Genomic DNA, 57671 nt, shown 5'->3' with positions numbered 1-57671 from the left:
ATGCCTTCGCGCTGTAAGGAGCTGGCACCGTCGTCCTTACGCTGGCCTGACGTTGCTTACATTTCCATACATTTGAGCTAACACGTTTTACCCCCGTATCAACAGTGTGCGGGGGTAAACTTATGCGCATGTTATAACTTGCCCGGAAGGATTCATCATGCTCAGGATCGGTCTTCTTACCAGTGGCGGCGACTGCCAGGCGCTCAACGCCACCATGCGCGGCATCGTCAAAACGCTTATGACCAATAGCGAAGAGCCTATCGAGATTTATGGCTTTGAGGACGGCTATCAGGGCCTTATCTACAGCAGGTTCCGCGTCATGACGCCCGCCGATTTTAGCGGCATCCTCACCCGCGGCGGCACCATCCTGGGCACGAGCCGCACACCGTTCAAGCGTCTGGATACCCCCGAGGCCGATGGTGTCGAGAAGGTGCCGGCGATGGTCCACACCTATCATAAGCTGCAGCTCGACTGCCTGTTTATGCTGGGCGGTAACGGCTCCACCAAGACCGCCAACCGCCTGCGCGAAGAGGGCCTCAACGTTATCGCGCTGCCCAAGACCATCGATAACGACACCTGGGGCACCGAGCTGACGTTTGGCTTTACGAGCGCCATCGACGTCGCCACCAAGTGCATCGACGACATCCACACTACCGCCTCGAGTCACGGCCGCGTGTTTGTTATCGAGATCATGGGCCACAAGGTTGGCTGGATCCCGCTGTACGCCGGCGTCGCGGGCGGCGCGGATGTCATCTTGATTCCCGAGATTCCCTACGACATGGACCAGGTCATCAAGACCATTGAGCATCGCATGGAAACCGGCAGCCGCTTTACCATCGTGGCCGTCGCCGAGGGCGCTATCTCCAAGGAGGACGCGGCGCTGTCCAAGAAGGAGTACAAGAAGAAGCTCGCCGAGCGCACGAGCCCGTCGATTGTCTACGACATCGCCAAGGAGATTGAGGCCAAGACCGGTCGCGAGACCCGCGTCGCCATCCCCGGTCACACGCAGCGCGGCGGCCAGCCCGACGCCCAGGACCGCATCTTTGCGACCCAGTGCGGCGTCGAGGCCGCGCTTGGCTGCCTGCGCGGCGAGTTTGGCTACATGATTGCCCTGCGCGACGGCAAGATGTGCCACATGCCGCTCGAGGATGTCGCCGGCAAGCTCAAGTATGTCGACCCCCAGAGCGATCTGGTGCGTGAGGCCAAGGCGTTGGGCATCAGCTTCGGCGACGAATAGCCTCGGCTGGAACTGCTCTCATCGGAGGCCCCAGGGCTTACCTCCCAAATCGTCCTCGGACATGTCAGGATCCCGCCGTGCGCTTCGCGCGGCGGGATCCTTCCGTCCTGCGGAAAGATTTGGGAGGTAAGCCCTGGGGCCTCCTGCGGTAACTAAGGAGGCCATGGCTATTCGTCTTCTTGCTGCGGGTGCCTGGGGTAGGATGCGGCGTGCATTTTTGGGAGTATTCAGCAGCCGAGGGTGCCTGCATACTGGATTTTGGGCGAAAGGCAGGCACCATGAGCCGCATCCTGTAAAAAAACGAGCGGCTCTAGAGGCGTTGGGACTCAGAATCGGGGCTTTCAGCGCGGTTTTGTGCACCCGCCCCCGCGCCCGCGGACCCCGGGACGCTGAATACTCCGGAATTTGCACGGCGCCCCCTGGGGTACCTGTGGGCAAAAAGCAACCGCCCCGTCAAAGTATGCATTTGGCGGAGCGGTTTATGCAAAAATACTGCTGCGGGCGCGTCGGCAGCTCGCTAGAACTTGAATCCCAGGACAGGTTACTCGGCGCTCTTGAGGGCGCCGACCATGTCGATCTTGTTGAGGGTACGATTGGTGGCGAGGTTGACGATAAACGTAAAGCCAAAGGCCAGCAGCACGGCGAGCACGTAGCTCAGTGGCTCGACCTCGACGTCAAAGTACAGCGACGGCATCTGCAAAATGTAGGTAAAGCTCTCGGCCAGCAAGCCGCCCAGCGGCACGCCCAGCGCAGCGCCGATCGCCGTGAGGATCAACGTCTCCTTGTTGACGTAGTGGTGCACCTCGCCACGGCGGAAGCCCAGCACCTTGATGGTCGCCAGCTCGCGCTCGCGCTCGGAGATATTCGTGTTGGACAGCGTAAACACCACCACAAACGATAGGCACGCCGCCATAAAGGTCACGAGCACCACGACGGAATTGATGATAGTGAAGTTCGCCTCGAAGTTCTGCCAATGTTCAGCCGTGCTCGAGATGGTGAGCCAACCGTCGCTCTTAAGCTTCTTGCTAAACGCAATCTGATCGGCCGACGAGCCCTTAAGCAGCACAAAGACGCCGTTAAGGCGCGCGCTTCGACCGAACGCGCGCTCATAGGTGCCCTGCGTCATGTAAAGCGTGTTGCCCAGATAGTTGAGCGAAATGTCGCTGACTTTGACCTTGGCTACGTTGAGCGACGAATCCTGGACGTGTGCCGTATCGCCCGGTTGAATCCCCAGTACCAGCTGTGAACTCTTGCTCAGATACACATCTCCGTCGCGCAAAGATAGAGGCTCTTTGGACTCATCCTCGAGACGCACGTAGTCGTCCAGGTCGTTCGTGCGGTCATCGGGCACCACGATCAGCTGCACGGTCTCGCTCTTGCCGCCAAATGTAAAGGTGACGTTGTCGGTCATAATCGGCAGCGTCGAAGTCACGGTCACGTCGGAATCCTTGGCTGCGCTTCGCTCGTCGAGCGCCGCGCACGTCTGCGAAAAATCGTCGGGATTGGCAACCGCCAGCAGGTCATAGCGCGTGATATGCCCGTACTGCTTGGGCGAAAGCGCGACCGACGTATCACGAATGCCCATGCCGCAAATCACAAGCGCCGTACAGCCCGCGATGCCAAAGATGGTCATAAAGGCGCGCTTTTTGTAGCGGAACAGGTTACGTGCTGCCACCTTGTTCAAAAAGCCCATGCGGCGCCAGATAAAGCCGATGCGCTCGAGCAAGATACGCGAGCCGGCGCGCGGGGCCTTGGGGCGCATGAGCGAGGCTGGGGTCTCGGCCATCTCGTGGCGGCAGGCAATAATCGTGGCGCCCACCACGCCCACGGCAAACAGCGCCACCGACACGAGCGACGACACGATATCGTACGAAAGCAGCATCTGGGGCAGCGAGTACATGTCGTCGAACACCGTAAACAGGAACAGCGGCAGGCCCACAAATCCGATGATATTGCCGAGCACGCCGCCGATCAGGCACGCCCACAGCGCATAGTCCACGTATTTGGACAGGATGCGCTCGCGCGAGTAGCCGAGCGCCTTGTACAGGCCAATGAGCGTGCGCTCCTCCTCGACCATACGCGTGGCGGTAGTGAGGCTGATGAGCACGGCGACGATAAAGAAGATGAAAGGGAACACCGTGGCGATGGCTTCAATTGACGAGCTATCGCTCTCCACGCTCGAGTAACTTGCGATATTGCCGCGGTCCTGGATGTACCAGGTGCATTCGCCCAGGTCAGAGAGCTCGGCGCGGGCATCGGCAAACTGCTGGTCGGCGGCGGCGCGACGCTGGTCCAGGTCGGCCTGCGCTTGCACGCGCTCCTCACTGCCCTCTGCCATGCGGTTGATGTTGCCCTGTTCAATCCCAAAGAGCATATTCGCCTGGCGCTCAGCCGCATCTAAGCTTGCCGGCGTGTCGACTGTCAGCTCCTTAGCGCGCGCCTTCTCACGCTCCTCGCGGATCTTCTCGATATTGTCCTTGACCTTGTTGATCTTTGCCGCGTAGGCATCGGAATAGGAGTTGAGGCTCTTGGCTCCCTCGACGATCACGTGGACCGCGGAGTAGGAAGAAGATGTCGCGGCGTCCTCGCTCACATAGAACTTATAGTCCGCCGCCGAAGCAGCGCGAAAGGCGTTGACTGTCGAGTCGGAGCTCACATCAGTGGGATCGAGGACCTCGGCCGTAATGGTGTAATCGCCCGCGGCAAACTGATCCTTGGCGCTTTGGTTCGATGAACTTGCGTCATTGGCGGCAAAACTCACTGTATCGCCGAGCTTTTTGCCCGAAGCCTTCAGGAACTTCGAAGTCACCGCGACCTCATCGGCGCTCTCGGGCAAATCGCCGTTCACGAGCACCGGCTGATCGATGTTCTCCTTGGAGAGACTTTGCACGACCACTCGCTCGCGCGTTGTGCCCACGGCGGTGTAGGCGGTCTCGGTGTAGATACCCTCAGCCGTCTCGACGCCGTCGACCTCTTGGATAGCCGAAAGATCGTCGCGCGTAAAGCCATAGGTCGACTGCACGTTAATGTCATAGACACTCTGCTGGTCAAAGTAGGCGTCAACCGAATCGCGCAGATCCTCGCAGCCCGCCTTAAGGCCGCACATCACGCTCACGCCAAGCGCGGTGATGACCACGATTGACAAGAAGCGCTTAAGACTGCCTCGGATTGTGCGGTAAATGCCACGGCGAAAAATCGTCGGGACCATATCGTTTGAGCTTTGAGCAGTGCGGTAGGTCGCGAACTCCCAGTCGCGGTCTGCGTGCTCCGTATCGCGGTTTCGGCTGTTTTGGCGATCTTGGTCCATGGGCGCTACCACTCGATCGTCTCGATAGGCACGGGATTTTGCTGGACCGTCTCGCTCTCCACGCGGCCGCTCTTAAAGCGGATCAGGCGATCGGCCATGGGCGCCAGCGCGGAGTTATGGGTGATGATGATGACCGTGATGCCCTGCTTGCGACAGGTGTCCTGCAGCAGCTGCAAGATCTGCTTGCCGGTTTTGTAGTCGAGTGCGCCCGTGGGCTCGTCGCACAGGAGCAGCTTGGGGTTCTTGGCCAGCGCGCGGGCGATGGACACACGCTGCTGCTCGCCGCCCGAAAGCTGCGCCGGAAAGTTAGCAAGACGGTCGCCCAGGCCAACCTGACGAAGCGTTTGCTCGGCATCGTGCGAATCGGGGCAAATCTGCGCCGCAAGCTCGACATTTTCGAGCGCCGTCAGGTTGGGGACCAGATTGTAGAACTGGAAGACAAAACCGACGTCGGCACGGCGGTATTCCACGAGCTGCGCCTCGTTGGCGGAGCTCACGTCGCGCCCGTCCACCGTCACAGTGCCGGAGGTTACCGTATCCATGCCACCCAGGATGTTGAGCGCCGTAGTCTTGCCGGCACCCGAGGCGCCCAGGATAATGGCGAGCTCGCCGCGCTCAACGGTAAAGCTCGCGCCGTCGAGCGCGTGAATGCGGGCATCGCCCTCGCCGTACGCCTTGATGACGTCTTTGAATTCGATATAAGCCATCGATTAATTCCCATCTGGTCGGATAACTCCTTAGTATTACCCATTTCGCACCGACCAAAAAGGGACAGGTTTATTTTGGTAGGTTTTAGAGGCGGACGGTGAAGGTGATCTGGTTGCCGTGGCCGCAGACAGAAGCGCTCCCGCCATGGGCCTCGGCGATAGCTCGCACCACGGATAGGCCCACGCCCGAGCCACCTGTCTTGGAGCTGCGCGACACATCCGCACGATAAAAGCGGTCGAACAATCGGTCCAGGTCGCCTTCGGGCAGCTCGTCCACGGCGTTCGATACGACAAGTTCGACGGCGCCCTTACCCTGACCGCGCGAGGCTGCACACAGGCTTAGCTCGATCACGCTGCCCTCACTCGCGTAGCGCGTGGCGTTGTCCAGCAGCAACTCAACAACCTGCGCCACTGCCGCGGCATCGGCATGGGCTCGCACGCCGCTCGCGATCGACGTCGCCAGCCGCTTGCCGCGCGCAACCGCCACCGACTCAAACGGCGCCGCCGCCTTGTCCACCGCCTCCGAAAAATCGATCGATGTCATGGTAAAGCCCGCCGAGCCCTCGTCCATACGCGCCAGAAACACCAGACGCTCCGTCAGCGCCGTCAGCCGCGCGACCTGCTCGTGAATGCTCTGCGTCCACTCGCTCTCGCCGCTCTCGATCTCTTGTACCTCGTTGGCGGCGTCAATCACAGCCAGCGGCGTCTTGATCTCGTGGCTCGCGTCGGTAATAAAGCGCTTTTGCTTGCTGTAGCTCTCGACCATCGGTCGAATCACCGTGCCCGAGGCACCCGCCACAATTGCCAGCACCGCCAGCCAGCCAATGCAACTGATCGCCACACTCGCGCTCAAAAACGAATAAAAGCTTGCAAGCTCGCGCGAGCAGTCCACAAACACATAGGTGGTCTCATCGTCTTGAACGTCAGTCGTATAGCGATAATTGCCAGAAAAACCCGAGACCCAACCCTTGGAATACAACTTTGCGGCAATACTGGCGGCGCGCTTGGCACCCACCGCGGCAATGCGGGCCGTGTTGACATCAGCAACCTGTCCAGCGTCAATCGTCACCGTAAAGTAGCGCGTGTCGAAGGGAGACTCCGCCGTCATACCTTCGAAGTGTCTGGTGCGAACGCCCGCCTGGCTGTCGCCGGCATCCTTGCCATTGGCGGGATCGACTTTAGGCTCATCCGTCCAATCGATGCCGTCCTTGCCCGCCAAGATATAGTCCAGACGAGCGTCGGCCATCTTGCAGACATGCGAGTAGTTGACGATATTGATGCCGGCGATGATAAGCGTAAGCACGGCGGTCACGGCACCCATGGCAACCAGGATGAACTTACGACGCAGGCGACGTCCCATTGCACTGGCAGCATCGGCGCGCCCCGGATTACCCGAGTCCGCGCCCATGCCGAGTTTTGCCGTCGTGCGCTTCCACCACGCACTCGCGCTCACGCCTATTCGCCCTCCTCAACAGCCTCGAGCGAATAGCCCTGGTTGCGCGATGCACGAATCGCAACGTTGGCACCAAGCGCCGTCAGCTTTTTGCGCAGATACGAGATGTAGACCCACACCACGTTGGCGCCTTCGGGCGCATCCTCACCCCAAACTTCGAGCATCAGACGCTCGGTGGGCATGCGCGTGCCGGCGTTGCGCATAAAGAGCTCCATAAGCTGAAACTCACGATTGGCCAGGTGCTCCTCGCCCAAAGGGCCAACGAGCGTGCACGATGCCGTGTCGAGACGCACGTTGCCCACGCTGAGCGTCGTGGCGTCAATTGCCGTCGCGGCACGCGTCATGGCACGAATACGCGCAAGCAGCTCCTTGGCGGCAAACGGCTTGGTCAGATAATCGTTGGCACCGGCATCCAGGCCCTCGACCTTATCGGACACCTCGCTTTTTGCCGTGAGCATGATGATGGGCAGACGCTTACCGGCGGCGCGTGTGCGCCTGAGCACCTCAATGCCATCCATGCCGGGCATCATGATGTCCAGGATTGCGGCGTCATAGTCGTTGGCGAGCAGATATTCGAGCGCCGTCAGACCGTCGAGGGCGGTGTCGACCTCGTAGTCGCTATGTTGAAGAATCGCGGTAAGGGCACGGGAGAGGCCGGGTTCGTCCTCGGCAAGCATCAGCTTCATAGTTGTTCCTTTGGCGCGCGGCTATACAGATTTCGATATTGCCGATGATAGCGCACCGCCAGCCGCCTTAGCGCAGCCTTAGCTGCTCAACCTGCACGTTTCTAAAAACGCTGGATAGGGCTTAGCCAAACTTAAGGCGCACGTGTCGAGCGCTTTGACGCATGCCGAGCGCGAAGGGACAGTGACTCGTCCTTTCACGGCGTCCTAGTTATGCAAAGCGCTCGAGTGTTACTCCTCGTACGCGCCCTCAAGCCGCAGCAGCCGCTCCTTGCGGTCGAGGCCGCCGGCATATCCGTTGAGCGAACCATCGGCGGCAACCACGCGATGGCACGGCACAATAATCGAAATGGGATTACGCGCGACCGCGGCCCCCACGGCACGGGGAGACACAACGGGCGCCTCATTTCCCGGCACACGATGTCGAGCCGCAACACGCTGGGCAATCTCGCCATACGTGGCGACCTCGCCACGCGGAATAGAAAGCAGCTCGTACCAAACTTCACGCTGAAACGCCGTGCCAATCAAATGCAACGGCGGCGTAAACCGAGGCTCCTGCCCCGCAAAATAAGCATTCAGCCAAGCCCAAGAACGCTCGAGCACCGAGGAGGCCGCACCATTTGCGGGATTCACCGACGACATGCCATCGGTACCGGAAACCGCGTCGGCGCCTTCAACATGTTCGGAGTCTTCCCGGAGAAGCGTGGAGCCAAAATGCTCCTGCCCCTCAAACCAAAGTCCCGTCAGACCGCGGCCATCAGCGGCAAGCAAGATTTCGCCCAAAGGCGAAGCAAACGTCGTCGTGACCACCAGCGGCTCCTTTCAAAACTCCGCAACATAATACCGCGAATTGTGCAGACAACCCCAATCGACCCCAAAGTCACCCTAGGCAGCAGGCGCGAACGCGCCGCAGCTGCCGGCCGCGCTCCGCAGTCCCCCAAGGCGGCAGGCGCAAAGCGCCGAGGCCGCCGCCGGGATCAGGGCCCGCAACGGCCACGTGCCTCATCAGCCCAGCGGCCCCAACCAACAACGGCCCCATCGCAGGCCGCTCGCAGCAGCGTCATCGCAGGCGGGGGCCGGGCTTGGTTTTCAGAACACTCCGCAGACCAGTGCGGCGCCTTGTCCGCGGCTCCGAAGGAGCAGGACAAGGCGCCGCACATGGTCGAGGACGTTCTGAAAACTAAGCCCGGCCCCCGCCGGACAAGTCACACTACTCGCAGAGCAGCTTGGCGATCTGGACGGCGTTGGTTGCCGCGCCCTTACGGATTTGGTCGCCGCAGCACCAGAAAGTGATGCCGCGCGCAGCCTCGGGGTTCGAGATGTCGCGGCGCACGCGACCGACCCAAATCAGATCCTGGTCGGAGGTGTCCATCGGCATGGGGAAGCGGTCGTGTGCATCCTCGGCAGCCATATCGTCAACCAGCTTGACGCCGGGAGCGGCAGCCAGCGCAGCACGGGCCTCCTCGACCGTAATATCGCGCTCAAACTCGAGCGTAATGCTCTCGGAGTGCGAACGCAGCACGGGCACGCGCACGCAGGTGCAGTTCACGCGCAGCTCGGGCAGGTGCATAATCTTGCGGCCCTCGTTTTGCAGCTTCATCTCCTCGGAGGTAAAGCCCTCCTCCTTGACGCCGCCAATCTGCGGAATCAGGTTGCTCGCCAGCTGGGCGGCAAAAGCGCGCGGCTCGGGAATCTCCTCGCCACGGCCCAGGGCGGCAAGCTGCGCTTCGAGCTCGGCCATACCGGGAGCACCGGCACCAGAAGCCGCCTGATACGTCGAGACGATCATGCGCTTCACGCCGGCAAGCTGATGCAGCGGCCACGTGGGAACCAGGCCGATGATGGTCGCGCAGTTGGGATTGGCAATAAGGCCGTGATGCCATTTGATATCGTCGGCATTGATCTCGGGCACGACCAGCGGCACCTCGGGATCCATGCGGAAGGCGTGGCTGTTGTCGACCACGACGGCGCCGCGCTTGACGGCCTCGGGCAGCAGCTCCTTGGCGATATCGTCGCCGGCAGCGCCGAGCACGATGTCGCAGCCCTCAAAGGCCTCGGGGCAAGCCTCTTCAATCACAACCTGCTCGCCGCGGAACTCAACGGTCTTGCCCGCAGAGCGCGCGCTCGCCAGCAGCTTGAGCTTACCGACCGGAAACTCCTGCTCGTTGAGGCACTCGAGCATCTGGGTGCCCACGGCTCCCGTCGCGCCCAAAATAGCAACCGTGTACTGTTTCATGCTTCCCCCTTTAAAGGTTGTGGCTTTTGCCCGCACGCCGAGCAGGCCGATTATTGTTGCCAGTGTATACAAGAACGGGGCGGGCACGAAACCCGCCCCGTCGAAACGAAACCGAAACGAAACGCCCCGCCGTAGTTTTTTGAGACATGACCCAAAAATCTACCGAGCAGTCGCTACTTTTTGAGCGCGGCCAGAGCGGGATCGACCGGCGCGGGAGCCTCCAGGTCGGAGACCTTCACAATGCCGTTTTCGTCGGAGAAGGCACGGTAGATGGTCTGAATCGCCAGGTCAAAGTCCTTCTCCTCGACGCCGATGATGATGTTGATCTCGTCGCAGCTCTGCGAAATCATGCGCACGCTCACGCCAGCCTGGCCGAGCATGCCAAACAGGTGGCCCGAGATACCTGCGCGGCCGCGCAGGTTACGGCCGACGGTCGCGATGAGCGCCAGGCCCTCGACAACCTCGATCTCGAGCGGCTCGACCTCCTGCTGAATGTCGCCCACGAGCGAGTACAGCGAATCGTGCACATCCTGCTCCTGCACCACGGCGCCAAAGCGGTCGACGCCGGTGGGCATGTGCTCGACGGAAACGTCATAGCGCTCGAAGACCGAAAGCGCGCGGCGCATAAAGCCGACGCGCGGCTTGGTGCGGTCGCGGGCCACGTTAATGGCGACAAAACCGCGCTTGCCGGTCACGCCGGTAATGATGGGCTCTGCCTCGCCCTCATCAGCCGTCTCGCTAATGATGGTGCCGGGGTCCTGCGGCGCATTGGTGTTCTTGATGACCAGCGGAATACCCGCCTCGCGCACGGGGAACACGGCCTCCTCGTGCAGGACGCTTGCGCCCATGTACGAAAGCTCGCGCAGCTCCTCGTAGGTAACGCGCGCAATGGGCTGGGCCTCGGGAACAATACGCGGATCGGCAGAATAGAAACCCGAGACGTCGGTCCAGTTCTCGTACAGATCGGCGCCCAGGCACTTGGCCAGAATCGAGCCGGAAATATCGCCGCCGCCACGGTCGAGCAGCTTAATCTGGCCCTCACGCGTCGCGCCGTAGAAACCGGGCATAACAAAGCCGCCCTGCTGACCGTACTCCTGCACCAGCTCGGAGGTGCGATTCATGCTGAGCGTACCGTCGTGATGGAACGCCACAACCGTCGCGGCGTCCAGGAACGGCAGGTCCAGGTACTCGGCCATCAGGCGAGCGGTGAAGTACTCGCCGCGGCTCACGAGCTCCTCGGTAGAGTAGCCGCCCGAGCGGGCGCGCTCGGCAAAGGCCGCAAACTCCTCGCGGATGGGATAGGTGAGCTCCAACTCGTCAGCGATATCAAAATAGCGCTGGCCAATGTCCTCGAGCAGCTCCTCACACGACACGTGATACTTAACATGCGCGTTAACCAGGTAGAGCAGGTCGGTCACCTTGGTGTCGCCCTTAAAGCGGCGGCCGCAGGCGGAAACCACCACAAAACGGCGGGCAGGGTCGGCATCGACGATGGCCTTGATCTTCTTGAAGTGTTCGGCGTCGGCGACCGACGAGCCGCCAAACTTGGCAATCTTAATCATGGGCTTGAGGTTACCTTTCTAAAAGCCTCTGCAAACCTGTTTTGCGCGCTCTGATACCATGGTTTCACCGATTGGGACCAAGGCATCCGAGGAGCAGTGTTATATGGGAACTTATCATAGTACACGAGGACGCACTTTATCGTGCTCAAGTAAGGTGGCAATCCGTACCGGCATCGCTCCCGACGGGGGTTTGTTTGTCTCGGACGAGCTCGGCACCCAGCAGGTCGATATCAGCTCGCTTGCAGATAAATCGTACTTTGAAATCGCTCAAGATGTGTTGGGAATGTTACTGAATGATTACACGGCCGAAGAAATTTCGGCGTGTGTCGACGAGGCATACCGCGGCACGTTCGCGAGTGAAGAGGTTACGCCGCTCGTCAAACTCGACGCTGCGCCGGGCGCTGACGCCCCTCAGACCTATGTGATGGAGCTCTTTGGCGGCCCCACAAGCGCCTTCAAGGACGTCGCCCTGCAGATGCTCCCCCGCCTCATGGCCCGCACTTCCGCCAAGGACGGCGGTGCCGAGCGCATTATGATTGTCACCGCCACGTCGGGCGACACCGGCAAGGCCGCGCTCGCCGGTTTTGCCGACGCTCCGGGCACGGGCATCACCGTCTTTTATCCCGAGGGCAAGGTCAGCCGCGTCCAGAACCTGCAGATGTCCACGCAGGAGGGCGACAACGTCGCCGTCTGCGGCATCCGCGGCAACTTTGACGACGCTCAGAGCGCCGTCAAGCGCATCTTTGCCGATAAGGAGCTTGCCGAGCGTCTGGAGGCCGCCGGCACGGTGCTTTCGAGCGCCAACTCCATCAATGTCGGTCGCCTGGTACCGCAGGTCGTCTACTACTTTGCCGCCTATGCGCAGCTGCTGCGCGCCGGCGTCATCGAGGCCGGCGACGCCGTGGAGTTCTGCGTCCCGACCGGCAACTTTGGCGATATCCTGGCCGGCTACTATGCCAAGCGTATGGGTCTGCCCGTCGCCAAGCTCATCGTCGCGAGCGACAAGAACAACGTGCTTGCCGACTTCCTGACCACCGGCGTTTACGACCGTAACCGCCCGTTCTTCACGACCATCTCGCCGTCGATGGACATCCTTATTAGCTCCAACCTTGAGCGCATGCTGTACTTCCTGTCCGACGGCGACTGCGAGCTCGTTGCCGGCCTCATGGAGCAGCTGGCACAGACTGGTCGCTACGAGGTTCCCGCCGACCTGCTGGCAAAGATTCAGAGCGTCTTTGGCTGCGGTTGGGCCAGCGAGGACGAGGTCCGCGCTGCCATCAAGAGCTGCTGGGACGCAAATGGCTACGTGATCGATCCGCATACTGCTTGCGGCTATCACGTCTTTGAGCAGGTCGCTCCCGCCGAGGGCGCCAAGGCCCGCGTGCTGCTTTCGACCGCCAGCCCCTACAAGTTCCCGCGCGCCTGCTGCGACGCCCTGGGCCTCGACGTTCCCGAGGATGATTTTGAGGCCATGCGTGTACTCGAGCAGGCCACCAACACGGTCGCCCCGACCCAGCTCGCCGAACTCGAATCCAAACCCGTCCGCTTCGAAGACGTCTGCGACGTCGATGAGATGGCAAGCTACGTCGAGTCTGCAGCAAAACGAATGAGCACCAACTAGATCCCTTATTAAGCGCCGGCGAAAGCCGGCGCACCTTCTTTCATCAGATAACCCCCGGGATGGTGACGAACGCGCACAGCGTGCCTGGCTGTTTAGTTCGTCGCGAGTTCCGCACGCAAAGGAAAGCACTTAATGTGCTTTCCGTCTTGCGTAGGACTGCCCGAGCAGCGAACTAAACGGCCAGACCCGCTCAGGAGGACCCACATGATCAAAATCACCGTCCCAGCAACCAGCGCCAACCTAGGCATCGGCTACGACACCCTCGGCATGGCCGTCAGCCTCTACTCGCACTTCACCTTCGAGCGCGCCGACAAGCTCACCATCACGGGCTGCCCCGAGGAGTTCCAAAACGAGAATAACCTGGTCTATGTGAGCTTTGTCGATGCTCTGGCCGCGTGGGGCGAGCCGGCTTTCCCCGTTGCCATCGACATTCAAACCGACGTGCCCGTCGCTCGCGGCCTGGGTTCCAGCTCCACCTGCGTCGTCGCCGGCATTATGGCGGCCGCCGCGCTGACGGGCCACACCGTCGACCGCGCCGAGCTCGTCCGCATCGCCACCGAGGTCGAGGGCCATCCCGATAACGTCGCCCCCGCCATCCTGGGCGGCGCCGTCTGCTCCTTTACGCCGACTGATTCGCTCCCCCAGTGCCTGCGCTACGAGGTGAGCGATCGCCTGCGTTTTATTACCGTGATTCCGCCCTACGAGGTGCATACGAGCGAGGCCCGCAAGGTTGTGCCACAAGAGATTCCACTCTCCACCGCCGTATGGCAAATGGGCCGCATCGCCGGCATGACGCGCGGCCTGGAGACCGGCGACCTTGACCTGATTGCCGCCGCCAACGACGACCGCATCCAGGAGCCCTATCGCCGCCGCCTCATCCCCGACTACAACGCCGTGCGCGACACCTGCCTTAACGGAGGCGCCAAGACCATCTGGATCAGTGGCTCCGGCTCGACCCTTATGGCGGTGACCGACGACACCATCGTGGCAAAATTCCTGCAGGTCAAGCTGCGCGAACAGTTCCCCAAGTGCGACACGCATATCCTCACGTGCGACACGGAAGGCGCCCAGATCGAATACCTGTAGACATCCTCCTCATATACCTGTCCGGGACGGTCGGGATGTTCCCTCAAAATCGTCCTCGCGCATGAAGGCCCCTTGCCCTGCTCCTACGGAGCGACGGACAAGGGGCCTTCACGCTGCGGAATGATTTTGAGGGAACATCCCGACCGTCCCTGCGCCTACCTTGCTGAGGATGTCTACAGGGACCCACGCTTTGAAGGGGCGCCGGGCTGAAATATATGGCCCTTTATTGATAGGGGCTCTTGCTAGGCTGGAGCCCTTACTAGAGGCAGGCCTCGGCGATGCGGCGCTTGAGTTCGTCGATGCCCACGCCGGTCTGGGAGCTTGTGATGATTACGTTCTCGGCCGGGACGTTGAGCTGCTTTTTGATAGCGGCCGCCTGGCGGGCCTGTTGGGTACGGCTGAGTTTGTCGGCCTTGGTGAGGCAGACGATAAAGTTGAACTCGTTGCCCTGCAGGTAGTCGATCATGTCATGGTCGAGCTTACTGGGGTCGTGACGAATATCCACCAGCGATACGACCAGGTTAAAGCTGCGCTCGGAGTCAAAGAAGTCGCCGATAAGCTCAGCCCAGCGGTCGCGCTCGGCCTTGGAACGACGGGCGAAACCGTAGCCCGGCAGGTCCACAAAGTGCACGTCGTCGGCCTCGAAGAAATTGATGTTGCTCGTCTTGCCCGGCGTGCTTGAAACCTTGACCAGGTTCTTGCGGCCAAATAGCTTGTTCATGATGGAGGACTTGCCCACGTTGGAGCGGCCGACGAAGCTCACCTCAGGGCAGGTGGACTCGGGAATCTGCGAAACCTTGCCGTAGCTGGCGACGAACTTGGCAAGCTGGTAGTTAATTGAATCGGCCATGGACACTCCTTGGTCGTAGGTTTTTACAAAACGGGCGTGCTATTGCGCGGCGGCGATACTACGAACGATGTCAAGCGTGATGCCGCTCGCGGTGCGAGCGTACTCATCCAGATCGAACTCGCGCTCGCAAAACGCGTCATATGCCTCGTCACAATTATCGCTGATAGCGCGCAGCACTAGGCAATCGACACCATTCTTGGCCGCGATGTGCGCAATTGCCGCACCCTCCATCTCGACGCAATCGGCATGCGTGGCCTCAATCGCAGCGTTACGCATGGCGTCACCCGTAACAAAGCGGTCACCCGTGGCGATAGTGCCACACAGGAACTGCTTGGGGTCCTTCTCCGCAGAATTCTCATCCGCCGAGGTATCCACAAATCCATGCTCGGCAAGCACGGCGGCGGCAACATCAACCAACGCCGGCGTCGAGGCAAACTCCTCGAGCCCCGGCGCGGACTCGGCGATGAGTGCCGTATCGGTATCCAGATAGCGCAGGCACTTGCCTATAACCACGTCGTTAATATGGAGTTTAGGGTTTAGGCCGCCCGCAATACCCGAAAACACAACGGCCTGCGGGGCGTATTTGCTGATGAGATGCTGCGTTGCGGCAGCGGCGTTCACGGTCCCCATGCCTGCCGTCGTGGCGACTACCGTCAGACCCGAAAGCCCACCGTTCACAACGGTCAAGCCCGCCTCCTGCGACTCATGCGCGCCGCTCAGCTCTTCCTTAATCTGCGCAACCTCTTTTTCGAGTGCGCCTATGATCGCGATGGTTGCCATGCCATCCCCCAAATCCGTGCAAATTGCTTATCCACGGTATGGTACCAGCATTTTGGCTCAGCCGCGTCAGCACCAAGCCGTTAAGTCAGTACAGCTCGGGTATCATAAAGGGGCAAAAATAGCTTGTTAGCCGATGGCCGACCTGAGCTCCGCACGGCGCTTTTTCATGCCGGTCATAACGGCATTGCGCAGCTCGGGCATGCGCGCGGTATCCATCTGGGGCACGCCCTCGAGCTTATAGGGAATGCCCAGTTGCTCGTACTTGACGACACCCATCGTGTGATACGGCAGCATTTCCAGGCCCACCACGTTGTGCCATGGAGCGATGAGGCGACCGAGCTTCTCGCACTCCTCCACCGTGTCGGTAATGCCCGGCACAACCACGTGGCGGATAACGACCTTGATCTTGCGACGGGCAAGCTCATCGCCAAACGCCAGGATACGTGCAGGATCGCAGCCGGTCAGCTTTTTATGCTCAGCCGGATCGGCATGTTTGATGTCGAGCAGCACCATGTCGGTCTCGTTGAGCACGGCATCAAACTTCTCGGGATGGCCGGGATCAAACGCATACCCGCAGCTGTCAAGGCAGGTATGCACGCGGCCATCGGGGTTGTTGTGCATTGCACGGAACAGGTCGGCCAAAAACTCGGGCTGCAGGAGCGGCTCGCCGCCGGACACCGTAATTCCACCGCTGCGATAGAACTCGTGGTTACTCTGGAACTCATCCATCAGGTGTTCGACGGTCACCATGGTGCCGCCGTTGACCGACCAGGTATCGGGATTGTGGCAATACGCGCAGCGCATGGGACAGCCCTGAACAAACACCACAAAGCGGATGCCGGGTCCGTCGACCGTTCCCATCGTCTCGATCGAATGCACGCGGCCAAGGGCAAACGCAGAGTCCTCGGGACGAGCGTCCACACCCTCAAGCGTCATTTCTGCCATTCGCGCTACCTTGCCTCTCCTTGGATGCAACCAATTAAAATGCCAGAGCCATTCTAGCCCATGCGTTTGCGTTTAAACGTCTCAGACTAGAACGGCACGTTTTAATCTATCCCCCATCACCATGGCTGGGGTCTACGTCGAGATGTCAGGCTGAAGAACGCTCGCCTGCGGCCTTTACGCCTTAAGCGTGAGCACCGCACCGAAGGCGGTCGGGCCGCAATGGCTCGAGATGACGCCGCCGACTTGAGTCCAGGTAACGTCCTTAAAGCCCAGGTCATGCGCATAGACTTCCATGTCATCGCGCAGCTCCTGGGAAAGGCCCACCGAATACGCCAGGCCAATGTGCGAGTAGTCAATCTCGCCCTTCGCAACCATGTGGTCAATGAAGGCGCGGGCGCACTTGAGCATAGAACCGCGGAACTTCTTGGTCGCCACGAACTTACCGCCCGTCACCTCAATGCAGGGCTTAATCTTGAGCAGATGGGCGCCCAGGAACGCGACGTTGGACAAGCGACCGCCCGCCTTAAGGAAGGCAAGGTCCGTAGGAACAAAGCCCAGCAGCACGCGGTCCATGACGGAGTTCGCGAAGGCGAAGATCTCGTCGACGGTGGCATTGGGGTGAGTCTCGATGTATTTGGCGGTCTCGACGACAACGAGCGACTGCCCCACCGAGACAAAGCGCGTGTCCATGGAGTAGACGTAGTCGCGACCCTTGGCGGCGATCTTCGATGATTGATGCGAGCAGGTCGTGGCCTCGGAGTACGCAAGATGCAGAATGGTCGCATCGGGCTGCTCGGCATGGATACGGTCATATACGTGCGCAAAATCTGCCGGCGCACAGCCGCTGGTCTTGGGCATCACACCAAACTCGTTGCAGCGCGAGTAAATCTCAAGCGGATCGATCGAGCCGTCCTCGACGGTCTCGTCACCAATCGTGACATGCATGGGCACGCGCACGATGCCGTAGCGCTCGCAGAGCTCCGGCGTCACATCCGACCCAGACTCGACCACGATTACGTACTTGCCCATTAATATCACGACCCATCTCGACATTGGCTTTTCAATACATGGCACGCACCGCCGCACTGTTGCACAACGGCGTCCAAGCGCCAAAGAGACGCCGCCCCTTGCACACAACAAAGGACAGCGTCTCCCTGGAAAACTCCGTGCTTATCTGAGATTCTACACGGTTTATTAAGGAGTGTTACTTATTCCGCAAACGGTAGCTATACGCGATAAACGGTAGTTGGCCGCGGCAACTGCGACACATTCCGCCCAACAAGTCCAATCGTGCTCCATGCACGGTTAATGAGCGAGGCGGTAGAAATCCATCGACGCCGCACCCTCGGCGTGCAGCGCCATCGCCGGAACCGCCGACGAATAGGTACGGCTCGTAAGTGCCGCCTCACCGCCGTTGGCAAAAATCTCGACCATCGTAGTGTCCGAAAGCACGCGCAGGTCGCGAAGCTCGCCGAGCTCAATCGACCTCTGGTCGCGCCCATAGCCTTCGTCACCCATGTCGAGGGTAAGCATCCCGTCCGCATAGCGCACAAAGACACCCTTGCGAATCTCGAGCTCAACCATCTTGGCGCCCTCACAGGAAACCACGAGATCAAACAGGCGGCCCGGCTCCTCAACGGTTTCACCGCCTGTCGTGCGAACGCAGTCGCCGCGCATCCTCTCAATCTCGTGCGCCGGCTGCTGGCAGAGCTTACCATCGCGCATGCTCAGCTCTCGCGGCACCGTCAACGCGCACTGCCACCCGCGCGCCACCGTCGGGTTTTCCGCCGTCGCATCGGGGCAACCCGACCATCCGATCATCAATCGCCGGCCTGCAGCATCCTCAAAGGACTGCGGAGCATAGAAATCAAAACCGGCATCGACCATCGGGGGCATGCCCTTCCCGACGATTTTAAAGCTCGGCGCCTCCCAATCGGCCTCGATGGGGAACCACACGCACTGATGCGGATTGCGGTAACGCCAACCATCGGCAGGCACACCCTGCGGACAGCAAACGAGAATAAGCTCGCCATCGAGCTCAAACAGATCGGGGCACTCCCACATAAAGCCAAACTTCTCGCCCAACTCAATGCGCGTCGCATAGCTCCAGTCCTCAAGATTGCGCGAGGTATAGACAAGCACGCAGCCACGGTCGTCTTTCGTACGAGCGCCCAGAACCATGTGGTAGATACCGTCGTGTTCAAGGATCTTGGGATCGCGCACGTGCGTACCGATATCGTCGGGGTAATCGACCGGCCCAACAGCTATGCGCTTCTCGCCCAATTCGTCGGGATTCTCGGCAACCATATGAATCTGGTTTTGCTCACGGCCCGTCAACACGTAGTCGTAATCATCACGGTCAAAATGCTTAACGTTGCCGGTATAGAAGTAGTGAATCTTGCCATCACGTACAAAGGCAGAACCAGAATACGCTCCACTCGAATCCAAATCGGAATCGGGGAACAGCACGGGACCGTGATTCTCGTACGTCACAAAATCCTTTGTCGTCAGATGGTTCCAAAGCACTGGACCGCCATGCGCAGCATCGAACGGATCGTATTGATGATAGATGTGATACGTATCACCAATCTGAACCAAACCATTGGGGTCGTTGAGCCAGCCAAGCTCAGGCTCCACATGGAACAAAAGCCTATCGGGGTCGGACGCGATGCGAGCCGCCGTCTCATCCTGTCCGGCACGCCACTGCTCATAGTCCGCGCGTGTCACCTTATTTTTTTGATTAAACATCGCCGTTGACTTTCTCGTCTATGGGAAAGGACGCTCGACTCACACGAGCCGAACGCCCTTCCCCAAATGGACTTATCCGCACATTACGCTGAACGGCTCAACTAGAAGCTAACGTCGAAGCCCGCGCCAGTGCCCTCTTCATCGGTGGTCGGCACGCCCTTTGCCTTGTTGTAGGCAAAGATCAAGACGATCGGCACGATGAAGGCGATGAGATTGCCAGCCACATACCACACGAGCGTCTCGGGCGTGACGATGAGCAGGCCAAGCACGCCGGTCAGACCCTGACCGATGGCGCGCACCTCAAAGAGCTTCACGAAGGCACCACCGCAGCCTGCACCGATACAAGCGCAGATGAACGGGATAATCGAGTAGCGCATGTTTGCAGCAAAGATTGCGGGCTCGGAGATACCGACCAGCGTCGGGATAAAGGACGACATGCAGATGTTGCGCTCTTTGGAATGCTTCTTGTGAATGAGGTACATGCCGATGGCGCCGCCGCCCTGGGCGATGATGGAAACCGACCAGATGGCCTGGATGTAGTTGAAGCCAGTCGTGGCAACGAGGTTTGCCTCGATACCCTGGATGAACTGATGCGTACCGGTAACGACGAGCGGCTGCAGGAATGCGGCAAAGACAAAGGCACCGAAGACGCCCATCCTGTTGTACAGGATATCGATTACGCCGGCGAGGACGTCGCCGATCAGGTTGCCGAGCGGGCCGAACACGGTGAACAGAGCGACGTTAGCAAGAATCAGGGTAACGGTCGGGACAAAGACGAACGAAACGACCTCGGGGATGTACTTCTGGGCAATCTTTTCGACCTTGGCCATAAACCAGGCAGTCAGGATTGCAGGGAACACGCCGCCCTGGAAAGCAACCATGGGAATGGAGAGCGGACCGAAGTTCCAGTACTCAGCACCCGTCGGGTCCATAACGAACGTGTTGCGGTTCATAAGGCTCGGGTGAACCATGACGATACCGACGAGGATGCCCAGAATCGGGTTACCGCCAAAACGCTTCACCGCGCTGTACATAACCAGGACAGGCAGGTAGTCGAACGTGGTGGCGATAATGGCAAAGAAGCTTGCGAGGTTCTTGAGGAACTCGCTGTGATCGGCGAGGCTGCCCTCCATGCCAAAGAGGCCGTTGGCAACGATCAGCGACTTAAGGCCGATGATGATAGCAGCGCCGACGAAAGCGGGAATGATGGGGATAAAGATGTCCGAAAATACCTTGAGGACCGAGAAGAACTTGCCCTTCTTGTCCGCCTCGGCGCCCTTGACCTCGGAAGCGCTGATCTCCTTAACGCCCGTCAGAGCCATAAACTCATCGTAGACCTTGTTGACGGTACCGGTACCGAAGATGATCATGAGCTGGCCGCTGTTGTACAGCACGCCCTTGACGCCATCGATGTTCTCGAGCTCGGCCTTGTTGTACTTGCTCGTATCCTTGAGCACCAGACGCAGACGCGTAACGCAATGCGTGGCGCCCTCGATGTTCTCCAGACCGCCGACGTTATCGACGACTTGCTGAGACGCTACTTTGTAGTCCATGTTCCTCTCCATTCCTTTACGAAATCATAAGACGTTTTGATGCCATTACAGAGACGCGATCGTTGCATTTGCGCACTTGAGCGTACCGTCGGTGACCGTCAGCGCCACACCCTGGCCCTGCTTATTGCAGAAGCGCGCGTTAAGCGCAACATCATCGACAAAGATGGTCGCGATATCGTCGTCAACGACCAGGCGCACATGATGAGTGCCCTCGCCCTTAAAGAACAACGGACGCTCGAGGCCCATGTTGTTGACCTGGAACCACGGATACTGGGGGGCCGCCGTAAACTCGAGCTTGCCCTCACGCAGGTTGGCGCGGAACTCATAGGCAAGACCGGACTCGGCGTCCTCGGCAAGCTTCACCGAGAAGCCGGCAGCGTCACCGGCGAGCTCGATGTCGGCATCGAGCATATAGGTGGAACCGGCATCCGCGGCGAGCACCTGCTCGACCTTGCCCGACTCGCAGGAAAGCTCAAAGGCCTCGACTGCCTTAGCCTCGCCAAAGGCGCCAAGCATGCTGTCGGGGAGCTTGGTGCCGAGCGTTCCGTCAGCACGCTGAACGATCTCGAGAGGCATAAAGGTGCCACCCCACAGGTAAGAGCTGGGGTCACCGCCCTCGTCACGCGTAGGAACCCAACCAAAGAGAACGCGGCGCTCGCCATCAAATGCGGTACGCGCGGCATAGTACGCGCGGCCATCGAAGGAATCGTCCGCAGGAGTGATCCAAGGACCGTTGATAGAGCGAGACATGCGGTAACGGGTCTTGTTGCCATCACTGTACTCGGAGAACACCAGATACCACCAGTCGCCCATCTTAAAGAGATCAGGCATCTCGAACATGGTGTACAGGCCCGGATTCCACCAGTCGCCCTGGAACTCCCAGGTATCCAGGTCCTTGGAGGTGAACTTGACCAGACGACCGGTCATCAGACGCTTGTCCTCGCCCACACGCGTGCCGAGGATGAGCATGTACTCTTCGTTCTCCTCATCCCAAAGCACAAAGGGATCGCGCCAGTTGCGGTCATCGTAACCCTCCTGGGGCGGAAGCAGCGTCTCGGCGATGTTCTTCTCCCACTTGACGGCGTCGTCACTCGTTGCGTGAAGAAGAACCTGCTTCATCAAGCGTGCCTTGACCTTATCGCGATTGCAACCAGTGTAGAGCGCATGGTACTTGTCGCCCACCTTAAACACCGTGCCGGCATAAACATACTGGTCGACTTCCTCGTCGCCGCCACGCTCAAGGCTCTCGCCAAAGTCTTTGTAATTGACGAAGTCCTTGGTTGTCGCGAGTGCCCAGCCAAACGGCTCTCCGAAAGGTCCGGGGTTTCGCGTGTCACGCTGATGATAGAGATAGAACGTGCCGTCCTCGCCGTACGGCATGATGTCGCCTACCCAAATTCCCTCAGGCTGGTAATACACCTTGTGCATCCGAGACTTCCTTTCTCACGAGATACTAACTCGGTACAACTGCAAGATATGTCAATCGTTTTCATATGTCAAACGTTTTCACACCAATACGTCTTTTCGCAGTTCCAGTCGTCGGCAAACGGTTGACATATGCCGGCGAACGGTCATCAGAGGTGTTTGAGGAATTCTTTTGGCACGGGATGAACTACGCGGTTTTACCCTCAATGAGTTCAACGGGGAGCTTGATATTCGATTCGGGCTTTTCGCCGTTAATAAGAGCAATGATGGATTGCGCCGCGAGCTCTCCGATGCGATCGATATCTTGGCGTACGGTTGTTAAGTCAGGCATAAACGTCATAGTGCGGCGGGCACCATCCGCGCCCACGACCTTAATATCGCCCGGAGCGCTCAAGCCGCGCTGCTTCATCACGTTAAGACAGATAGCCGCCATCGTGTCGTCTCCCGCAAAGATGCCGTCAATATCGGGGTTCTCATCGAGGATCTTCGCAACGACCGCGCTCTTTTCGTCGTCGGGCTTAACGAACTCAACCTCACGGACAAGCGCGGGCAAACCGGCCTGCTCAACAACATCGAGGTAGGCATCGGTACGCTTATTGGCAGGCATGCGCATGCGGCTATTGCTGCGCAGGCACAGGATGCGTGAACATCCGTCATCGATCAGGCGACGCGTGGCAAGTTCGCCGATGCTATAGCTGTCGCTCGCAATCTGAACAGAGGCTTCGCCAAGGTCGCAGTCGATACCAACCAGACTCAAACCCATCTCGGCATACGCCTCGGCACCGATATTAAGCGAGTTGACGATGACGCCATCAACCATATTGCGTCGAAGCATGTCGATATAAGAGCGCTCAAGCTCGGGTCGATTGGCGCTATTGCACAGCAGCATCTTAAAACCGTTTTCGGCCAGGGTATGCTCAATGACTTGAACCACTTGGGCATGAAACGGACTGCTGACATAGGGGACGATCATACCGATAAGATTCAGGCGACCGTTGAGCATGGCACGGGCGATATCGTTGGGCGTATAGTTGATGCGCTTCATCGCGGCATGGACCTTATCGCGGGTCTCTTGGCTAATATAGCCGCGATTATTAAGCACGCGAGATACCGTAGTAGGCGAAACCCCCGCCACCGCTGCAACTTCCTTGATGCCAGGCTTAGCCGTATCCTTAGAACGAGCACTCTCGCGAGCCATAGCACCCTCCCCCATCAACATGTCATACGTTTACATACGAACAAAGCATACCCCAACAAGAGCGGGAAGACGGTAACAGTACAAGTAAGTAAACGACTCATCCAAATAATTAGGAGAGTTCCGCCTAAAGGGTGACTCCAAAGGACCCCACATGGCCGGTTTTGGGTTATTTCCCAAAACATCCCGCAGGACGCAAAGAGGCTCCGCCGCGCAACGCGCGCAGCGGAGCCTCTTTGCATGTCCGAGGACGTTTTGGGAAATAACCCAAAACCGGCCCCAGTAATCCTACAGGAGTTGAACCCTTTAGAACTTGTTGTGGAAGGTACGCGCAATGACCTCGTCCTGCTGCTCCTTGGTGAGCGTGTGGAAGTTCACGGCATAGCCGGAAACGCGGATGGTCAGCTGCGGGTACTTCTCGGGGTGAGCCTGAGCGTCGAGCAGCGTCTCACGGTTGAAGACGTTGATGTTCAGGTGGTGGCCACCCTTCTCGGCGTAAGCGTCGAGCATGTGGACCAGGTTATCGGCCTGGGTCTCGGAAACTTCAGAAACCTTCATAATGTGTCTCCTTCGATTAATAGGCGCCGGCCGAAACCGGCGCACTAATCAGTAATCGTTATTGTTAGTATAGCACTAACAATAGTTACTCGCCCAGCTGATCAAGGTCAATATCGCCAAAGAACACCTGGTCCTCCTTGCCGAGCGCACTCGGGATGATGGAGAAGGTGTTGGAGATGCCGTCCTGAGCATCGCGGAACGGGAGCTTGGAAACCGAAGACAGCGAAGCGATGGCGCCGTGGCTATCGCGCTTGTGCATGGGGTTTGCACCCGGGGCGAACGGCTGGCCAGCCTTGCGGCCGTCGGGCGTGGAGCCGGTCTTCTTACCGTAGACGACGTTGGAAGTAATGGTCAGAACCGAGGTCGTGGGCACGGAGTTGCGGTAGGTGTCGTTCATGCGGATGTACTCCATGAACTGGTGCACAACGTCGTGAGCGATCTGGTCGACGCGGTCGTCGTCGTTACCGTACTTGGGGAAATCGCCCTCGGTCTCGAAGTCGACGATGATGCCGTTCTCGTCACGGACGGGGTGGACCTTGGCGTACTTGATGGCGGACAGGGAGTCAGCCACGACGGAAAGGCCAGCGATGCCCGTAGCGAACCAGCGGTGCACGTGCTTGTCGTGCAGAGCCATCTGGATGCGCTCGTAGCAATACTTGTCGTGCATGTAGTGAATGATGTTCAGCGAGTTGACGTACACGCCAGCGAGCCACTTCATCATGTCGTTGTACTTGGCCACAACGTCGTCGTAATCGAGCGTATCGCCCTCGACGGCGCGGTACTTGGGGCCGACCTGCTTCTTGGAGACCTCGTCAACACCGCCGTTGAGTGCATACAGCAGGCACTTAGCCAGGTTGGCGCGAGCGCCGAAGAACTGCATCTCCTTGCCAATGCGCATGGAGGACACGCAGCAGGCGATACCGTAGTCGTCGCCGTGATAGACGCGCATGAGGTCGTCGTTCTCGTACTGGATCGAGGAGCTGGCGACAGAAGTCTTGGCGCAGAACTTCTTGAAGTTCTCGGGCAGACGGGTCGACCACAGAACGGTCATGTTGGGCTCGGGGCTGGTGCCCATGTTCTCGAGCGTGTGCAGGTAGCGGTAGCTCATCTTGGTAACGAGCGTACGGCCGTCAACACCCATGCCGCCGATGGACTCGGTGACCCACTGCGGATCGCCGGTAAACAGGGCCTGGTACTCGGGGGTACGGGCAAACTTGACCATGCGGAGCTTCATGATGAAGTGATCCACGAACTCCTGGATCTGCTCCTCGGTGAAGGTACCGTTGGCAAGGTCGCGCTCAGCGTAGATGTCGATGAACGTAGAGGTACGGCCGATGGACATAGCGGCGCCGTTCTGCTCCTTGACGGCAGCAAGGTAGGCGAAGTACATCCACTGGATGGCCTCCTGCGTGTTGGTGGCAGGGTTGGAAATATCGAAACCATAGGTCTCGGCCATCATCTTGAGCTCGCCGAGGGCGCGGATCTGCTCCTGCAGCTCCTCGCGGTCGCGGATGTTGTCGGCGGTCATGACCGTCGGGGTGGAAGCCTTCTGGGCCTCCTTGTCCTTGATCAGGTAGTCGACGCCGTACAGGGCAACACGACGGTAGTCGCCGATGATACGGCCGCGGCCATAGCCATCGGGCAGACCGGTGATGATGTGAGCCGAGCGGCAAGCACGCATCTCGGGGGTGTAGACATCGAAGACGCCAGCGTTGTGGGTCTTACGCTCGAAGGTATAGCGCTCGACAACGTTCTCGTCGACCTTATAGCCGTGCTGGCTGGCAGCCTGGCAAGCGATGCGGATACCGCCGTTGACGTGCAGCGCGCGCTTGAGCGGCTTGTCGGTCTGGAGGCCGACGATGGTCTCCTTCTCGCGGTGGGCGTTATCGATGTAGCCAGCGGGGTGGCTCACGATACCCGTAACGGTCTTGGTGTCCATATCGAGGACACCGCCCTGCTCGCGCTCCTTAAGCAGCAGGTCGAGAACCTCGCCCCACAGCTCCTTGGTACGCTCGGTCGGGCCGGCGAGGAACGACTCGTCGCCCTCGTAGGGGGTGTAGTTCTTCTGGATGAAGTCTCGGACGTCAACCTCTCCCGTCCAAATGCCTTCCTTGAAGCCTTCCCATGCCTCCTGCATTGTGTAACCACGCTCCTAGTTACGTGTAATGCGGCGCTCTCTCACACCGCTGCTTATTGAATTCTTGAATTTTCGGCTTGCACTACCGGCTTCTTCCGTTCTTCACCACACGTTGGTGCAGGGAAAACGTTTGTCCACCTTGGAACTACAACCCAAAACCCAAGATTTCACCCGTCTGAGAAGGATAACATAGCGACCCTCTCCATCTGGGCTGTTATATGTTTCTTTTTTTATATCATAAGGGCGTTTTTTACAAATCCGCAGGAAACGCGAGCGCGAACAACTACCGTTCACCGATTTGTATGTTATTTTTCCTTGCCTTTGTACGACGTTCGCTCTAGCTGTTATGCCAGCTTTAGCAGGGTAAAGTGTCCCAAAGACCCTACAGAAACTGCAGGGCGGCCACGGGATCCCCCGTGGCCGCCCTGTGGCGTAGCTAGTTTTTAGCTTTGATTACCGTTTGGCATTAGGCAGCTGCGGAGGCCTTGTCGGTCGTTGCCTTGCTATCGCCGTTGCCCTGGCCCTCAAAATGCTTGTAGCACCAGCTGGTGACCAGCGGGGTCAAAATAGCCGTCACGATTGCGCAGGCAGCAACCTGTGCCGTAGCCGTCGCGAGCACGGCGCCGCCGTACATGGCCCCGTTGACGCTTGCCATGGCAGCAGGCGTGGCCACATTGGCTCCGGCGCAGCTCGAAATGGCCGCACCTGCGACACCCGTACCGCCCGTGAGCTTATCGACCGCGATAACGGGAATTGCAAAGACTACCGAGCAAATCACGCCAAGCACGATGCCGGGAAGACCGCCATTGATAAGCTGGCCGAAGGTCATGGTCGAGCCCATGGCAAAGAAGACGAGCACGATGATGGCGGAAAGTGCCGGTGCCATCATCTTCTTAAAGCTCGGGAAGAGGTTGCCCAGAATAATGCCGACGACGATCGGCAGGATGGCGCCCACGAGCGACCAGCCGATCGGAGCCTGACCGGCAGCGCCGAGCACGATCATCGTGACCGGAGGGCCGACAACCAGCGTGGTGATGGCGACGGCGCCACGCTCGGCCTCATTGCCCATGGTGCCCATCAGACCGGCGTACATAGCGTTGTTGGCGCCGGTGCAAGCCGCCAGCATCACCATGGCAGAGATGCCAAACAGGTTGTCGTTGAACACATAAAGGATGAGCAGCGACACGGCAACGACCACGATTTGCTTGACGGCGATGATGATGGCACCGCGGGCAGCGGCGGCAGGAGCACTCTTAAACGAAATCGTCGTACCGACGATAAGCAAAAAAGCGCCCACGAGCGGGCCTGCACCCTGCTGGGTCATGCCAAGCGTAAAGCTGCCGAGCGTTTTGAACAGGTCAGGGAACAGCGTGTTGAGCAGGCAGCCCAACAAAAGCGGCACCAAAATATTGGCACCCGGGATGGAGGACATCTTAAAGAACGGCTCCTTTGCCGCCGGCGCCTCCACCGCAGTCGATTCACTCATATATATCTCCTTTGGATGCATGCGAATCGTAGCCGCACGCGCCTATGTCAGAAAGAAGGCGACGGTCCCGAGTCGCAGGAGCCGTCGCCGAATAATCATCGCGGGGTATTACCCGTCCAGGACGATGCCGCCGTCGCAGTCACCGATCTCGCCGTTCACGAAGCTGGCGAGGTCGGAAGCGAAGAACAGCACCATCTGCGCAGGCTCGCTGGCCTGGGCAGCGCGGCCCAGAGGAATACCGTTGATGATGCGCTGAGAGTTCTCGTCAGAGAGAATCGAGGTCATATCGGTCAACGTGAGCGACGGGCACACGGCGTTGCAGCGAACGCCAAACTTGCCGCCCTCCTTGGCGACCGCCTTGGTAAGGCCGTTGACACCGGCCTTGGAGCTCGCGTAGGCAGCGGTGCCAAGCAGGCCGCCGCCGATCTTGCCAGCAACGGAACTCACGTTGACGATAGTGCCGGCATGCGCCGCCTTAAAGTGCGGGTACACGGCGTTCATCATAGTGAAGGTACCGTTGAGGTTGATATCGATAGTGCGGCGCCACTCGGTGTCATCGATCTCGTCGAACTTCTTGGTGCTGATGACGCCAGCGCAGTTGATCAGGATGTTGGTTTGCGGCAGGTCCGTAAAAATCTGCTCGACGGTCTCGCGCGCCTTGAGCGCATCGGCAACATCGAGCTGATAGAACTTGTTGCCCTCGCCAAGCTCGGCCACAGCGGCCTCGCCCTTAGCAGCGTTCCTTGCGATGAGCGCGACGTGTCCGCCGCCCGCAACGATACCCTTGGCGATCTCGAGGCCAATGCCCTGAGTGCCACCGGTAACGATCGCGGTTTTACCCGTGAAGTCAAATGCCATGACTCCATCCCCCTTTATGTAAGGTGTCTCCTTGCGGGAAGTTGGAGCATCGCACGTGGCGATTATATGAGTCCCAGTCGTCATGGTGGTGACAACCCCTCGCCTAACCGCGGGCATAATAGTTCTTTGAAACGCTTTAGCAATTGAATGATTTTAAGTCTTAATGAGCTCTTAATATTGCCTACTGTATGAGTCCCGCGTATGGGGGTATCATCTTCCACCGAAAATAGTTTCTAGTGTTAGGGGTTTTCGGTGGAAGATACCGATTTCCATGAGCTTGGGCGTCAGCTCTTTACCGAGTTTGGCAGCATGCACCAGCGCGTTTCGCGCTTTGCCGACCAGGCTCTGGGTGGCGAGATGGCCGTCATGCGCGCCCTCATGCGCGCCGGCGGCTCGCTCACGCCGAGCGAACTCGCTGATCGCGCCTGGGTCTCGAGCGCCCGCATCGCCAATATCCTGCGCGCCCTCGAGGCCAAGGGCTGGGTCGAGCGCGAGCACTCAAAGACCGACCGTCGTCGCGTACACGTCACGGTGACCGACAAAGGATTCCAGGTTATCGAAATCAAACGTCGGGAATTCGAGGACCGCACCGCGGCCTTCCTCGAGCAGCTTGGCGAAACAGATACCCAAGAGATGGTGCGCCTTCTTAGACGTGCCAACGAAATTATCGACCGCAATCAAGAAAGGAGAGATGCCGAGTGAGGATTCTCAAGCTCTTTAAAAAACATATCCTGGCACTGTTCGCAGCTATCGTACTTATCGTAATCAGCTGCAACGCCGATCTGGCGCTGCCTACCTATATGAGCGACATCGTCGACGTGGGTGTGCAGCAAGGCGGCATCGCGTCGCCCGTACCCGACACCATCCGCGCCGAATCGCTCGACGACCTCGAACTCTTTATGAGCGCCAAGGACGCCAAGGCTGTGGAGGCCGTGTTTAGCAAGGCTGACAAAAACGACATTCGAACGTACGAGGGCACCGAGGAAGAGCGTGCCGATGGAGGCAAGATTGCCGACATTATGAGCCTGCCCGAGACTGTTGTCCTTTCGCTCAACCAGGGCATCGACGCCAACTCCATGGGCGACATGATGGGCTCGTCCAGCGAGAAAGACGACAACGCTGCCCAGGCCATGCCCACCCCCGAGCAAATGGCAGCGATGACGCCCGAGCAGCTCGCCGAGATGCAGCAGAAGGCCGCGGCGGCGCAGAACATGCAAAAGCAGATTGATGCCGACGGCGGTAAGATCACTATGAAGAGCCTGCGTCTGGGCGTTGAAGGCGGCCTAATCGACCAGGACAAGCTCGTCGAGGGCGCCAACCAAATGGCGGACAAAATGGGCTCCATGTCGGGCTCCATCGTCACCCAGCGCGCCGTGAGCTATGTACAGGACGAGTACAAGGCACAGGGCATCGACCCCGCCGACGTGCAGAACGCCTACCTGAGCCGCATGGCGACCACGATGTTCGGCCTGTGTCTGGTGTCGCTCGTCGCCACCATCCTGACCGGTGCCGTGGCTTCGCGCACCGCCTGCTCCATCGCCCGCGACCTGCGCCGCGAGACCTTCAACAAGGTTATGCACTTCTCGCCGGCCGAGGTGGGCAAGTTTAGCCAGGCCTCGCTCATCACCCGCTGCACCAACGACATTCAGCAGATCCAGATGGCCGCAACCCTGTTTATCCGCATGTGTCTGATGGCCCCCGTCATGGGCATCGTCGCCGTCATGCGCGTCCTGGCCAACCATACCGGCCTGGAGTGGACCATCGCCGTTGCCATCATCGCGGTCTCGGCCGTCGTCGGCGTGCTTATGGGCCTCACCATGCCCAAGTTCAAAAAGATGCAAAGCTTTGTTGACCGCGTGAACCTTACCGCCCGCGAGCTGCTCGACGGCCTTATGCCCATCCGCTCGTTCAACCGCGAGGAACATGAGCTCGAGCGCTTTGACAAGGCTTCGCTCGACCTAATGACCACGCAGCTCTACACCAACCGCGCCATGAGCTTTATGATGCCGCTCATGATGCTCGTCATGAACTGCATCACCGTGCTTATCGTCTGGTTTGGCGCGCAGGGCGTGTCCGACGGCGTGATGCAGGTCGGCAACATGATGGCGTTTATCTCCTACACCATGCAGATCGTCATGGCGTTTATGATCCTCACCATGGTTTCGGTCATCCTGCCCCGTGCCGAGGTCGCAGCCGAGCGCGTGGAAGAGGTCATCACTTGCCCCACGAGCATCAACGACCCCGTCTCGCCCAAACTGCCCGCGGCCAGCGCGCCGCGCGGCGAGCTCACCTTCCGCGACGTGAGCTTCCAGTATCCCGATGCCCGCGCCGACGTCATCAGCGGCGTGAACTTCACCACGCATGCCGGCCAGATGCTCGGCATCATTGGCTCCACGGGTTCGGGCAAGTCTACGCTCGTGCAGCTCATCCCACGCCTGTACGACGTCACGGGCGGCAGCATTTCACTCGACGGCATCGATGTGCGCGACATGACCCTTTCCGAGCTTCGCCGCCGCATTGGTTACATCCCGCAGCAGGGGCGTCTGTTCTCGGGCACCGTCGAGAGCAACCTCAAGTTTGCCGGCGACATGGTGAGCGATGATGACATGCGCCAGGCCGCGCGCATCGCACAGGCCGAGGACTTTATCGCCGAGCGTGAGGGCGGTTACGACTCCCCCATCAGCCAGGGCGGCTCCAATGTTTCGGGTGGTCAGCGCCAGCGTCTGGCCATCGCCCGTGCATTGGCCAAAAAGCCCGAGGTCGTGGTGTTCGATGACTCGTTTAGCGCCCTCGACTACAAGACCGACGCGCGCCTGCGCGAGGAGCTGGCCAAAAACGTTACCGACGCCGCACTCGTGGTCGTGGCCCAGCGCATCGCGACCATCATGCACGCCGACCAGATCATCGTGCTCGACGACGGCCACGTAGTGGGCGCCGGCACGCACGAGGAGCTGCTGCGCAGCTGCCCGGCGTACCTGGAGATCGCACAGTCGCAGCTTTCCGCCGAGGAGCTGGGGCTTACCCAAGAAGAAATTGCAGCCGTCATGGAAGAAGGCGAGCGCTAATGGCAGACGAGACCAAGACTCAGATTCCCAAGCCCACCCGCCAGCGTGGTCCCATGGGCCGCATGGGTGGCATGCGCCGTGGCGAAAAGGCCAAGGACTTTAAGGGCACCATGAGGCAGCTGCTCGGCTATATCGGCCAGCACAAGATTGCCGTGTTTGCCGCCGTCGCCTTTGCAGTGTGCTCGGTCATCTTTAACATTGTGGGGCCCAAGGTGCTCGGCCAGGTTACCACCAAACTGTTCGAGGGCCTGGTTGCCAAGGTCAACGGTACCGGCGATGTCGACTTTGCCTGGATCGCCAAGACGCTCGGCTTTTTGCTCTGTCTGTATCTGGCGAGCTCTGCCTGCAGCCTCATCCAGGGCTGGCTCATGACCGGCGTCACGCAAAAGATCTGCTACCGCATGCGCAAGGAGATCGCCGCCAAGATCGCCGTCGTACCGATGAGCTACTTCAACGGCCACAGCAAGGGCGACGTGCTCAGCCGCATCACCAACGACGTCGATACGCTCGGCCAGTCGCTCAACCAGAGCGTGACGCAGCTCATCACGTCGGTCACGCAGATTATCGGCGTGCTCATCATGATGCTCTCGATCAGCCTGCCGCTCACCGGCGTCACCGTGCTCACGCTGCCGGCAGCCGCGATTATCCTGACCGTGATGATTCACTTCTCGCAGCCGTACTTCCGAGAGCAGCAGCAAGTCCTGGGCGCCGTCAACGGCATTATCGAGGAGGACTTTGCCGGCCAGAATGTCATTCAGGTGTTCGACCGCGCCGAGGCCTCAATCGAGGAGTTCGACCGTCAAAACGACCGCCTGTTTATTAGTGGCTGGCGTTCGCAGTTCCTGTCGGGCCTGATGATGCCGCTTATGAGTCTGGTGGGCAACATGGGTTACGTGGGCGTTGTCGTAGTGGGCGCACAGCTCGCACTGACCGGCAATGCCACGCCCGGCGACATCCAGAGCTTTATCCAGTACGTGCGCAACTTTACGCAGCCGGTGCAGCAGCTGGGCAACGTGAGCAACACGATGCAGTCGATGGCAGCTGCCACCGAGCGTGTGTTTGAGTTCCTGGCCGCGCCCGAAGAGGAGCAGAAGGCCGACGCGCAGATTCCCGAGAAGCGCCCCGGCCACGTGGAGTTTGACCATGTCAAGTTTGGCTACACGCCCGACAAGACCATCATCCACGACTTTAGCTGCGAGGCGCAGCCCGGCCAGACCATCGCCATCGTCGGCCCCACCGGCGCCGGCAAGACCACGCTCATTAAGCTGCTGCAGCGCTTCTACGATGTGGACGGCGGTTCGCTGCGCGTCGAGGGCGTCGACGTGCGCGACTGGGACCGCGCGGCGCTGCGCGGCGAGTTTGCCATGGTGCTGCAGGACACCTGGCTGTTTAACGGTACCATCCGCGAGAACATCCGTTACGGACGCCCCGATGCGAGCGATGCCGAGGTCGAAGCCGCTGCACGTGCCGCACGCTGCGATCACTTTATCCATACGCTCGCCGGCGGCTACGACTTTATGATCAACGAGGAGGGCACCAACCTGTCGCAGGGTCAGCGCCAACTCGTGACCATTGCCCGCGCCATTTTGGCCGACCGCCCGGCGCTGATTTTGGACGAGGCGACCTCCAACGTCGACACTCGTACCGAGGAGCTTATTCAGCGTGCCATGGATGCACTGATGCAGGGCCGTACCAGCTTTGTCATCGCGCACCGCCTGTCCACGATCCGCAACGCCGACGTGATCCTAGTAATCCGCGACGGAGATATCGTCGAGAAGGGCACGCACGACGAGTTGCTCGCCCAGGGCGGCTTCTACGCCGATCTGTACAACTCGCAGTTCGACGAGGCGGCGTAAATTCTGCCGCAGTGAACGAATAACGCCCGAGAACGGGGGCGCAGGACAACCTGCGCCCCCGTTTTTGTTCCACGGCCCTCGAACCGCCTCCCCTGGGACCTGATTGACGGCGCTTTCCAGACCCCGTGGGCAAAAAAGGACAAATATGAGTACTGTCACCTTTTTAGTAACAGCCAAAACCGCCTCAAACGACCTCTTTGCGGCCTCTATACGCCTTCAAATTAATCAAAACGCCCGTTAGCAGGCTTCCGTCTGCCAACGTTAATGAACATATTTATCACTTTGTCTATTATCTCGCTAGACGGATATGTTACTAGGTGAGCAACAGTACTCATATTTGGCATTTTTTGCCCACAGGGTGTTTCCCGGGGAACCGACAACAGCCTTAGGGCCCCACGTGGCACCACTCCCTCCCGGCGAGCGCCAACGTTTACCCAGATAAAACCTGCCAAAATAAACCTGTCCCTTTTTGGCAGGTTTCGGGGTGACAAGGGCTTGCGCTTTAGCGTGCGACAGCGGATAATGCCGAACACTCAACAATACGCTTATTGCTCTTTCTATAGATTGAGGAGGCCCCTATGGCCATGGAATTCAAACGCAGGCTGCCGATCCCCATGGAGATCCGCGAGGAAATGCCGCTTTCTGCCGAGCTTACCGCCAAAAAGCAGGCATTTGACGCCGAGGTCGCCAAAGTCTTTACCGGCGAGGACGCACGCAAGGTGCTCATCATCGGCCCGTGCTCTGCCGACCGCGAGGATTCGGTGCTTGAGTACATGAACCGACTGGCCAAGACCGCCGAGGAGGTCAAGGACAAGCTCATCATCATTCCGCGCGTCTACACCAACAAGCCGCGCACCAAGGGCACCGGTTACAAGGGTCTTCTGCACAACCCCAACCCCGAGGCTCCCGACGACCTGCTCGAGGGCGTCAAGGCCATCCGCCATATGCACCTGCGCGTTATTGAAGAAACGGGCTTCTTTACCGCCGATGAGATGCTCTACCCGTCCAACTACCAGTACCTCGTTGACCTGCTGAGCTATGTTGCCGTGGGCGCACGCTCGGTCGAAAACCAGGAGCATCGCCTGGTGTCGAGCGGCATTTCGGTGCCCGTCGGCATGAAGAATCCCACTGCCGGCTCTACCACCGTTATGCTCAACTCCATTTACGCCGCGCAGGCGCACCAGAGCTTCATCTTCCGCAACTGGGAGGTCGAGTGCGACGGCAATCCGCTCGCGCACGCCGTTATGCGTGGCTACATCGGTCTCGACGGTCGCACCTACCCCAACTACCACTACGAGCACCTCGAGCGCCTGGCCGAGCGCTATACCGAACACGCCGGCTATGCCAATCCGGCGGCGGTCATCGACTGCAACCACGACAACTCGGGTAAGCGTCCGCTGGAGCAGTATCGCATTTGCAAGGAAGTGCTCGACAGCTGCCGCCGCAACGAGTCCATCTCCAAGCTGGTCAAGGGCTTTATGATCGAGTCTTACCTGGAGGACGGCAACCAGCCGGTCGACGGCGGCGTCTTTGGCAAGTCCATCACCGACCCGTGCCTGGGCTGGGAAAAGACCGACTACCTCATCCACGAGATCGCAGAGCGCATTTAGAGTTACGGCGTTTTACCAAACGCCGTAACGGCTCGACGCTGCAAGCCCGCCAGAGCGGCAATCTGCCTTTCAGCTTCGGCGGCATGACCAGAAGGTCAATGCCGCCTCGCTTCAAGGCACCTTGCTCGCTCTGGCGGGCTTTCGCTGACTTTTGCTCTACCTGCGGTGTTGGCGGGGTAGCTAATTTAGGATGGGGCTCTTTTAACTACCCGCAAAGTAGTCATTGGGGACGTTCTTAAATAACTAGTCGTTTAAGAACGTCCCCAGCGACTACAAGCTCTCCAACCGCGAGGCCGAGGTTTTGCGTCTGGTTGTACTGGGCAAATCGAACCAAGAGATCGCTGACGAGCTATTCCTTGCCGTGGGCACCGTCAAGACCCACATCCTCAACATCCTGGTCAAAACTGAGCAGCAAAACCGCACGACGCTCATCCTCCACTTCTGAAAGCGCTAACCTGCCAAAAAGAGACAGGTTTATTTTGGCAAGTTTTATCTGGGCAAACGCCAACCGCCGCGGGGAAGTTGTCTCCCTTCGCGGCGGTTTTTGGTTCATGATTTCATTCGCCTCAATCTGTAACGCGTAGAGGACAAATCGCCGTCTTACTGTTACAGATCGAGACGAGTTATAGAGTGCGCGTCGAATAGTCTCAATCTGTAACAGGTAGAGACGTTTTTGCCAGCCAGGTGTTACAGATTGAGATGAACGAAGGGGCAGCAGCGTTAAACAAGTCCGCCGCAAAGTAATTCGGAGAGATCCGATCCTAGAGTTATCTACCAGGTACGATATGTGCACTGATATTTTGTCTCAAACCCGGGCATCCCGTTGCCGCGCGGGCTTAACGCTGCACCCGTATAGAGAATCGTTTGCCCCGTACGAGAATACGAAGTTTTAAAAGACAGCCTCTTGTATGTCTGATCGAAGCAATCAATATTCTCGCTCGGGTGGTTTGCAGTGGAGAACGATTTGTAGGTGTCCAAGACATCCGCCGTCACAAGACGACAAGGTGCAACAGAACCTGCATCTGGTTGCGCCGACGCATAAGTGGGAATTACGGCCATCGACAGAGCGAACATAATACATGCGCACATTGCCTTCACATAGTTCTTCGCTACATTTCGCTTCATGGTCATCTTCCTTTCCTAGTTTTTGTTATCGTTCGTCTTGAAAAGTTGCGCGTACACATTACCGATCCATTTCGAATCACCTCCCATTTCTCGGGTAACGACACGAGAGCCATCTCGTGTGAACAATACGGAAGCATCGCAAAGCGATTCGAGATTTCCGATTAGATGAGAAGAGATAATGACATGCGCCCCCCTACCCGCATCGTCTCTAAGAGCATTCGAAACGATTGCGACGTGTCTCACATCAAGTGCATTCATGGGCTCATCCAAAAGGACGACTTCGCAATAGGACATATACGCCATCGCCACATTGAGTAATTGTCTATTTCCATCAGACAGCCTAGATACGGGCGTATTCTTCAACCCAGTCAAGTCAAAGCGATCAAGCACTTGGTCCAAAGTGCGAGGTGAATGCCAAATTCGCCTGCATCGGTCGAGATGGAAAGCGACTGTCATGTATGGAATCAATAGAGACGGCCCATTCGGAACCAAGAAGAATTCCTTTCTCATTTCCTCACAGTCGACACATGCTTTTGCATGAAAACAGAGAGAACCTGACACGCGCACTGATGGCCCAGCGTCTCCCCAAAGAGCATTAAGTAACGTAGTCTTGCCATATCCATTTGGCGCGACAAGACCCCATATCTGGCCAGCGGGCATATCAAACTGCAATCCCTTTGCCAGCTGGTTTTTTCCAACCGTCAACACATCCAACGACAGAGAGAGCAAGCTTTTCTCGCCCAAACTATCCGGACTAATATGGTTCCAGGCCCAGCGATTCTTGCTTTTTAGGCGCGAAAACGAGATGATTCCCAACGCACAGACAACAAGCGTGCCCATTACGGCAAAGAAACAGTGCAGCGCACTGGCTTCAGGAACGAGTGATACCTCAGCTCCATTGGCGTAAGAAGCGCCGCCGAGTGCAAGCGAAGAGACAGAATAGCTCGGCACCATATACGGCAGCAACGCATGCCATGGAGCATCTTTGCTCGCATAAAACGGAAGCTGGCTTATGCCCCCCACAAGAGCGACCACCATGGACGAAATGGCCCTGTTTCTGCTTCCTGCGTATACGCACACGCCCAAACAAGCAAACATCATAGACAACGCAACCTCAAAGACAGCAAATAGCCCAAGCTGAACTAACACAGTTCTTTCGACCACGTCACCATACTGAATGAATACGACTGGGTACTCCGTCTGACCGGCACCGTTAAGCACCGTTGCCAATACAAAACAGGGAGCCAACGCCAGAACCAAAACCGTCATCGATGCAATGCCAGAGACGAGAACGCGGCATGCATTCATCTCTAACTTTGACAACAAAGCCCGATCGTAGAACCGCTTTCCATCCCCCTCAAGCGACATATAGAGGACGAGAACCGGAACTAAAAGCCACGCTATTGCAGGAACAGCGCCGCAATAATATGCAAGAAGAATCATCCCAGGCATTTTTGTTGTTGAGCCGTACGATTCCGGATGGGGCAGCATTGCTATGGCTCGGGGAAGACGCTCTTGGGCCTCAAGCGATAGCTCCGAATCAACGCCATTCAAATAACCGAGTCGGTATTCCTTGAGCAATAGATTGTCATAATCGGCAATCGCATCGTAATACCCTCTGGAGTCTGTCTTACTTTTAAGCGCTCTATCAAGACACGCCCTTTCGTCGGCAATGATACTGTTAAGCTCCTGTGGGGCAGTGTCATAAACGCCGTCAGAGACTTGAGAGACCAACAATGCCCTCTGCTCCTTGATGGAACCTCTGCCATATAGATAATCTGCTCCCGTTGGAACGGATAGAAAAACCGGGATGCAGAATACGAGCGCGAGCAGCGCCGTCAGCAACATAATTCCCCGGTTTCGCGCAAGAACTTCTAAATTAAGTCGTACATATGCGAGGCAATCACAAGTCTTCACGGCAAGCACCTCCGGTTCGCAACGTACGGATCGTCGGACCCGTTGTCCGGAAGTATCGCCTTCATCGTCTGAACTGTCTGTAGACGTATGGGATGGACTTGTGACCTTGTTTGTCTACAGGCTTCTACCTACCATTTTCTAAAACATCAGCTATAAGACAAAATACCTTATCTCTAAGTTCACGCTCCGAGTGAACTCCAAGCAAGGCATAGCTCTTGCTCTTAGCCTCTTTGACGGTTCCCCGAGCAACGTTAAGATGTGCGCAAATCTCGGTGGATCCACTGCCATCAAGAACGCATGCCATGATGTCAGCATAAAGTGGCGTAAAGCCAAGCTTCAAGAAAACCTCGCGTGCGGCATCGCGTCGATTACCCGCCGGGACTGCATCTTTCGCACGCAAGGATAGCAGCGAATAAGTCAGAAGGATAAGTACGACAAGGAACGCGGTCACGCGTAAAGCAGGCAAAAGGCCGTCAACGGCCTCACCGCTCCCAACGGACTCAAAGAAAATGTACAGTCGACTTACCACATCGTGAACCCAGAACGTTGCCCCAGCACCCACAGACACCGAAGAAAGAGTAAGTTCGGGCGAAAGGCACAAATGCATTTCAGACATCCACCGTATAGCCGCATGGCAACACAGGGCCAAAAGCACTATAGCTATCGACAGGATTATCACATCATGCTCAAAGCCGAAGCATATGAGGATTTCCTCGATGCCCATTCCAGACGCATACATAAACAGGAAGCAGGCGAAGACTATCCTGCAGCTCCGATTGGACGATAAGGACCTCAGTGATTCTGAACGGTGATCATGGCCTTTTGTTGCGTCGAAATGCCACGTATCCTTTGACAAAAGAAGTCCAGCTGTCGCCTCTGAAATGCTTTTATATCCGGTTTTAGTCAAGGCCCGCGACAAATAGGTACGGGCGGTAGACGGGGAAATATCCAAGGCAGAAGCAATCTCCTCGTACGTTTTTCCCTCTATCCTCATAGAGAAAACCGCGGACTCCCTTTGAGAAAAACCCAAAGTCGCAGGGATATCGGCAACTGCAGAGCGTTTTCCTCCTAATTTGGCATCCGCAGAAAAAGCGCTCGTTAAGTCGGGTAAGGATCGCATTATGGCCCTGACAAGGATGCTGCCCAAGACAGTCACCAGAAGCAGTGCGATCTCTTGATGCCCACCAAAGCTCAGGAGCACAGCACCGATGTTTATATTGCGCGAAAACAAACAATCCAAATCAAGAACAACGGCAGCATTACCAAACGCAAGAGGTTCGACGAGCGAGGCAGCAACCCCCATCTCGGCGTTAACGGAAAGGAAAGAACCGACGGACTCCATCAACGGGGCGAGAAGAAACTGAAGGCCAACAAGCAAAGCAATCAAGAGTACAACGGGGCTGTAAAGGGCGAGCTCAGGATACCCATGGAGAACAGGGCCATCGACTACATGTTTCCCCGTTGATCCCGCACGCATGTTTGCGAATTCACCGCCAAGCGCCCAAGAACAGCAAGCGACAAGCAAGGGGGCTAGCAACAACAAAATGAACGCGAGCGCCGAAACCACACCATGAAATTGATGAAACACATTAAGAGATACCGTGAACATCGCAAGAAGTGCAATATCTACGAGCATAAGTCCAAAAAGCCGTTTGGAAATACCCGGTCTCACGGGGCGAGAGATGAGACCCACACAGAAGCCCGAAAGCAGATGCAGGCCGATAAGAACGGTGCCAGAAAGGCCCGCATAAATACTTGGCGCCATACAATACAGACCAGCCGCCCCTATAAACAACATAAATGAATGCCAGAGGAACGAGCGATTCACGTTTTGTAGATTAGCCGCCTCGATTGCCATAAATTCAAAGCTCCTAGATAGCATTTTGGCTATTTTAACATCGTCCCCAGCGTTAAAAAACTGTTACCCGAATTAATCAATATGCCCCCTCCGCTAAAAGGCACCACGCTCATCCTCCACTTCTGGGAGCGCTAACCTGCCAAAAAGGAACAGGTTTATTTTGGCAGGTTTTATCTGGGCAAACGTCCAAACCGCCGTAAGGGAGTTGCCTTCCCTCGTGGCGGTCTTCTAGCAGAAAAACCAAGTGAGTAGGCTTTTTGCAGGAGGCCAAGCACGCCCCAAAACGCCACAGTTCTGACCTGCGGTTTTATCGATCATTTGTCGCGATGTGCTCGGCAGGTTCAAAAAAGTCTACTCACTTGCATCCGAGACACCCCCAGATAGGCAAAAACCGCCGCGAAAGGGCCCCTGGTCCCTTCGCGGCGGTCATACGCCTCTGATTTTGCGACGATTTTGCCCGCTTGTTATTCGCTGTAGCGGGTGGCTATGGCAGCTCGCACCATGCCGGTGCTCATGAGATAGGTCACCAGGAAGTAGCCACCGTATGCTGCCAGGAAGATTGCACAGGTGAGGCTCACGGTGCCGCCGATGCTCATATTTCCGAAAATGCTCACCAGCTCGATGATCACCTTAAGTGCCACAAAGGAGTGCGCCAGGCCCACTGCCAGCGGGAACAGGAAGAATACCGCTTGCTGCGCCATCACCGAATGGCGAATCTGGCGGTCGTCGCAGCCGATCTGTGCCAGCACACGATAGCTGCGGCTGCCGTCGGCCACGTTGGAGAGTTGCTGGATCGACAGAATCGCCGCGCATGCAACGACCAATACAAAGCCGATGTAGATGGCTAGGTAGCTAATAAGACCGTTCATTTGCGCTGCCTGCGTGTACATCTCGGAGCGTGTGATGAAGGTTCCCCACGACCCCGGCTCCTTGCCGTCAACGAGCAGATTGTCGAGCACAGTGTATTTAATGCTCTCGTCTGCCTCGGTCGTATCCATCCCCTGTTTGTAGTTAACGAGCAGGCTACTGGAATACGGCTGCAGATTAAGTTGGGACAACAGCTCGTCGGCAACGACGACGGTACCCGGATTACTGCCCATCGCCGAATTGGCGATGGCCGCCGTATCTTCGTCCGACTTATCGGTTGCGGGCTTGAGCTCATGCCCGCCCAAGGTGAGGGCATGGCCGCCAGCCATATACTTGGTGTACAGGTCGACCAGCTCGCCGCCCATATCACACGCGAGCAGATACTGGTCGTGACCGATATGCACCGGCTCCTCGCCCATCATCTGACGCAGTTTGTTGTACTGACTCGCCGGCGTCACAAACAGACCCATCGCATCGGCATTGCTACCCCCGAACGCCTTGGGAAGCTTTTCGCCCATGATCTTGCACATCTCACTTGGGGTCACCGAAGGATCCGAACCGCCAAACGGGTAACTCAGATACGAATCGATCTGCACATGCTCACCGGCAACATCGGCGATATTGACCTTCTTGGCGGTCTCGTCGTTGTTGTCCGCCGACTTGCCCTTAATACCGTCTGCAACGTTATCGTGATCGATACGATCGCCGTGCCATGCGGAGTACAAATCGACCGTACTATCGGCCAGCACCATGCGATCGGCCTCAGACGGATTGACATACTCTTTGTAGTAGTCGAGCGTTTCGGGCGTGTAATAGACATACGTCTGAGACACATCAACAGGGTTATAGCGCTCCAGGTTTTCGTTCATCACGTTGGCAATCGACATACCGCACGTCACAGAAGTGATGGCCAAAAACAGGAGCATCGCGATGACGCCCATCGAAAAGCACACCGTGTTGACCTTGGCCGCAAGCTGGCGCACGGTAAACATGTTGAGGCCGCGCCAATACACGCCGCGCAGGCTCTGCAGCAGCTTGATGAGCATGCCCGAGAGTCCCCAGAACAGGGCAAAGGTGCCCACGGTAACCATAGCGGTCGTAATACCAAACTGGGTCATGGCCTCTTGCAGCTTGCTGTCCGTCGCGGTTAGCGGGAACCCATCACGTAGCAGACGGTAATAGGCCACGTCCACAAGCACCACGCCCACGGCAAAGATGGCAATCGCGATCCAGGGGTTGCGTGTCTTGATGCTCTCGTTGCGACGCTCGGCACCCATAAGCTCGATGAGTTTGGTACGACGCACGGCGCGAAGGTTCAGCAGTAGCGTGAGCACAAACATTACGAGCATGCAGACAAGGGTCAGATTGAACGCATGCACCGAGAAAAAGAAGTGGAAATTGGCGATCTGTGTCTTAAAGAGCGAGGCCGTAAAGAACGTCATGAGCTGGGAGAGTCCCACACCCAGCACAATGCCGGCGACAAAGGCCACGACCGATACTATCACGGTCTCGAGCGCCATGATCGTGGCGACGCGCCCGCGCCCCATGCCGAGCACCTGGTACAGGCCAAACTCCTTCTTGCGGCGTTTCATGATGAAGTTATTGGCATACACCATCAAAAAGGCCATGACACCGGCCAAAAAGTACGTCAGGTCGCCGAGCATGCTGCCCATAACCTGCGCCAAGCCCTTTTCATCGATGCCGGCGATGTCGACCTGCATCGAGATGGTGTTAAAGGCATAGAAGACCGTGACGCCCAGGGTGAGCGTCAAAAGGTAGACGAGGTAGTCGCGGCCGGCGCGGCGGACGTTGCCCCAAGCGAGTTTACAGAGCATCGGAGCCCTCACCGCCCATCATGGCAACGACCTCCATAATGCGGTCGAAAAACTCTCGGCGGTCGGTGTCGCCGCGGCGCAGCTCGGTGAAGATCTTGCCGTCGCGGATAAACAGCACACGGCTCGTGTAGCTGGCGGCAAAGCTGTCGTGCGTGACCATGAGCACGGTGGCGCGTAGGCGGCGGTTAAGGGCCTCCAGGCTCTCGAGCAGCAGGCGAGCGCTCTTGGAATCGAGAGCGCCGGTGGGCTCGTCGGCCATGATCATGGTGGGGTCGGTGACAAGCGCGCGAGCCGCGGCAACGCGCTGCTGCTGACCGCCGGACATCTGGTAGGGATACTTGTCGAGCACCTGGCTGATGGACAGGCGCGCTGCCACATCCTGCACGCGGGTCGAGATCTCTGCCGAGTTTGTGCGGGCGATGGTGAGCGGCAGGGCGATGTTCTCGCGTGCCGTGAGCGTATCGAGCAGGTTGGAGTCCTGGAAGATAAAGCCGAGCTCCTCGCGGCGGAACTGCGAGAGTTTGGCCTGCTTCATGCGCGTAACGTCCTGCCCGTTGATGCGGATGGTGCCGCTCGTGGCGCTATCGATGGTCGAGACGCAGTTGAGCAACGTCGACTTGCCCGAGCCCGAGGCGCCCATGATGCCGACGAATTCGCCACGGTTGACGGTAAAGCTGACGTCGTTGAGCGCACGGGTCACGTTGCCCAGCGCTCCATATACCTTTTCGAGATGCGCGACCTCCAGTACCGGGGTCGCCATGTGCGTGGTTTGCATACCGAGTCCTTTCTTGCGATTAGTCTACGGCATCTATAGTCGCAAGAAGACGAGTCGGCTACCATCGATATGGCTTACGCTTGCCTTACCGTTGTGTAAGGTACGCGTAGCTACCCTGCCACGTGTTGATGTTGAGAGAGGACTCCTGTTGAAGACTGTTCATGTTGCCGCTGGGATCATTCGCAAGGAAGGATCTGATGAGCTGCTTGCCGTGCAGCGCGGCTACGGCGACATGCAGGGACTTTGGGAGTTTCCCGGTGGCAAGCTCATGCGCGGCGAGACACCCGAAGACGCCGTGCGACGCGAACTCATGGAAGAGCTGCAGGTCAAAGTCACCAACCTGCGCGATTTTTACACCGTTGAGTATGACTACCCCGATTTCCATCTCTCGATGGAGTGTTACTACTGCTCGCTCGCCGATGAATCCGATGAACCCCAGAAGCACGACCGCCAGCTCGATATCCGCTGGATTCCGCGCACCTCGCTTGCCACGGTTGAGTGGATGCCCGCCGACAAAGGGCTTATCGATGCTCTGATTGAGTTGAAGGAAGATCGGCTTGAGGCCAACGGCACTGCCAACGACGCCGAGGCCACCACGACCGACAAACCCGCCACCAAATCCAAGCGCGCACCTAAGCGCCGCAGCAAGAAGCGTCCCAAACCCGGTCTGCTCGACGGCATCGATACCTCGGACCTTTCAGCCGACGAGCGCGAACTGGTGCGCCGTCGCGCCGCTATAAAAAAGTCCATGAAGGGCAACAAGCGTGCGAACACCAAACCCGAGCTGCTCGTACGTCAGCGCCTGCGCGCCGCGGGCCTCACGGGCTATCGTTTGGAATGGAAGGTTCCCGGCAAACCCGATATCGCCTTCCCCGGGCGCAAGATCGCCATCTTCGTCAACGGTTGCTTTTGGCACCGCTGCCCCAAGTGCAACCCCAGCCAACCCAAGCGTAACGTTGAGTTTTGGGAGGCAAAGTTCCGTCGCAACGTCGAGCGCGACCGCACCGCCGTGGCGGCACTCACTCAAATGGGCTGGACGCCCATAACCATCTGGGAATGCGAACTCAAAAAGGACCGCATCGACGCCACCATGGAAAAGGTCATCGAGCAGGTGCGGGCCGCAGAGCCGCAGCGCTAGGAACGAGCCGTCCACACGCCCCACACAGGCGAGCCACATCCGCGCCACAAACCTTAGAAAGCCCTTAAGCTCAAAACCTTTCAAGAGTGTTACCCGATAGCTTTGACCTGCGGTTTCATCGTTACATCAAACCTGATTAAGCCTTTCTTTAGCGCTTCTTTGCAACAGCCGCGGCATAATACTGCCAACGCACGGGACCTAGCAGCACACCCCGTGCGCAACCTTTTGGTGGACATCGAGGAGGCCGCATAAGCATGCATTCTTCCAATGACGCAGCACAGCAGCCATCCCCAAAACATGCAGACCTTTTCTCCTTCCCCCCGACACAGAGAAACGGCCTCCTCGACTCCCCCACCACAAAAGCCAAACGCTCAACCGACCAGAGCCACAACTTGCGAGCATCGTTCGAAAAGCTCCAAGCATCCCTAAACAAGTCATTCCCCAACCAAGCCCGGGCATACTAACCCCTCATCAGCAAAGAAGCCCTGACGCCCCACCCATTTCCGCCCTAACGCCACAAGGGCGACGACCTCGAGTAGATCAACCTGGGAGGGACGAGGGCTTAGTTCCCCAATCTTTCCGCAGGGGGCAAAAAGCCTCGCCGCACGAAGTGCGCAGCGAGGCTTTTTGCATGCCCGAGGACGATTGGGGAACTAAGCCCTCGTCCCTCCCCGGGATATGTAGCGAGTCGGAGTACCCTTGCTGTTACTCTGCCTTGCCCACAGAGTTGAGGTTGGTCATGCGGATCTTAACCAGCTCGGTGATCTCACGCATGCCCTCCTTGGCCGGCTTCTTGGGGTCGAAGCAGGCGGGGTTCTCGGCCATGTAGGCCATGAAGCCCTTGGTGTAGGCCTGACGCAACTCGGTGGCGTAGTTAACCTTGCAGATGCCGTTCTTCACAGCCTCGGCAACCTGCTCATCGGGCACACCGGAGGTGCCGTGCAGAACCAGCGGCACGTCGACGGCGTCGCGGATGGCCTTGACCACGGACTGCTCGATGTGCGGATCGCTCGTGTACACGCCGTGGCTGGTGCCAACGCCAATGGCCAGCGAGGTGCAGCCGGTGCGCTCAACGAACTCCTTGGCCTCGGCCGGATCGGTGTAGGGGCTCTCGCCCTCAACCGCGGGACCGTCGTCCTCCTTGCCGCCAACCTTGCCGAGCTCTGCCTCGACGGGCACGCCCATGGCGCGGCCAGCGTCGGCGACGGACTTGGTCAGGGCGATGTTGTCCTCGAAGGACTCGTGCGAACCGTCAATCATGACAGAGGTGTAGCCGGTGCGGAAAGCCTGCATGCAGCGGTCATAGCCATCGCCGTGATCGAGGTGCAGAGCGACGGGCACGGAAGCGCGCTCGGCGGCAGCCTTGACCATGCCGTAGAAGTAGTCCAGACCAGCGGTCTTGATGGTGCCCGGGGTGGTCTGCATGATGACGGGGGACTTGGTCTCCTCGGCAGCGGCCAGAACGGCCATAACAAACTCGAGGTTCTCGACGTTGAACGCGCCGACGGCGTAGTGACCGGCCTGAGCGTCCTTGAGCATCTTTTCGGTGGTAACAAGTGCCATGAGCGTTTGCTCCTCTCCCTCGCCCGCATCTGGACATCGGGCGTAGTTGTTCACAAGGCGTTTTACCTTGCGTTTTACTGCGCTCATTGTATGAAATTCAGCGGCTTTGCACGTGCGAGATATTGAGCCCATGCAGGTCAATACAGTCGTTTTTGAAAAGCAAACGGAAGGAATTTGAGCCGAGCTGACATGTTCGATATTGAATTTTGAGCGTTCAGCGTCTTTCTTTTATAGAAAAGATAAGTAATCGAAAGGTGTTTTCTTACTCAAAAAGAAAATGAACGAAAATAGAGTCAACACAATTCCTGCAAATTTAGCCGAGAATGGAGCAAGCATGGCCCAAGCCACCAACCGTGCTTTTGCCGACGAACGCCGTACCGCCATTATGGAAATGCTCGATCATAACGCCTCAGTGCAGGTAGCAGAAATCGCCCAGACCTTTGGCGTGTCCTCCGTCACCGCCCGCGCCGACCTGGACGCGCTCGCCGAAGCAGGCAAGCTGCGCCGCACGCATGGTGGCGCCGTGTCGCTCCACAAACGTCTGACCGTCTCCACGCAGGATCGCCGCATCAATGTCAACGTCGCCGCCAAGCAAGCCATCGCGCAAAGCGCCATCGAGCTCGTCAATGACGGCGACACGCTGCTCGTCGACTCGGGCACCACGGCGCTCGAGTTCGTTCGGCTCCTCGACCAGCGCAACGGCATCACCGTCATCACGGCCGACATTACCATTGCCGATTACATCGACGAGAGCATGCCCTCGGTCGATGTCGTCATGCTGGGCGGGGCGTTGCGCAAAGGCCATCGTTATTTGTACGGACCGCTCACTATGCAGGCGCTCCAAATGGTCCATGCCGATCTGGCCGTCATGTGCCCCGGCGCCTTTGTCTCCAGCTGCGGCTTTACGACCGACTTTCCCCAGATGGCCGAGACCAAAACGGCTATGATCACCGCGGCCCATCAAAGCGTCGCCCTCATGGACGCCAGCAAGGTTAACGGACGCGGCATGTACCGCTTTGCCGAGCTGACCGATGTCGACGCCATCGTGATGGACCGTGACCCCGACCATGCCGTCGCCACCTCAATCGCCGAGGCTACCGACAGCGCACGTCCAGCCCTCATCATTGCCGGCGCTTAAACAAAAACCACCACAAAGGTGCCTGTCCCCTTTGTGGTGGTTGTGATGGTTGAGCGTCAAAAGTGAACGTGTCGTTACTTGGACAGCTCGTCGGCAAGGGCCTCGATCTGAGCGCGCGAGGCGTCGTTGAGCGAGCCCAGCACGGTCACCTTGTTCTGCGTCAGGGTGATGTCCTTCATGCCCTCGAGCTCCTTGGTCATAACCTTGGCAGCTGCAGGCGCCCAAGAGCCGGCCTCGACGAGCGCCACCGTACGGTTCTGGTAGGCGTGCTCGGCGAGCGTGTGGATAAAGGTGCTCATGCACGGGAAGATCTCGCCCTGATAGGTAATGGAGGCGAGCACCAGACGGTCGTAGCGGAACGCATCCTCAACGGCCTCGGCCATGTCGTCGCGAGCCAGGTCAAAGACGGAGACCTTCTGGCCGCGAGCCTCGAGCGCAGATGCGAGCTCCTCGACGGCAGCCTTCAGATGGCCATACACGCTCGCATAGGCGATCGTGATGCCCTCGTCCTCGGGCTGATAGCTCGACCAGGTGTTATAGGTGTCGAGGTAATAGCCCAGGTTCTCGGTCAGCACGGGGCCGTGGAGCGGGCAGATGATCTGGATGTCCAGGCCGGCGGCCTTCTTGAGGACGGCCTGCACAAACTTGCCGAACTTACCGACGATGCCAAAGTAGTAGCGGCGAGCCTCGCAAGCCCACCCCTCGGGATCCTCGATGTCGTTGGCGCCAAACTTGCCAAAGCCGTCAGCACTAAAGAGCACCTTGTCGGTGGACTCGTAGGAGAAGATCACCTCGGGCCAGTGAACGTTGGGGGCGCCGATAAAGGTCAGGCTGTGGCCACCCAGGTCGAGCACGTCGCCCTCTTTGACGACCACCTTGCGCTCGGGGTAGTCGGTGCCAAAGTAGTTGACCATCATGCGGAAGGCACCCATGCTGGCCACAATCTGTGCCTGGGGATAGCGCTCCATAAAGGCGGCGATACCGGCGGAGTGATCGGGCTCCATGTGATGGACAACCAGGTAGTCGGGCGTACGTCCATCGAGCGCGGCCTCGAGGTTGCCGAGCCACTCGTCAACAAAACCACCATCGACCGAATCGGCGACGGCGATCTTTTCGCCCAAGATAACGTAGCTGTTGTATGCCATACCGTTCTCGGACACATCGTACTGGCCCTCGAACAGGTCAATGTCGTGATCGTCGACGCCAACGTAGCGGATATCCTTGGTGATCTCCATCAGGCAAAGCCTCCTAGATAGACAAAAGAACCCGTCTATCATAGCACTCGGCAGCATTCCAACTGTTATCTGCCGGCATCCTTACCGATTGTTATTGAAATACGATAAATCGCCGTTTACCTGCGCAAACTATGAGCGTGGTATCGCCGTGCTATGTCGAATAATGAGCTGGCCGGGAATACGGATGGCAACGGTTTTGCCCGCCGTACCCGCCTCGGGAACCGCATGCTCAAACACCTCGCGTCCGCGCTGATGTAAATCGAATCGCACGGTCGTGAGCTCGTTGTGTGCCACAAAATCATCGAGCGAATCGTCGACGCCCACCACGCTCACGTCCTCGGGCACGCGCAGACCGCTATCGCGCAGCGCTGCAATCGCGCCATTTGCCATCTGGTCGTTTGCCGCGTAAATCGCCGTCATGGTGCGGTCGTGCTCGGCCAGATATCTGCCGGCCTCGTAACCGCTGTTGGCAGACCAGTCGCCCTCGAGCGGCGTCTGCGGCTTAATGTGCCTACGCTCGAGCGCATCCTGCCAACCGGCTCGACGAAATTGCTCGTCGACCGAGAACGACGGGCCGCCAATATAGCGAATTTGCTCATGCCCCAGCTCAAACAGGTGATTCATAAGCAAGAGCGAGCAGCCGTAATGATCGGAGTCTACCGTGGTCACCCGCGGGTGCGCGTACATGGTAACGATGACCGTGCCAATGCCCGGCAGTGGATCAAACGTCTCAAAATCGGGCGCCATACGGCTCATGCCGATAATGATGCCGTCCACAGGCAGCGCGGCCATACGACGCGTTGCCTCGGCAAGCGAAAACTCCTCGGTCTTGGACATCTCGACCAGCGTGATGGCGCAATTATGCTCGCGAGCAGCGCTGGCGATGCCGTCGATCATTGAGAGGTTGCCAAACTTGGTGACATCGTTGACGCACAGGCCGACCGAATGGTAACGGCCGTCGCGCAGCGAGCGACCGGCATAACTCGGACGAAAGCCGAGCTCTTGCATAGCGGCCTGCACGCGCTGGCGCGTCTGCTTGTTAACGTTGGGCAAGCCGTTGGCGACGCGCGAAACCGTCTGCTGCGAAACGCCAGCAGCGCGGGCGACGTCGGCCATGGAGACCGGACGCGTACCTGTATCGTTGGACGGGCGCCTTGCCACAGGATCACCTTCACCGTTGCGAGATCTGAATAGCGTGCATGCCGGCCCGGGCAGAAATACACCCCGCGCCGAGGCCCGCTATCGTCGGACGCATGTTAACGTACTCTACTTTTTCTATCTGCATCTCTTCTGCTTTATAAGTCCATACGGCAGTACCGTTCACGGCTGTATTTCTACCGATTACCAGATTCTCAAAAAGTGACAAGCGTTGTGTTATGAGTACGTTAACATAGCCCGTAACGTGCGGTATCGTGAACACTTGGTTCACGCCGCTTCAAGTTGTTAACGTACTCATAATGACGCAAAACTTACCCTCGCGCACCAAGGAAAGGACTCCCATGACCACTCCCGACGAAAAGACATTCGCCACGCTCACCAAGCTGTTTGAGGAGGAGTTTGGCCCCATCGGCGACCGCCAGGTGCTCTATGTGCACGCGCCCGGCCGCTCCGAGATCAGTGGCAACCACACCGACCACGAGGGCGGCCACGTCATCGCCGGCTCGCTCGATGTCGCCGTCGACGGCATCGCCGTGGCAACCGATTCCAACAAGGTTCGCGTTGCCGACGAGGGCTATCCCACGTTTGAGATCGCGCTCGATACGCTAGATGTTCAGGAGTCCGAGATGGGCACGTCCGCAAGCCTCGTCCGCGGCATGGCCCACGAGATCGCAGCCCTTGGCGTTGAGCCCCAGGGCTTCGACTTCGCCTTCACCTGCTCCGTCCCCTCGGGCGGTGGCCTTTCCAGCTCTGCCGCCGTCGAGGCCGCGTACGGCCGTGCCATGGAGACGCTCTGGGGCGCGCCCGCCATTGAGCCCGTCGCGCTCGCTCAGATGAGCCAGCGCACCGAGAACAACTACTACGGCAAGCCCTGCGGCCTGATGGACCAGGCCGCCGTATGTCTGGGCGGCCTCGCCTACATGGACTTTGAGGATCAGGCTCAGCCTAAAACCCAGAAGCTCGAGCTCAACTTTGAGGATCACGGCTATGCGCTCGTGCTCGTTAAGGTTGGTGCCGACCACGTGGCCGCCACCGACGACTACGCCGCCGTTCCGCGCGAGATGCAAGACGTCGCTGCCGAGTTTGGCAAGACACGCCTGTGCGAGGTAAACGTGGCGGACTTTGACGCCAAGCTCCCCGAGCTGCGCGCCAAGCTGGGCGACCGCGCCTGTCTGCGCGCCGTTCACTACTGGTACGAAAACGGCCTGGTCGATAAGCGCTGGGCAGCCCTGAACGCCGGCGACATTGACCAGTTCCTGGTCCTGACACGCGAGTCCGGCGCCAGCTCCGCCATGTACCTGCAGAATGTTGTTGCCAAGCTGGGTTCCGAGCAACCCTCCATGTATGCCCTGGCGCTGGCCGAGCATGTGCTCGACGGCCGCGGCGCCGTCCGTATCCACGGTGGCGGCTTTGGTGGCACCATCCAGGCCTTCGTGCCGCTCGATTTGGTCGACACCTTCATTGCCAAGATGAACGGCTGGCTGGGCGAGGGCTCTGCCCGCCACTACGCAATTTCTGACAAGGGGGCTTACGCGGCATGGCTGTAATGACTGATGTGCGCGAGGCCGCGCAGGGCCTGATTGAGTATGCCATCCATCGATCGATGATCGGACAGGACGACCGCATCTGGGCATACAACACCATTCTCGAGTGCATCGGCGCCACGGGCCCCGCACTCGACATGGCCTGGGCGCTCAAGACCGAGAAGATTTCGCTCTTGCACCCCGATACCCTGCCCGACTTTGACCTTGAAGGCACGCTCGCCGCGCTTGCCGAGGCCGCCGTTGCCAACGGCGCCGCCGAGGACACGGCATCGGGCCGCGACCGCATCGCCATGCGCATCATGGGCGCGCTCATGCCGAGGCCTTCTGTTGTAAACGAGGAGTTCAACGGCCGCATGGGCGTCAACGAGCCCCGCGCCGCAACCGACTGGTTCTACGGTCTGTGCTGCGACGCCGGCTACGTGCGCCGTGCCGCCATCGCGCGCAACATCAAATGGAGCACCCCCACCAACTGGGGCGACCTGGAGATCACCATCAACCTGTCGAAGCCCGAGAAGGACCCGCGCGATATTGCCGCGGCCGGCGCCGCCAAAAACACGGGCGAGAAGTATCCCGCCTGTCAGCTCTGCATCGAAAACGAGGGCTACCCCGGACGCTCCGCCGCAGCCGACGGCGGCGCCCACCCCGCTCGCCAGAATCTGCGTGTTATCCCCATCCAGCTCAACGGCGAGCGCTGGGGCTTCCAGTACAGCCCGTACGCATACTTTAACGAGCACTGCATTGCTATGAGCTCCGAGCATCGCCCGATGCACGTCGACCGCAAGGGGCTGACCTGCCTGCTCGATTTTGTGGACCTGTTCCCGCACTACTTTATCGGCTCCAACGCCGACCTGCCCATTGTGGGCGGCTCGATCTTGTCGCACGACCACTTCCAGGGCGGCGCGCACGAGTTCCCCATGATGCATGCCGCCGAGGTCTCGCAGTTTAGCGTGCCCGGCTTTGACCAGGTCAGCGGTACCGTGTTGCAGTGGCCGCTTTCGGTGCTGCGACTGCGCTCGCACGACCGCGCCCAGCTGCTCGACGCCGCCGAGAAGATTATCCTCGCCTGGCGCGAGTGGACCGATGAGTCTGTGGGCGTCATCGCGCACACAGCCGACGGCGTGGCGCACAACACCGTGACGCCCGTCATCCGCCGCGTCGACTCGCGCGGCAATGCCGGCGGCGAAGTCTACGAGGCCTACCTGGCGCTTCGCTGCAACATCACGACAGACGAGCATCCGCTGGGCGTTTTCCACCCGCATGCCGAGTACCACCACATTAAGAAGGAGAACATCGGCCTGATCGAGGTCATGGGCCTGGCCATTTTGCCGCCGCGCCTGGTTCCCGAGCTTGGCGCTGTCCGTGAACATCTGCTGGCGGCCAAGGCCGATGCCAGCTACGACCTTGCCGGTGCGCTCGAGGACGATGATCTATGCCGTAGCCACGCCGCATGGGCCGAGGATGTCTTTGCCCGCCGTGCCGACGAGCTTACGGCCGAAAACGCCATCGACATCCTGCACGAGGAGGTCGGCGTGGTGTTTGGCCACGTGCTCGACAACGCCGGCGTCTTTAAGTGGGACGAGGCAGGACGCGCCGCCCAACAGCGCTTTATCGACTCACTATAGAACACGGGCCCGAACGTTCAACAGCAGCCCGCACGACATAGCCACCTACACGACAACGGCGCCCGCCGGCAACATCGCCGACGAGCGCCGTTTTTGAGTGTAGTCATTGGGGTCATTCTTAAGGGGCGTTCTTAAACGACTAGTCATTAAAGAGCGTCCCCAATGACTACTTGCAACCAAGGCAACGCCGGTGTCTTGGCAACGACAGCGAAAACGCCCCTAAGCGAGCAAGGTGACGTGAAAGAGGAGGGCATTGACCTTTTGGTCATGCCCGACGATTGAACGTCAGATTGCCGCTTAGGGGCGTTTGCAGCGTCGAGCCGTTACGGCGTTTGGTAAAACGCCGTAACCCTACAGTTCAGTCACGACAACACTGTTGTAGATCTCGTCCCAGCGGTCCATGACCAGGTGACCGGTCTTGGGATCCATAGCGTTGAGCTTGCCGCAGGTATTGGCGGTCTTGAGCACCGTGACGTCGTCGGCACCAGCCGCAATGGCATGCGCAAAGCCAGCGATGGTCGAGTCGCCGGAACCCGTCGCGTTCACAGCCGCAATCGCGGGCGTCTTGGCGCGGAACGCGCGACCCTCATGGAAGCCAACCGAACCGGCAGCGCCCATCGAAACGACAACCCAGGGGATACCGGCAAAACGGTCATCGGCGGCAAGCGCCTCGCGCAGGGCATCGACATCATCGGTCGTAAAGGACGTACCCAGTAGGCCGTTAATCTCGGTCAGGTTGGGCTTTACGAGCTCAGGCTTAGCGTCGGACTCCAGCGCGGCCTCCAGCGATGCACCCGAAGTGTCGAGCAGCACCTTGGCGCCCGCCTCCTCGGCGATCTTGACGAGCTCGGCATAGTAGCCGGCATCGACGCCACGCGGCAGCGAGCCCGAAAGCGTCACAACGTCCGCCTTCGCTGCAAGCTCGGCGAACTTGGCCGTAAAGGCCTCGAGCTCGGCCGGGGCGATCTGCGGGCCGCTCTCCAGCAGCTCGGTCTGATTACCCTCGTGCAGAATATTCAGGCAAATGCGCGTCTCACCGGCGATGGGCACAAAGTCGTTCTTGACGCCGTCGGCATCCATAAGCTCGGCCATATAGGCACCCATGTGGCCGCCGAGCAGGCCAGTCGCGAGCACGTCGTCGCCCAGCTGCAGCAGCACACGGCTCACGTTGAGGCCCTTACCGCCAGCAGTCTTTTCGGGCGTCACGCGGTTCACGTCGTCGATGATCAGCTTGTCGAGCTGATAGCGCGTATCAATCGACGGGTTCATGGTAACAGTCAGAATCATATTGAACTCCTGTTCCGGGGCGGCATAACCCGCCCCAAACATACGATAGCTCGTTAAAGGATCTCGATCTCAAAGCCGCGGGTGACGGTCTCTCCCGGCTTGGCCACCAGGCAGCCACGCTTGTGCTCCAGAATATCGTCCTCGTCGGAGCAGGTGGACAGGCCGCCCCACGGTTCCACGGCCACAAAGTCGCCCTCGGGCTTGCTCCACACAATCAGGTATGGCATATCGGGGAACGTCAGGCGCACGCCCTTGTCCTCGGTTTTCTTGGTCAGCGTAACCACGCGGCTCTCGAGCACGTCAAAGATGGTCTCCGCGAAGTCGAAGAGTTCGTGGGTAAGCGGCAGGTCATGGCCGATCATGGGGTTCTTGCTGCGATGCTCAACATCAATCAGGCCCGTCGAGGGGACGGCAGTACAGAGCTCGGCGGCCTCGCGCTGCTCAAAACGGAGCTCGTAGTCGTCATAGGACTCGCCCTCGTCAAGCGGGCACTTAAAGCCAGGGTGACCGCCCACAAAGAACGGCATGTCCTCGGTGCCCTCATTGGTCACCTCGTACGACACGGCCACCTTCTCCGCATCGATCGTGTAACGAGCAACGATCTTAAACGGATACGGGTACTGCTCGAGCAACTCGGCATGGTCGGCAGAGCTTAGGCTCAGCGCGACCATGTTGTCACCCTGCTCATCGAGCTTCCACTCCTGTTTGCGCGCAAAGCCGTGGCGGGCGAGCTTAATCTCGCGGCCGCCCATGGTCATTGCGTGACCGTCGCGAAGGCCGCCGCAGATCGGGAAACAAATGGGTGCCTGGCCCGACCAGACCGCCGGGTCACCCTGCCACAGGTACTCACGGCCGTTGGCCGCAATAGAAGTGAACGATCCGCCAGCCGTGCTCAGTGCTACGCGGATAGAACCGTTATCAAGAACAAACTCCATAGGAGCCTTCCCTTTCGTACGCCAGCCCGCCAAGTCAGTGGGGCTGATAGAAAACCGGCCCGCGCCCCCTCACAGAAACGCGAGCCGTCAACGGACTAGTTAATTACGCCGGATACCCGCTAATCATGGTATTCGCCGCGGTCCCACTTCTCGAGGAACTCGTCAAAGAAGTGCGGATCAGCCTGAGCCTCGGCGTCGGCCTTGTTGCAGGCATCGATCTTGGCGATCAGGGCATCGTGCTCGGGGGTCTTCTCGTAGGGCTCCTCCAGGAAGGCAAGCATGATGTCAGCCATCAGGAACTCGCCGGTGATCTTGCCGCCAAAACCCACGATGTTGGCGTTGAGCTCGCGACGGGCATACAGGGCAGAGGTCATGTCGCGAACCAGGGCGCAGCGGGCGCCGGGAACCTTGTTGACGGCGTTGGTGATGCCGATGCCGGTGCCGCAAAGGGCCACGCCAAAGTCGGCCTTGCCGCTGGCAACAGCCTCGCCCACGGCCTTACCGTAGATGGGGTAGTGCGTACGGGTGTGGCTGTAGGTGCCGCAATCGAGCACCTTGTAGCCAGCCTGCTCCAGGCGGTCGGCCAGATAGATCTTCTCGTCCGTAACGATATGGTCGCAACCGATTGCGATGGTCTTCTTCATCAGAACGTCCTTTCGTCTGAATTCACAAGTTGAGGTAGAAGTTCGAGTTCTCGGTGGCTCTCGTTAGGCCATCTTGTTGAGCATGTCGACACGGATCTGGTGACGGCCGCCGGCGTACTGGGCGCACAGGAACTCGCGGGCGATCTTCTTGGCGACCTCGGTGCCCACAACGCCCGGGCCCATGGTGACCATGCGCGAGCCGTTGTGCTCGCGGGTCATGTAAGCGGAACGCTCGTCGGAAATGTTGGCGACGACCATGCCCTTAATCTTGACGGCGGCCATATAGGAGCCGACGCCGTACTTATCGAATGCGAAGCCCTGGGAATCCTTGTGCTCCAGCAGGTCCTTGGCAACGGCGGTCGCGGAATCGACAAAGTCCGCGGCAGGGGTCTCAGAATAGTCGACGACCTCGTGACCGTCGGCGATGAGCATCTCCTTGATGGACTCCTTCATCGACATACCGTCGGCATCGGAAGCGATTACAACCCTCATGACATCCTCCTTGAGAGATACGCAGGTGCGTAGTTTCTGTTTGGAAGTGTTGAATCGCGTTCAGGTCCGGGCATCTGAATGTGCGGTTCTTCACTGTTCATGTTTATTTGAACACATTCGAACATCAACTGCAAGAACTATTTGTTTATCTTTGTTCTTTTTTGAACAAATACCGTTCACAGGTGATTGCTGACCGTTTGGGCCGGGCGCGGACGTAGCGACCGTGTGTTCAACAAACAAAAGGGCGGCCGAGAACGTGTCTCGGCCGCCCTTCGGCAGTATTCCCCGGTATATACAGCTGTTTTAGCTACTCGGACTGCCCACCCTTTTTGGCGTGCTTGGACGGAGCACCCAGAAAGCGGCCCGTCAAATAGTTCGCCGGACCGGAAATATCGATCCCCAGCAGCACGTGTCCTAGCCATAGGAACGCCACGAGCACCAGCAGCGGGATAACGCACGAGGTCACGATCATCACGATGACGCCTTCAATCAGATCGGTCACCTGCCGCACAATCTCATCGGTCATCTGCTTGGCGCCGCTGGTCACCGACGTAACAAGGCTCGATGCCCCATCAGTCAACTGCTCGAGCACGTTTTTGGACTCCGTGGCCTCGGATTTTTTCTTGTTCGATTTTGAGCTGGTCTCGGCTGACTTGTCCGTGGTGTCGGCCGCGTCCGCAGCGTCCGCAGCCTTTTGCTCAGCTTGCTCAATACTTACGCGATACGTTTCATCGACCTTCTGCGACACCCATACGCTCGCGGGCACGAGCGCCATGCCGATCACGGCAACCACCAGTACGCGTGTCGCCACACGGCGCAGGACAGTGCTCGTGCTCCAGCGCCCGTGAATGCCGAGCGACACCGCAAAGAGCACCAACGCAGACGGGATTAAGATGCCCAGGCCAACCGACCACAAAATCGTGAGCAAATATTTCTCTAGGTATAGCACGGCAAGCACGATACCAAGGTTGCCTGAAAGCTGTGCGAGCTGCTCGGCAACCGGCGTTCCCGTATCACCAGGCAGCGCGGTAATGCCCGCAGATAGAGCAACGCATGAAGCCGTGAGCGCCAAAACGTTGCCTTTCTTTTGGTCGATAACCTCGATGGTGGAGTCCCAAGTTTTGGTATCGGCGAAATGCGGACGAGCTACAAAGCCCGACAGCAACGCCAGCACCACGAGCGCAACGATGATACCGATCTGCAGCTTTTTGTTTGCGCACACGACATCGGACAGGCTGGGCTGCAGCTCGGTTACCGTCGTGTGCTCGGTTATCTGGACAGGACGCCCATGAGCCATCTCGTGCGCGTCTCTTTTTTGAATCGATCCATTGTCCGGCATTTGGATACCTCCTCATTCCGGCCTGTATTGCGGATGGAAGTATACCCACCCTGCGAAAAACCGAACGGGAAGACGAACAGAAGCCCCAAGACTGTCCCCAACGACTAGTCGTTTAAGAACGTCCATTACAGTCGAAATTGTCAGCCCGGGACCGTCTCGGGCTACGATTGAGGCGCGCCCAGAACGGGCCGCCGACCGGGCGCCCGCGCACGGCCGAACGTCCCTGCCCCCGAGAGGGCCC

At 58.7% G+C, this 57671-nt stretch carries 44 protein-coding genes and 1 pseudogene (1 of these 45 running past the window's edge); 13 read left to right on the top strand and 32 right to left on the bottom strand.

What is annotated here, in order from left to right; genetic code table 11:
- Together GDJ93_RS02300 and GDJ93_RS02295 are read left to right on the top strand one after the other, a co-directional pair.
- Positions 1–17: the end of a carcinine hydrolase/isopenicillin-N N-acyltransferase family protein gene (locus GDJ93_RS02300; protein WP_152067604.1), read on the top strand. Its footprint begins 1069 nt before the window's first position; only the last 17 of its 1086 coding nucleotides appear in the window; its start codon lies beyond the left edge, outside the window; the stop codon is at positions 15–17.
- A 140-nt stretch (positions 18–157) separates the two neighbouring features.
- Entirely contained in the window at positions 158–1237 is a 1080-nt protein-coding gene (locus GDJ93_RS02295) for a 6-phosphofructokinase (RefSeq protein WP_117821054.1), read from the top strand.
- 541 nt (positions 1238–1778) lie between these two features.
- Here GDJ93_RS02295 and GDJ93_RS02290 read toward each other — a convergent pair.
- The 7 genes from GDJ93_RS02290 to GDJ93_RS02260 form a co-directional block, all read right to left on the bottom strand.
- Positions 1779–4544 carry an FtsX-like permease family protein gene (locus tag GDJ93_RS02290; RefSeq protein ID WP_226812425.1) on the bottom strand — a complete coding sequence of 922 codons (2766 nt, stop codon included), beginning with the start codon at positions 4542–4544 and terminating at the stop codon, positions 1779–1781.
- A gap of 5 nt (positions 4545–4549) precedes the next feature.
- Entirely contained in the window at positions 4550–5251 is a 702-nt protein-coding gene (locus tag GDJ93_RS02285) for an ABC transporter ATP-binding protein (protein ID WP_152067603.1), read from the bottom strand.
- Positions 5252–5336: 85 nt separating this feature from the next.
- Entirely contained in the window at positions 5337–6704 is a 1368-nt protein-coding gene (locus GDJ93_RS02280) for a sensor histidine kinase (RefSeq protein WP_152067602.1), read from the bottom strand.
- 2 nt (positions 6705–6706) lie between these two features.
- Complete coding sequence (locus tag GDJ93_RS02275; RefSeq protein WP_152067601.1) at positions 6707–7390, bottom strand: response regulator transcription factor; 684 nt, start codon at positions 7388–7390, stop codon at positions 6707–6709.
- Positions 7391–7618: 228 nt separating this feature from the next.
- The gene (locus GDJ93_RS02270; protein ID WP_226812424.1) at positions 7619–8197 is read right to left on the bottom strand and encodes a methylated-DNA--[protein]-cysteine S-methyltransferase; all 579 of its coding nucleotides are present in this window, start codon (positions 8195–8197) and stop codon (positions 7619–7621) included.
- Positions 8198–8597: 400 nt separating this feature from the next.
- Complete coding sequence (locus tag GDJ93_RS02265) at positions 8598–9623, bottom strand: aspartate-semialdehyde dehydrogenase (protein ID WP_035137626.1); 1026 nt, start codon at positions 9621–9623, stop codon at positions 8598–8600.
- A 173-nt stretch (positions 9624–9796) separates the two neighbouring features.
- Entirely contained in the window at positions 9797–11185 is a 1389-nt protein-coding gene (locus tag GDJ93_RS02260; RefSeq protein WP_152067599.1) for an aspartate kinase, read from the bottom strand.
- Positions 11186–11288: 103 nt separating this feature from the next.
- Here GDJ93_RS02260 and thrC point away from each other — a divergent pair, with 103 nt between their 5' ends.
- Positions 11289–12806: a threonine synthase gene (thrC, locus tag GDJ93_RS02255; protein WP_152067598.1), complete on the top strand. Its 1518-nt coding sequence runs from the start codon at positions 11289–11291 to the stop codon at positions 12804–12806.
- A 204-nt stretch (positions 12807–13010) separates the two neighbouring features.
- Positions 13011–13892 carry a homoserine kinase gene (gene thrB / locus GDJ93_RS02250; protein ID WP_006234874.1) on the top strand — a complete coding sequence of 294 codons (882 nt, stop codon included), beginning with the start codon at positions 13011–13013 and terminating at the stop codon, positions 13890–13892.
- 259 nt (positions 13893–14151) lie between these two features.
- On the opposite strand, the gene yihA is transcribed toward thrB, so the two are convergent.
- From yihA to GDJ93_RS02190, 12 genes are all read right to left on the bottom strand, one after another.
- Entirely contained in the window at positions 14152–14742 is a 591-nt protein-coding gene (yihA, locus tag GDJ93_RS02245) for a ribosome biogenesis GTP-binding protein YihA/YsxC (RefSeq protein ID WP_089572350.1), read from the bottom strand.
- Between the two features lie 39 nt (positions 14743–14781).
- Positions 14782–15522 (bottom strand): 5'-methylthioadenosine/S-adenosylhomocysteine nucleosidase, encoded by a 741-nt coding sequence (gene mtnN / locus GDJ93_RS02240; protein WP_152067597.1) that lies wholly within the window; start codon positions 15520–15522, stop codon positions 14782–14784.
- 126 nt (positions 15523–15648) lie between these two features.
- Entirely contained in the window at positions 15649–16467 is an 819-nt protein-coding gene (pflA, locus tag GDJ93_RS02235; protein ID WP_152067596.1) for a pyruvate formate-lyase-activating protein, read from the bottom strand.
- Positions 16468–16641: 174 nt separating this feature from the next.
- A complete protein-coding gene (locus tag GDJ93_RS02230; protein WP_226812423.1) occupies positions 16642–17496 on the bottom strand; it encodes a DegV family protein in 855 nt (284 codons plus the stop codon).
- Positions 17497–17772: 276 nt separating this feature from the next.
- On the bottom strand, positions 17773–19215 hold the full coding sequence (locus tag GDJ93_RS02225) for a glycoside hydrolase family 32 protein (protein WP_152067594.1): 1443 nt from the start codon (positions 19213–19215) through the stop codon (positions 17773–17775).
- 101 nt (positions 19216–19316) lie between these two features.
- Positions 19317–20768 (bottom strand): PTS transporter subunit EIIC, encoded by a 1452-nt coding sequence (locus GDJ93_RS02220; RefSeq protein ID WP_152067593.1) that lies wholly within the window; start codon positions 20766–20768, stop codon positions 19317–19319.
- Between the two features lie 45 nt (positions 20769–20813).
- Entirely contained in the window at positions 20814–22196 is a 1383-nt protein-coding gene (locus tag GDJ93_RS02215) for a family 43 glycosylhydrolase (protein ID WP_117743236.1), read from the bottom strand.
- A 184-nt stretch (positions 22197–22380) separates the two neighbouring features.
- Positions 22381–23391, bottom strand: a complete 1011-nt coding sequence (locus GDJ93_RS02210; RefSeq protein ID WP_225093894.1) for a LacI family DNA-binding transcriptional regulator — start codon at positions 23389–23391, stop codon at positions 22381–22383.
- Between the two features lie 303 nt (positions 23392–23694).
- On the bottom strand, positions 23695–23946 hold the full coding sequence (gene grcA3 / locus GDJ93_RS02205) for an autonomous glycyl radical cofactor GrcA3 (RefSeq protein ID WP_117746636.1): 252 nt from the start codon (positions 23944–23946) through the stop codon (positions 23695–23697).
- Positions 23947–24031: 85 nt separating this feature from the next.
- Positions 24032–26083, bottom strand: coding sequence for a formate C-acetyltransferase (pflB, locus tag GDJ93_RS02200; RefSeq protein ID WP_022093918.1), 2052 nt, complete (start codon positions 26081–26083; stop codon positions 24032–24034).
- Positions 26084–26549: 466 nt separating this feature from the next.
- Positions 26550–27569, bottom strand: a complete 1020-nt coding sequence (locus GDJ93_RS02195; protein WP_226812422.1) for a 2-keto-3-deoxygluconate permease — start codon at positions 27567–27569, stop codon at positions 26550–26552.
- Positions 27570–27677: 108 nt separating this feature from the next.
- The gene (locus tag GDJ93_RS02190) at positions 27678–28427 is read right to left on the bottom strand and encodes an SDR family NAD(P)-dependent oxidoreductase (protein ID WP_152067591.1); all 750 of its coding nucleotides are present in this window, start codon (positions 28425–28427) and stop codon (positions 27678–27680) included.
- Positions 28428–28679: 252 nt separating this feature from the next.
- Between GDJ93_RS02190 and GDJ93_RS02185 the strand changes: the two genes are divergently transcribed.
- The 5 genes and pseudogenes from GDJ93_RS02185 to GDJ93_RS02165 form a co-directional block, all read left to right on the top strand.
- On the top strand, positions 28680–29129 hold the full coding sequence (locus GDJ93_RS02185) for a MarR family winged helix-turn-helix transcriptional regulator (protein WP_050766108.1): 450 nt from the start codon (positions 28680–28682) through the stop codon (positions 29127–29129).
- The gene (locus GDJ93_RS02180) at positions 29126–31492 is read left to right on the top strand and encodes an ABC transporter ATP-binding protein (protein ID WP_152067590.1); all 2367 of its coding nucleotides are present in this window, start codon (positions 29126–29128) and stop codon (positions 31490–31492) included. The genes GDJ93_RS02185 and GDJ93_RS02180 overlap by 4 nt, the downstream gene beginning before the upstream one ends.
- Positions 31492–33348: an ABC transporter ATP-binding protein gene (locus GDJ93_RS02175; RefSeq protein ID WP_152067589.1), complete on the top strand. Its 1857-nt coding sequence runs from the start codon at positions 31492–31494 to the stop codon at positions 33346–33348. The genes GDJ93_RS02180 and GDJ93_RS02175 overlap by 1 nt, the downstream gene beginning before the upstream one ends.
- Positions 33349–33926: 578 nt before the next feature.
- Entirely contained in the window at positions 33927–34958 is a 1032-nt protein-coding gene (locus GDJ93_RS02170; protein ID WP_006234851.1) for a 3-deoxy-7-phosphoheptulonate synthase, read from the top strand.
- Positions 34959–35244: 286 nt separating this feature from the next.
- A pseudogene (locus GDJ93_RS02165) lies at positions 35245–35403 on the top strand (LuxR C-terminal-related transcriptional regulator); the annotation flags it as partial.
- A gap of 326 nt (positions 35404–35729) precedes the next feature.
- On the opposite strand, the gene GDJ93_RS02160 reads toward GDJ93_RS02165, so the two are convergent.
- From GDJ93_RS02160 to GDJ93_RS02140, 5 genes are all read right to left on the bottom strand, one after another.
- Entirely contained in the window at positions 35730–36083 is a 354-nt protein-coding gene (locus GDJ93_RS02160) for a hypothetical protein (RefSeq protein WP_152067587.1), read from the bottom strand.
- Positions 36084–36098: 15 nt separating this feature from the next.
- On the bottom strand, positions 36099–38000 hold the full coding sequence (locus GDJ93_RS02155; protein ID WP_152067586.1) for an ATP-binding cassette domain-containing protein: 1902 nt from the start codon (positions 37998–38000) through the stop codon (positions 36099–36101).
- A gap of 124 nt (positions 38001–38124) precedes the next feature.
- Positions 38125–39858 (bottom strand): LuxR C-terminal-related transcriptional regulator, encoded by a 1734-nt coding sequence (locus tag GDJ93_RS02150; protein ID WP_226812421.1) that lies wholly within the window; start codon positions 39856–39858, stop codon positions 38125–38127.
- A gap of 464 nt (positions 39859–40322) precedes the next feature.
- A complete protein-coding gene (locus GDJ93_RS02145) occupies positions 40323–42560 on the bottom strand; it encodes an FtsX-like permease family protein (RefSeq protein WP_152067585.1) in 2238 nt (745 codons plus the stop codon).
- Positions 42550–43335: an ABC transporter ATP-binding protein gene (locus GDJ93_RS02140; RefSeq protein ID WP_006234847.1), complete on the bottom strand. Its 786-nt coding sequence runs from the start codon at positions 43333–43335 to the stop codon at positions 42550–42552. The genes GDJ93_RS02145 and GDJ93_RS02140 overlap by 11 nt, the downstream gene beginning before the upstream one ends.
- Before the next feature lie 148 nt (positions 43336–43483).
- Here GDJ93_RS02140 and vsr point away from each other — a divergent pair, with 148 nt between their 5' ends.
- The gene (gene vsr / locus GDJ93_RS02135) at positions 43484–44473 is read left to right on the top strand and encodes a DNA mismatch endonuclease Vsr (RefSeq protein ID WP_152067584.1); all 990 of its coding nucleotides are present in this window, start codon (positions 43484–43486) and stop codon (positions 44471–44473) included.
- Positions 44474–45178: 705 nt separating this feature from the next.
- Here the strand turns inward: vsr and GDJ93_RS02130 are convergent.
- A complete protein-coding gene (locus GDJ93_RS02130) occupies positions 45179–46036 on the bottom strand; it encodes a class II fructose-bisphosphate aldolase (protein ID WP_022095149.1) in 858 nt (285 codons plus the stop codon).
- 334 nt (positions 46037–46370) lie between these two features.
- Here GDJ93_RS02130 and GDJ93_RS02125 point away from each other — a divergent pair, with 334 nt between their 5' ends.
- Positions 46371–47174, top strand: coding sequence for a DeoR/GlpR family DNA-binding transcription regulator (locus tag GDJ93_RS02125; RefSeq protein WP_152067583.1), 804 nt, complete (start codon positions 46371–46373; stop codon positions 47172–47174).
- Between the two features lie 74 nt (positions 47175–47248).
- On the opposite strand, the gene GDJ93_RS02120 is transcribed toward GDJ93_RS02125, so the two are convergent.
- Both GDJ93_RS02120 and GDJ93_RS02115 read right to left on the bottom strand, forming a co-directional pair.
- The gene (locus GDJ93_RS02120; RefSeq protein WP_193221417.1) at positions 47249–48409 is read right to left on the bottom strand and encodes an FprA family A-type flavoprotein; all 1161 of its coding nucleotides are present in this window, start codon (positions 48407–48409) and stop codon (positions 47249–47251) included.
- A 129-nt stretch (positions 48410–48538) separates the two neighbouring features.
- Entirely contained in the window at positions 48539–49525 is a 987-nt protein-coding gene (locus tag GDJ93_RS02115) for a LacI family DNA-binding transcriptional regulator (RefSeq protein ID WP_152067608.1), read from the bottom strand.
- Positions 49526–49908: 383 nt separating this feature from the next.
- On the opposite strand from GDJ93_RS02115, the gene GDJ93_RS02110 reads away from it, so the two are divergent.
- Together GDJ93_RS02110 and GDJ93_RS02105 are read left to right on the top strand one after the other, a co-directional pair.
- The gene (locus tag GDJ93_RS02110; protein WP_152067581.1) at positions 49909–51114 is read left to right on the top strand and encodes a galactokinase; all 1206 of its coding nucleotides are present in this window, start codon (positions 49909–49911) and stop codon (positions 51112–51114) included.
- The gene (locus GDJ93_RS02105) at positions 51105–52733 is read left to right on the top strand and encodes a UDP-glucose--hexose-1-phosphate uridylyltransferase (RefSeq protein WP_226812420.1); all 1629 of its coding nucleotides are present in this window, start codon (positions 51105–51107) and stop codon (positions 52731–52733) included. Before GDJ93_RS02110 ends, GDJ93_RS02105 begins: the two co-directional genes overlap by 10 nt.
- A gap of 351 nt (positions 52734–53084) precedes the next feature.
- Here the strand turns inward: GDJ93_RS02105 and GDJ93_RS02100 are convergent, their stop codons facing one another.
- The 5 genes from GDJ93_RS02100 to GDJ93_RS02080 all read right to left on the bottom strand — a co-directional run bounded on the left by GDJ93_RS02100 (position 53085) and on the right by GDJ93_RS02080 (position 57430).
- On the bottom strand, positions 53085–54020 hold the full coding sequence (locus GDJ93_RS02100; RefSeq protein WP_152067580.1) for a hexose kinase: 936 nt from the start codon (positions 54018–54020) through the stop codon (positions 53085–53087).
- A gap of 53 nt (positions 54021–54073) precedes the next feature.
- Positions 54074–54955, bottom strand: coding sequence for an aldose 1-epimerase family protein (locus GDJ93_RS02095; protein ID WP_152067579.1), 882 nt, complete (start codon positions 54953–54955; stop codon positions 54074–54076).
- A 119-nt stretch (positions 54956–55074) separates the two neighbouring features.
- Entirely contained in the window at positions 55075–55599 is a 525-nt protein-coding gene (gene lacB, locus GDJ93_RS02090; RefSeq protein WP_006234831.1) for a galactose-6-phosphate isomerase subunit LacB, read from the bottom strand.
- A 63-nt stretch (positions 55600–55662) separates the two neighbouring features.
- Positions 55663–56091, bottom strand: coding sequence for a galactose-6-phosphate isomerase subunit LacA (gene lacA / locus GDJ93_RS02085; protein ID WP_152067578.1), 429 nt, complete (start codon positions 56089–56091; stop codon positions 55663–55665).
- Positions 56092–56398: 307 nt separating this feature from the next.
- Entirely contained in the window at positions 56399–57430 is a 1032-nt protein-coding gene (locus GDJ93_RS02080) for a hypothetical protein (RefSeq protein ID WP_152067577.1), read from the bottom strand.
- Between the last annotated feature and the right edge of the window lie 241 nt (positions 57431–57671).

The organism is Collinsella aerofaciens, from assembly GCF_902501475.1.
GTDB lineage: Bacteria > Actinomycetota > Coriobacteriia > Coriobacteriales > Coriobacteriaceae > Collinsella > Collinsella aerofaciens_AL.
Note: the sequence above shows the minus strand (reverse complement) of the source record. Positions and strands in the feature narration are given on the sequence as shown.

Coding starts and splice junctions, on each gene's coding strand:
- GDJ93_RS02230 (WP_226812423.1), bottom strand. CDS start 17,496: ATGGGCAAGTACGTAATCGTGGTCGAGTCTGGGTCGGATGTGACGCCG.
- GDJ93_RS02265 (WP_035137626.1), bottom strand. CDS start 9,623: ATGAAACAGTACACGGTTGCTATTTTGGGCGCGACGGGAGCCGTGGGC.
- lacB (WP_006234831.1), bottom strand. CDS start 55,599: ATGAAGAAGACCATCGCAATCGGTTGCGACCATATCGTTACGGACGAG.
- GDJ93_RS02115 (WP_152067608.1), bottom strand. CDS start 49,525: ATGGCCGACGTCGCCCGCGCTGCTGGCGTTTCGCAGCAGACGGTTTCG.
- GDJ93_RS02160 (WP_152067587.1), bottom strand. CDS start 36,083: ATGAAGCGAAATGTAGCGAAGAACTATGTGAAGGCAATGTGCGCATGT.
- GDJ93_RS02080 (WP_152067577.1), bottom strand. CDS start 57,430: ATGCCGGACAATGGATCGATTCAAAAAAGAGACGCGCACGAGATGGCT.
- GDJ93_RS02225 (WP_152067594.1), bottom strand. CDS start 19,215: ATGTTTAATCAAAAAAATAAGGTGACACGCGCGGACTATGAGCAGTGG.
- GDJ93_RS02145 (WP_152067585.1), bottom strand. CDS start 42,560: ATGCTCTGTAAACTCGCTTGGGGCAACGTCCGCCGCGCCGGCCGCGAC.
- GDJ93_RS02140 (WP_006234847.1), bottom strand. CDS start 43,335: ATGCAAACCACGCACATGGCGACCCCGGTACTGGAGGTCGCGCATCTC.
- GDJ93_RS02150 (WP_226812421.1), bottom strand. CDS start 39,858: ATGGCAATCGAGGCGGCTAATCTACAAAACGTGAATCGCTCGTTCCTC.
- GDJ93_RS02215 (WP_117743236.1), bottom strand. CDS start 22,196: ATGCACAAGGTGTATTACCAGCCTGAGGGAATTTGGGTAGGCGACATC.
- GDJ93_RS02190 (WP_152067591.1), bottom strand. CDS start 28,427: ATGGCATTTGACTTCACGGGTAAAACCGCGATCGTTACCGGTGGCACT.
- lacA (WP_152067578.1), bottom strand. CDS start 56,091: ATGAGGGTTGTAATCGCTTCCGATGCCGACGGTATGTCGATGAAGGAG.
- grcA3 (WP_117746636.1), bottom strand. CDS start 23,946: ATGAAGGTTTCTGAAGTTTCCGAGACCCAGGCCGATAACCTGGTCCAC.
- GDJ93_RS02260 (WP_152067599.1), bottom strand. CDS start 11,185: ATGATTAAGATTGCCAAGTTTGGCGGCTCGTCGGTCGCCGACGCCGAA.
- GDJ93_RS02210 (WP_225093894.1), bottom strand. CDS start 23,391: ATGGCTCGCGAGAGTGCTCGTTCTAAGGATACGGCTAAGCCTGGCATC.
- GDJ93_RS02220 (WP_152067593.1), bottom strand. CDS start 20,768: ATGGACTACAAAGTAGCGTCTCAGCAAGTCGTCGATAACGTCGGCGGT.
- mtnN (WP_152067597.1), bottom strand. CDS start 15,522: ATGGCAACCATCGCGATCATAGGCGCACTCGAAAAAGAGGTTGCGCAG.
- GDJ93_RS02120 (WP_193221417.1), bottom strand. CDS start 48,409: ATGGAGATCACCAAGGATATCCGCTACGTTGGCGTCGACGATCACGAC.
- pflA (WP_152067596.1), bottom strand. CDS start 16,467: ATGGCAGAAATGACGCTTGAGGGTGTGGACGCTCGTCCCGAGGACTCT.
- GDJ93_RS02100 (WP_152067580.1), bottom strand. CDS start 54,020: ATGATTCTGACTGTTACCATGAACCCGTCGATTGATACGCGCTATCAG.
- GDJ93_RS02175 (WP_152067589.1), top strand. CDS start 31,492: ATGGCAGACGAGACCAAGACTCAGATTCCCAAGCCCACCCGCCAGCGT.
- GDJ93_RS02170 (WP_006234851.1), top strand. CDS start 33,927: ATGGCCATGGAATTCAAACGCAGGCTGCCGATCCCCATGGAGATCCGC.
- pflB (WP_022093918.1), bottom strand. CDS start 26,083: ATGCAGGAGGCATGGGAAGGCTTCAAGGAAGGCATTTGGACGGGAGAG.
- GDJ93_RS02105 (WP_226812420.1), top strand. CDS start 51,105: ATGGCTGTAATGACTGATGTGCGCGAGGCCGCGCAGGGCCTGATTGAG.
- GDJ93_RS02285 (WP_152067603.1), bottom strand. CDS start 5,251: ATGGCTTATATCGAATTCAAAGACGTCATCAAGGCGTACGGCGAGGGC.
- GDJ93_RS02295 (WP_117821054.1), top strand. CDS start 158: ATGCTCAGGATCGGTCTTCTTACCAGTGGCGGCGACTGCCAGGCGCTC.
- GDJ93_RS02195 (WP_226812422.1), bottom strand. CDS start 27,569: ATGAGTGAATCGACTGCGGTGGAGGCGCCGGCGGCAAAGGAGCCGTTC.
- GDJ93_RS02290 (WP_226812425.1), bottom strand. CDS start 4,544: ATGGACCAAGATCGCCAAAACAGCCGAAACCGCGATACGGAGCACGCA.
- GDJ93_RS02275 (WP_152067601.1), bottom strand. CDS start 7,390: ATGAAGCTGATGCTTGCCGAGGACGAACCCGGCCTCTCCCGTGCCCTT.
- yihA (WP_089572350.1), bottom strand. CDS start 14,742: ATGGCCGATTCAATTAACTACCAGCTTGCCAAGTTCGTCGCCAGCTAC.
- GDJ93_RS02110 (WP_152067581.1), top strand. CDS start 49,909: ATGACCACTCCCGACGAAAAGACATTCGCCACGCTCACCAAGCTGTTT.
- thrB (WP_006234874.1), top strand. CDS start 13,011: ATGATCAAAATCACCGTCCCAGCAACCAGCGCCAACCTAGGCATCGGC.
- GDJ93_RS02130 (WP_022095149.1), bottom strand. CDS start 46,036: ATGGCACTTGTTACCACCGAAAAGATGCTCAAGGACGCTCAGGCCGGT.
- thrC (WP_152067598.1), top strand. CDS start 11,289: ATGGGAACTTATCATAGTACACGAGGACGCACTTTATCGTGCTCAAGT.
- GDJ93_RS02095 (WP_152067579.1), bottom strand. CDS start 54,955: ATGGAGTTTGTTCTTGATAACGGTTCTATCCGCGTAGCACTGAGCACG.
- GDJ93_RS02125 (WP_152067583.1), top strand. CDS start 46,371: ATGGCCCAAGCCACCAACCGTGCTTTTGCCGACGAACGCCGTACCGCC.